Origin of the sequence: Actinomadura sp. DC4 (assembly GCF_030406325.1) — a bacterium.
In the GTDB taxonomy this organism is placed as follows: domain Bacteria; phylum Actinomycetota; class Actinomycetes; order Streptosporangiales; family Streptosporangiaceae; genus Actinoallomurus.
This window is the reverse complement of the sequence record NZ_JAUEQY010000037.1, coordinates 1-57,671: the sequence shown is the minus strand read 5'-3', so window position 1 is coordinate 57,671 and position 57,671 is coordinate 1. Positions and strand designations below refer to the sequence as shown.

The window sequence follows — 57,671 nt, the reverse complement described above, 5'->3', positions numbered from 1 at the left end:
GCGCTGCGCTCGGCGGGACCGCAGGGCGTGGTCGCGTTGACGGTGCCGCGTACGGTCGGCGTGGCGCCGGGGCAGACCGTCACGGCCGCGGTGACCGTACGGCGGTTCGGCGGCGGTTCCGGGCCGGTCACCGTCACGGCGGCGGTGGACGGCGGGCTGAGCGTGTCGCCGGCCACCACGGCGGTGACGGTCGGGCGGAACGGCTCGGTCGGCGTGCCGTTGCGCGTCACCGCCCCGGACGGCGCCCGGATCCCGTCCACGGTCACCCTCACGGCCGGCGCAGGCGACCTCCGCGAAGCGATCCCGGTCACCGTCGCCCCGGCGACCCGGTTCGGTACGGTCACCGCGTCGTCGACCCATCCGGGCTATCCGGCCGAGTCGGTGATCGACGGGGATGCGGGCTCGGACCGGTGGGCGGCCGGGAACGGCTGGAACGACGACACGATCGACGCCTTCCCCGACACGTTGCAGGTGGCGCTCGCGGCGCCCGCCCGGATCGGGCGGGTGGACGTCGACACGCTGGACTCGGCGCAGTACCCGGCCGCCCGGTACGGGCTGCGCGACGCGGACGTCCAGGCGCTCGTCGACGGGCGGTGGCGCACCGCGGGGCGGATCCGCGGCAACGAGGCCGGGCACATGAGCGTGTCGTTCGACGCCGTGACGGCGACGGCGGTACGCCTGTCCGTCACGGCGTCGAACAGCGGCGACTACTCACGAGTGGTCGAACTGACCGCCTACCCGGGCTGACCGGCGGCGCCGGCCCGCCGCGCGGCGAACTTCTCGACGGCGGCCGGGGTGACGGGAGTGAAGAAGTTGACGAGGTTGCCGTCGGGGTCGCGGAACAGCAGCGCGCGGTTTCCCCAGGGCATGGTGGTGGGCTCGTTGACGAAGTCCTCCACGAAACCGGTCAGCCTCTCGTGCACGCCGTCGACGTCGTCGACGAGGAACTCGATGATGACGCTGCGGTTCTGGGCCGGATCGGCGCTGCCGGGCGCGAACAGCGGCACGGTGCGGGTGCTGCCGATCGCGAGGGTGGCCGAGGCGGTGTGGAGTTCGGCGAAGTCATCGCCTGAGCGGTTAGCCCGGGTTCCGGTGGCGCGTTCGTAGAAGTCCACGAGGCGGGCGACGTCGGCCGTGATGATGCGGATCGAGACGAGGTTCATGGTGCTCTCCTGGCCGGGGTCGGTGCTTGTGACCTCACGCTAGGACGAATACCGGGCAGAATCCGCCCGGTATTCGCGAGAGACTTTCCACCATGTCCCGACCTGTCGCTCGCGTCCTCATCCTGCTGGAGCTCCTGCAGTCGGGCGGCATCCGCACGGTGGCCGAACTCGCCGACCGGCTCGGCGTCGACGAGCGCACGGTGCGGCGGTACGTCGACCACCTCATGGACCTCGACGTACCCGTCGAGTCGGTGCGGGGCCGCTATGGCGGTTACCGGCTCGCCGCCGGTTACCGTATGCCGCCGCTCATGCTGAGCGACGACGAGGCGCTCGCCGTGCTGCTCGGCCTGGTCGCGGGAGAGCGAGCCGGCCTGATGACGGCCACCGGAACGGCGAGCGAGACGGCGGCGGCCAAGATCCGGCGGGTACTGCCCGAGCGGCTCCGCCACAGACTCGACGCCGTACTCGACTCCCTCGCCTTCACCGCTCCGGCCGGCCGACCGGCCGTCCCGGACACCGCGGTGCTGCTCTCGATCGCCGACGCGGTGCGCCATCACCGGCCGATCTCGATCCGTTACACCGCCGCCGACGGCCGTCGCAGCGAACGCACGCTGCACCCGTACGGGCTCGTCGCCCACTCGGGCAGGTGGTACGTGACGGGCGCGGATCCCGCGGCCGGTGAGGACCGGACGTTCCGGCTGGATCGCATCACCGGTACGAGGGCTCTGCCCGGATCGTTCGAGCCGCCCGCCGGACTCGATCCGGCGGAGCGCGTCCTGACCGGGCTCGCCACCGCCCCGTACCGGCACGAGGTGACTCTGCGGGTTCAGGGGACGGCCGAGCAGATCCGCACCCGGCTTCCGGCGAGCGTCGCGGTCGTAAAGGAGCCGCCGGACGCCGATGCCGGCACCGGGCAGTGGTCCCGCGTCGAGATCCGCGCCGAACGGCTCGACTGGCTGCCGGGCGTGCTCGCCTCACTCGACCTGCCGTTCGTCATCGAGCGGCCGGACGAACTCCGCGACCTCGTCGTGGAACTCGCCGGCCGGCTCATGTCCTCGGCCCGGCGAAGCCCGCCTCGCGCCTGACGGGCGGAGAACAACGCCACCGCGCCCAGCGCGAGGATCGCCTAGCCCGAGTCGTCGGCATGTCAGCGGCGCAGTGCGCGGCGGGCGAGCCGGTTTCCGAGGAACTGCCCCGCCTGCACGATGACGATGATCGTGGCGACGGTGATGTAGACGATCGGCCAGTTGTAGCGCTGTGATCCGTAGGTGATGGCGAAGTCGCCCAGGCCGCCGCCGCCGAAGAGACCGGCTTGCGCGGACATGTCGACGACCGCGACGAAGATGAACGTGTAGCCGAGGATGATCGGGCCGAGCGCCTCCGGGATGAGCACGGTGACGATGATGCTCACGGGCCGGGCGCCGGCCGCGCGTGCGGCCTCGATCACGCCGGGGCCGACCGTCAGCAGGTTCTGCTCCACGATGCGGCTGACCGCGAACGCCGCCGACAACGACAGCGCGAAGGCGACCGCGTCGGTGCCGATCGTGGTGCCGATCGTGTGCAGCATCAGCGGCTGGATCGCGGTCAGGAAGATGACGAACGGGATGGGCCGTACGACGTTGACGAGGATGTTGGCGGCGACGTACACGGGCCGGTTTGCCATGAGGTTGCCCGGCCGGGTCGCGTACAGGACCAGCCCGATGGCCAGGCCGAGCAGGCCGCCGGCCACCACGGAGATGATCACGATGTAGGCGGTCTGCCCGATCGCATGCCGGAAGACGGGCAGGTTGGTGACGAACTCGTGCATCTCAGTCCTCCTCCGCCGGCTCGACGCCGTCGGCCCGCAGCGCTTCCAGCGAGGCGTCGACGGCGCCGGGCGGCCCGGTCAGCTCGAAGGTGAGGCTCCCGACCGGCCGGTCCTGCAACTCGCTGATGCCGCCGAAGACGATCTCCGCCGCGACCTCGTGGCGCAGGAACGTGGCGGCCAGCGCGGTCTGGAAGCCCGTACGGTCGCGCACGCGGAAGGTGACGAGGCGGCCGGAATGCGCACGCCGGAGCCGCGCCAGCGTCGCCGCCGACGGGCGGTCGCGCAACGTCGTGCCGACGAAACGCGCGGCGGCCTCGGTACGCGGGTGGGCGAAGACCTCGTACAGGCTCCCGGACTCGACGAGCTGGCCGCCGTCGAGTACCGCCACCCGGTCCGCGACGCTGCGGATGACGTCGAGCTCGTGGGTGATGATGACGATCGTGACGCCCAGCTCGCGGTTGATCCGCCGGAGCAGGGCGAGCACCTCGCCCGTCGTCTCCGGATCGAGCGCGCTCGTGGCCTCGTCGGCGAGCAGCAGCGAGGGCTCCGTCGCCAGGGCACGGGCGATCCCCACCCGTTGCTTCTGCCCGCCGGACAGTTGCTCGGGGTGATCGTGGGCGCGGTCGAGCAGCCCCACGAAGTCCAGCAGCCGCGCCACCCTGCGGTCACGGTCGGCCTTCCCGACCCCGGCGACCTTGAGTGGGTACGCGACGTTGCCCGCGACCGTACGGGACTGGAACAGGTTGAACTGCTGGAAGATCATGCCGATGTCGCGTCGTACGCCGCGCCGGCCGCGTTCGGACAGGGCCGTGATCTCGTGCGGCCCGACGTGGACCCGTCCCTCCGAGGGCGTCTCCAGGCCGTTGATCAGCCGTACGAGGGTGCTCTTGCCGGCGCCGGAGTGCCCGATCACGCCGAAGATCTCGCCGCGGGCGATCTCGAGGCTGACGTCGCGGATCGCGGTCAGCGTGCCACGCCGGCCGTTCCCCGGGAAGCGCTTGGTCACGTGCTGGAACCGCACGTACGGCTCGGCGGCCGAGCCGGTGTCGCTGGTGGTGACGGACATGATCGCACCGGTGGCCCGGGACCGTACGGTCCCGGGCCACCGTCCCCTTTCTACTTCTTCGCCGCCTGGGCCTGCGCCTCGACGGTCCTCAGCTCCGACTGCAGCGTCGCCGCCGGTACATCGCGGAACACCGCGGTGCCTCCGTTGGCCGTCTGGACGCCCTTCTCCACCGAGGGGTCGTGGTAGAGCGCGGCCAGCTTCAGGTACGTCGGGTTGTCCTTGTCCGCGGCGCGGGAGACGAAGAGGTTCACGTACGGGGCGGCGATCGGGCTCGCCGGGTCGTCCTGGAAGATCGCGTTCGTCTTGGGCAGCTTCGCGCTCGTCGCGAAGTTGTTGTTGACGATCGCCGCTGCCGCCGAACCGGTCAGCACGGCACGGGCGGTCTGGGACGCGTCGAGGGTCACCACGTCGACCTTGTGCGACGTGATGTCGGAGACGCTGGAGAACGCCGTGCCGCCGTCCTTCAGCGTCACCAGCTTTGCGGCCTGCAGCACCAGCAGCCCGCGCGCCTCGTTGATCGCGTCGTTCGGGATCGCGACCTTGGCCCCGTCCGGCAGCGCGTCCGGCGTGTGGTACTTCAGCGAGTAGAGCGGCAGCGGGTAGACCGCCGTCGCGCCGATGGGCTGCAGGTCGTCGTGCGCGGTGACGTTGTAGTTCGCCAGGTACTGGATGTGCTGGAACTGGTTCAGGTCGAGCTGCTTCTCCTTGAGCGCGGGGTTCGGCTGGCTGTAGTCGTTGAAGTTGACGTAGGTGACGGTGATGTTCAGCCGCTTCTTCACCAGCGCGGAGTAGGTCTTCCAGTACGGTTCGGACGCGTCGGCGACGCCGATGCGTACCGTCTTGGAATCATCGGATCCACCGCTGACGCCGACGACGACCGCCACGACGACGATGACGGCGGCGACCACGGCCGAGACGATCCAGGTGATGCGTCGCCTGCCTCCGGATCTGCGTTCCGGCAGCCGAGGCTCCGGCGACCGGGCCTCCGGGGACTGGGGTCCGGGCGACTGGGGCTCGTCCGCCGGCTCGCTGGGCGTGGACGAATCAGACACAACAACCTCCGGGATTACATCGATGAGAGCACCGGCGGGCCGCCGTCGCGTACGGGGCGGCCGTCGGGAAAAGAGGGGGCGTCGCGTGCGTCGAGCACGCGAGGGACGAACGTCATCAGAAGCGATGCCGTGGTCTCATCGACAACAGAGGCTGCTCGCGACCTGCGCGTAGTCGACCACGCGCCGGCTGGTCAGCAGCACCTCACGCAGGACCGGCCCATCGGCCGCCGAAGCCCTGACGTCGCCGGCCGCGAACGACGGCTCGAAGAGCGTGGTCGCGCGGCTCCAAGGGGGTGGCTGACCAGAAAGCATGGTTTTCATACTATTTAAGTAGGTAATGCTCTCGCAAGTGCGCTCCTGCGTGTCGGGCGGCAACCCGGCTCTCGCGGCCCGTGGCCGGTCGGTCAGGAGTACCTCCGGCCGTTTCCGCTGGAGCCCGCGGGCTGTTCGGATTCTGGTTCGCGGGCGGCACTGGAAGAGATCGGGCGCGGGGTACGTTGATCGGAGGCATGCAGGTGGAGACGCGCTCGTGAAGATTCGTATCGCGGTCGGGCTCGGGCAGGCCGACCTCGATGCCGACCGGTTCGCCGCGCTCGTGGCCGACCTCGCCGCCCTGCGCTTCGACTCCCTCTGGATCTCAGAGGTCCTGACCGGCCCTGGCCCGGACCCGCTGCTGGCGCTGGCGACCGCGGCGCAGTTGCATCCGAAGCTCAAGCTCGGCACCACGATGCTTCTTCCCGGCCGCAACGAGATCAGGCTGGCGAAGTCGCTGGCGACGCTGGACGTGCTCTCGCGCGGGCGGCTGCTGGTCACCTTCGTGCCCGGCCTGGCGCACGGGGCCGAACGCGACGCGATCGGCGTGCCGGTGAAGGAACGGGGAGCCGCCATCGAGGCGACGATCCCGCGGTTGCGCCGATGGTGGGCCGGCGAGGAGGTCGACGGGATCACGCTCGCACCCCGCCCGGTGCAGGACCCGCTGGAGCTCTGGCTCGGGGGACTGGCCGAGTCCTCGCTCGTGCGATGCGGCCGGATCGGGGACGGCTGGCTCGGCGCCTCCTGCACTCCCGAAGAGGCGCGTACGGCCAAGTCGGCGATCGAGGCCGCCGCTCGGCAGGCCGGCCGGCGCGTCGATCCCGAGCACTTCGGCATGAGCATCGCCTACACGCACCGGCCGCTCGATGACAGACGGCTCGCCTCGCTCACGGCGCGCCTGCGCGGCCGCGACGTCGACCCGCGAACCCTCGTACCGGTCGGCTACGCGTCCCTGCGGGAGATGCTGCGATCGTTCATCGACGTCGGGATGTCGAAGTTCGTCGTCCGTCCGATGTCGGTCGACGGCTCCTGGCACGAGGAGCTGGCCGGCCTCGCCGACGCCGTCGCCGACCTGCAGACCTGAGCGAAGACCGCCGACGCTGATTTTTCTCGAATTGACGGCAGGATCCTGTGAACCGGGCTTCCCGGTGCCGCGTCTTCTCTGTGTTGGAGGCCCGACGTGAGCGGGGCGTCGGGCCTCCTATTCATGTCATCACGACGTTCATATGCCGTCCTTCGCGGGGTACTGCCGACGTCGGGCCCCCGCCAGGTCAGCCGGGTGGAGCCGCGGCCACGAGCGTGGCCTCGACGGTGGGCCAGGGGATGCCCGGCGGCAGGAGGATCGTGACGACGTCGGTCACCTTGTCCCACGACTCGATCAGTTCCCTGACCTGGTCGCGCGTTCCGTACGCGGCGAGCTGGTCGAGTACGGGCCGGGCGGAGGGCGGGATGATCCCGCGTCGCGGGCTCGGGCGGGGATTCGCGGCGACGATCGCGTCGACCTGCGTGGCGTAGCCCTGGCCGGACACGGATCGGGCGTAGACGCCGCCCATACCGCTCAGATACCAGGCGGTACACGTAGCGGCGATGTCGCGTGCGGCGTCGGGGTCCTCGTCGACGACGGTGATGGGCCCGGCCGCCACGGTGAAGGGCCCCGCGTCCGGGACGGCGGACTCCCGCAGCCGGTTGAGCCGGCCGGCCCAGGGCGCCAGGTGATCCCGTGCCACCAGGGCGGGGATCCAGCCGTCGCCGAGTTCGGCGGCCACCCGGGTCGTACGCTCGCCCAGCGCCGCGACCCAGATCGGGACCTCGGGCGCGGGCGCCTGGCCGAGGCGCAGCGCGTGCGCGCCGGGGACACGGCGCAGGTGGGCCGGCTCGCCGCCGAGCAGTGCGCGGACCCGGGCGACGACGTCGCGCAGCTTGTCGGCCGGGCGCTCGAAGGGGATGTCGTGGAACCCTTCTACCAGTGCTCTGGTGCTGGCGCCCAGGCCCAGCGCGTACCGCCCTCCGCTGATCTGGTGCAGGGTGGCGGCGGTCATCGCCAGCGTGCCCGGGGTGCGTCCCCACACCGACAGGATGCCCGAGGCGACCCGGATCCTGGCGGTGCGCAGCACGACCTCGGTCAGCAGCGGGGTGGAGTCCAGCCCCCATCCCTCGGGTACCGCGAAGCTCTCGTACCCCAGTTCCTCGGCCAGCACCGCGGCCCTGACGATGACCTCCCGCCGGGTCTCCATCGGCGTGAACGCCACGCCGCGCCGCGCCGTCATGACGCCCCTTCCGCGGTCGGCTGCGCAATGGTGATCCACACCGTCTCGGCCACCGCGAGCACCTCGCCGCCCGAACCCAGCACCGCCGATCCGGCCGTGAGCTTGCGGCCGTCGCGTCCGATCGGCCAGCCGATCACCTGGTACTCCTCGCCGGCCGTGGGCAGCGCCGTCACGTGGGCGGTCATCCGGCCGAGCAGGATGATGGTGTCCTCGCCGATGTCGGCGGCCTCGATGGCGGCGATCCCGCTGGGGCAGTCCAGTGCCGCCCACACGATCTCCGGACGTACGCTCCGTTCGCCGTTGGCCGTCGACGCGTCCGGTGTCCAGGGAGCCGCCAGCGACGTACCGCCGCTCACGGGCCCGGGGAAGATTCGCAGGCCGTCGCCCGGCAGCCGTTCCGTCCCGCAGACGAAGCAGGCCGGAAACGCCGGATCCCGGAAGTACCGCGCGCGCCCCTGTGCCGCGCGGGCTTCGGTCATCGAGACGGCACCGGGCGTCCGCGGCGCCCGACCGGCCGGTACGGAGACGGCCTCGGCCACGAGTGTGCCGTCATGACGGATACTCACCGAGCCTTCGCCGGCGGGCTCGACGGTCATCGGTGTGTCCAGCGGCGGCGGCCGGCGCAGCGTGACCGTGACCGGGCCGTCGAGGCGCCCGGCGATGAGCCCGCAGACGTAACCACCGTTGGCGCTGCTCGCCGGGCCGCGGAAGCGGAACGGGACGGCCAGGGTGGGAATCGGCCCGCCGGCCACCGGCGCGTACGACATATCTTCTGACATACCGTCCACGCTAGGACCACCGACCAGGGGCGGGCCATCGGGTGAATTACGGGCGCACAGCGACGCTGGGGCCGCCTATCGCTCGTACGGCGGGCGCGGCATCCGGCGAACGACGGAGCCGGTCACGGATGCCGGCGAAGCCGTTGCTCGGTCAGCCAGGCCGCGATCTGGGCGCGAGAACGCACCTGCAGCTTGCGCCGGACGTTCTCCACGTGCGTCTCGACCGTCCGCGGCCCGACCGACAGACGCCGGGCGATGGCCTGGTTGGTCAGCCCTTCGGTGACGAGCTCGGCCACCTCGAACTCACGGCCGGTCAGCGGCTTTCCCGTAGGCGCGGGCTCACAGAGGAACCCGAGCATCGCCTCCAGGACCGCCGCCCAGTCACCGTGGTAGAACATGTGGCTGGAGCCCGGCAGCGGGATCAGCACCGCGCCGGGAATCCGCGCGGCGACCTCCCGCCCCAGCCCGAACCCCGTACCGCCGTCGGCCTCGCGATGCAGCACCACGGTCGGTGTCCGGATCTCCGGAAGCAGCGCCCCGACGTCGGTCTCGTAGTACACCTCGAGCAGCCGCGCGGCCACCGACGCCGAAGCGCTCGTACGCTGGAACCGGGCGAACTCCGCCACCTCGTCGGCCGTGGGGTCGGTGATGAACGCCCCTGCCAGCGCCTTCAGCCCCATGCCCCAATGAGCCCGCACCAGATCGACGACCGACTTCCTCACCTCGGCAGACGCCAGATCACGGCCGTCGGCGCACATTCCGTACACCACGAGCGCCTCGACCCGCTCGGGGTGCCTAGCCGCGATCGCGGCGGCGAGCTGGCCTCCCTGCGAGGCACCGAACAGGCGGAACCGGCGGGCGCCCACTGCGTCGACCACGGCCAGTGCCGCGGCCACCTGGCCGTCGAAGGACAGATCGACGCCGTCCCGGTCCGACAGGCCGCACCCGGGCTTGTCGTAGCGGATCACCGTGAACCGCTCCGCCAGTCGCTCGACGAAGGCGCCGAAGGAGAGCAGGTCCAGCTGCCCGCGAAGATGAGTGATCCAGCCTGAATCGCACAACAACGGCGGACCGCTGCCCATCGTCGAATAGGCCACCCGGCCGGCGGGCGTGGCGCAGTATCTGATCGACGCCCTCACCCGCTCAGGCTGGCACGTCCGATCGGCGCGGTAAAGGGCCGAGGCGCCGGCCGAGCGCTGCTAAGCCGCCCGCTTCCGCCGTCTGGACGACATCCACAGCAGAGCGGCGCCTACGAGCACCGCCACCGCTCCGGCCGACGCGATGATCGCCGTATTGCGTCCCGTGAACGGCAGGTGGCCGTGGCGGTGACCACCATGACCGGGCGGGCGGTGCGTGCCATGCTCCCTGCCGCGGTGGGGGCCGGAGAGCCAGGGTGTGTTTCCACGGTTCTGGTGGCCGTAGCCATGGTGGGATGACGTGTCTCCGTTGTGGGACGACGTGCCGTGTTCACCGCCGGAGTGGATGTCGGCGGAGACGGCATTGTCCGACCGGGAGTGCGCGGTGGCCGAGCCGCCGCCCCCGGCTCCGGTGGAGGTCGTGCCTCCGGGGCCGCCCGTCGCCGGGCCGGTGGGTCCTGACCTGGGCAACACGTGAATCCCCACCGAGGTGGAGCGGTCGGCGGTATCGGCCCTCCTGTGCGCTGATCTGTCGTCACGCGTCGCCGGATGGTGCCCACCGGGCGCGGCGCTCGCGTCCGGCGCAGCCAGCGTCGGCGCGCCCGCGCATAGTGCGAGCAGTGCCACTGCCTTTACGGCGAGCAGGGCTGACAGGCGTCGGCGCATCATGTACCCCTTCAACGAGTAAATTTGTGTCTCGAACGCGATTCCGATCATTCTTCGGGCTGACTCCGTTTTACCCACTTCGCGACTGGTGGCACCTTTATCAGGGACGGTCGATACGACGAAAATCGGACACAATTGGCTTGCGGTGTGCATAAGAAAAGTGCGTTGAATTGCATGATCGTCGACTGGGTTTGATCGTTGTATCGATCGGATAAATACCCGCCGTGATCATGCGAGGGTGGGCGGTCCAGATGCTGGGATCTGTCCCGTATCAGCGCGATGCCGCGATGAAGTGTGCCGTGACCGATCGGCTCCGACGTGAGGTCGGCGTCCTTTTCTGCATTACATGCATCTTGTTGTGCCAGGTCCCGGGCACCGTAGCGCGCGGCGCTCCCGCACCGGGCTTCTCGTTCCAGGTGACCCCGACCCGGCTCGTCATCCCGGCCGGTGCCGCCACGGCCACCCAGAAGTTCGTGGTCACCAATGGCGGTCGGCTGCCATTCATGGTCAACGTGCAGAAAGCCGACTTCACGGCAATGGAGGACGGCGCGCTCAACTTCAAGCCCGATGCCCCGTATGCGGCATCGGGCTGGGCTCGGATCACTCCGACGCATTTTCTGATAAAGCCGGGCACAAGCCAGAACGTGACATTCCACATCAGTCGGCCGGACAGGGCGGAGCCTGGCGATCACCAGCTCGCGCTGATATTCAAGGTCCCGGCCGGCCGGAACGCCGCGAACATCAGGATCAACCGCGGGATCGCCACTCCGGTGTTCATGGCCGTCCCCGGGTCGGCCGACAGGACGGTCGAGGTCACCCCGCTGAGGGCGCCTGGGTTCGCCACGCACGGACCCATCTACCTCAGTACACGGGTCCACGACAGCGGCACCGTGCACCGCGACTTCCGCGGCAAGGGAAAGATGCACGTCGAGGTCGGCGGAGGCAGGGTGTCGTTTCCCGACTTCACCGTGATGCGCGACTCGACCCGCGAGGTCACCGCCCGCTGGAACCCGCCGCTGATGTGCGTGTGCCACGCGACGCTGTCGGTGCCGGGCTCGAACGCGAAGGCGAGCCCGGCGGCCGTCCAGATCATCATCTTCCCGGTGCACCTGGCGGCGGCGCTGTTCGGAGTGCTGATGATCCTGCTGCTCCTGGGCTGGTTCGTACGACGCCGCTTCCGTGCCAAGGTGCTCGCCGCCGCCTCCGCGCTCAGCGCGGATCAGGCCGCGAACGACGATGGCCGCAGTGACTAGGCGGCTGTTCGGCGGGTGCCCGCTCGTTACCCTGCGCTGGACATCCGCAGTTCGCCGGCGGGCCGCGCGGGTGGCGCTCGCCGGCATGCTCGGAGCCGCGCTCACCGGCATGCCGCCCCAGCCGGCCTTCGCGGCCGGCAGTCTGCTGTTCGACCAGCCCTTCAAGAACAACGCGCCGGATGCGGCGTACCCGGTGAACCTGCCGGCCCTGCCGGCCGGCACGTCCGGTACGAACACCGTGTGCCTGACCGCCTCCGGCAACCCCTCCGGATCCGGTCTGCACAGCTGCCCAGGCAACAACGATGCCGCGGGTCTGGGGACGCTACGCCTGACCAGCACGTCGACGTTTCAGGAGGGCGGCCTGTTCGGCGCCACGAGCGCGCCGACGTCGCAGGGGCTGGACGTGACGTTCAACGCCTACCAGTACGGAGGTAACAATGCCGACGGGCTGGCCTTCGTGGCGGCGGCGGTGGACCCGGCCAACCCGCTGCCTCCGGCGAACATCGGCCAGCCCGGTGGAGGACTCGGCTACTCATCCTCCAAACAAGGCAACCTTCCCGGCCTGGCGAACGCCTATCTCGGCGTCGGAATGGACGTCTTCGGAAACTTCAGCAACAGCGTCTACGAGGGGACCGGCTGCGTCGATCCGCCCTACATCAGCACGACCGGGGGGAAGGTCGCGGGGCAGGTGGTCATCCGTGGCCCGGGAGCAGGAACCACCGGGTACTGCGCCATCAACAGCACCGCCACCACCACGACCTCCCCGGTCGTTCCGTTGCATGGGACGACGCGGGCGAACTCCCAGGTGCCGATGGAGGTGGTCATCAATCCGACCGCCGCGAGCCTGGTGACGGCATCCGGTATCACGGTGACGGCCGGTACGTACAAGGTCGTGTTCACCCCTGTGGGCCAGGCGCCGAGGACGCTGACAGGGACGTTGCCGACGGTCTCGTCGGCGCTGTATCCCTCGACGACCTGGACGACCGCCGCGGGCATTCCTCGTCAGCTCGCGTTCGGCTGGGCAGGGTCGACCGGGTCGGTGACGGACTTCCACGAGATCGACAACGCCAAGGTCGTCAGCCTGAACCCGGTTCCGGATTTGAACGTCGTGCAGACGAGTTTCAATGGTTCGTCGCCGCAGCCGGGTGATCCGGTGAATTACCAAGTGACGCCGAGCGTCGGCGCGGGGACCAACGAGACGTCTCCGGTTTCGGTGACGGAGACGGTGCCGGCCGGTGTGGTGCCGGTGGGCGCGTTCGGTACCGGCTGGGTGTGTGCGGCGCCTGTCGGGCAGAAGATCACGTGTACGAACAGCAACGCGCCCTTCGGCGCGGGGACGAGTCTGCCCAGAATCAACATGGTCGGCATCGTGACGGGCAGTAGCGTGACGCCCACGTTGATCCAGACGGGGTCGACGGTGACGGTGTCCTCGATCGATGGCAATCCCGGCATCGCGACGACGACGACCGCCGGTACGATCCCGGCCGCGCCGTCGGGGATCACCGTGACCCCGGCGAGCAGCACCATCGCGGGTGGCATCGCGGTCACGGTCGGCGGGAGCAATCTCACCGGGGCGACCGCGATCGAGATCGGTACCACGGCGGAACAGCAGGCGGGTACGCCCGTGGTGCTGCTGCCGTGCGCGTCGGGACCGGCCGCGGGCTGTTTCACCGTGAACGGAAACGGGACGCTGAGCATCTCCTCGATGCCGGGGCGGACGTCAGCGGCTGCGGTGACGGTGACCGTGGTGACGACGGGGGTGGCGGGAGCCGCGGCGTACGTCTATACCGACAAACCTGCGGCGCCGGCGGCGCCGACGGCGACGGCGGGGGTGACGAGTGCGACGGTGTCGTGGGTGGCGCCGGCGAGCAACGGGTCCACGATCACGGGGTACACCGTGACGCCGATCCGTAACGGAGTCGCTCAGACACCGGTGTCCTATGACGCCTCGACGACGACACGGACGCTGACCGGGCTCACGGCCGGCGCGTCTTACACCTTCACCGTCACCGCGACGAACTCGCTGGGCACCAGCGCGGCGAGCCCGCCGTCCAACGCGGTCGTCCCGTACACGGTGCCGGGCCAGCCGGTCATCACGGCGGCGACCCCCGGTGACTCCTCGGCGACGCTGACGTGGGCGGCCCCGTCCAACGGGAGCAGCCCGATCACCGGATATGTGATCACGCCCTACATCGGGGCGGTGGCGCAGACACCACAGACGTTCACCGGGACCGGCACGACGCAGACCGCGACGGGGCTGACACCGGGCACGGCGTACACGTTCACGGTGACCGCGCAGAACCTCGCGGGTCTCGGGCCACCCTCGGCCCATTCGGGGTCGGTGACGCCGAACGCCTCACCGACGTTGACGTTCGGGCCGCCGCCGTCGGGGCAGGCCGGGATCGCTTACAGTGATCAGTTGACGGTTTCGGGTGGTACGGCGCCGTTCGTGTGGTCGGTCAGCGCCGGTTCCCTTCCGCCGGGCCTGATCCTGAACGCCTCCACCGGATTGCTGTCGGGTACGCCGACGACGGCGGGGAGTTACCCGTTCACGGTCAGGATCGTGGACGCGAGTAACCAGAGCGACACGCGGGCAGCCACCGTGGTGATCGTCGCCTCTCCGACGTTGACGTTCCCGCCGCCACCGTCAGGGCAGATCGGGGTCCCCTACAGCGACCAGCTGACCGTCTCCGGTGGTACGGCGCCATACGTGTGGTCGATCAGCGCGGGCAGCCTCCCGCCGGGCCTGACCCTGAACTCCTCGACGGGTTTGTTGTCGGGGACACCGACGACGGCGGGCAGCTATCCGTTCACCGTGCGGATCGTCGATGCGAACGGCCAGAGCGATACGCGGGCCGCGACGCTGGTGGTCGGGGTGGGGCCGGTGGTCATGACCAAGACCGCCGATACAACCGCCGCCGCGCCCGGGTCGGTGATCCACTACACCATCACCGTCCAGAACACCGGGACGAGCGCGTTCAACGGAGTGAGTTTCACCGATCCGTTGACGGGTGTGCTCGATGACGCCACCTATGGCAACAATGTTTCCGCGACCTCGGGTACGGCGGGTTATTCGAGTCCGAACATCACTTGGAGCGGGAGTCTGGCGGCGGGTGCGACGGCGACGATCACTTATTCGGTGACGGTCAAGCCGCTGGGATCCGGTGACGGTGCGATGTCGAACACGGTCACCTCTTCCACGCTCGGCGCGAACTGTGCTTCGGGGTCGGTGGACACGCGGTGTCAGGTGACGGTGAACCTGCTGTCGTTGACGATCGTGAAAAAGGCCGACGTTGCCACCGCCACCCCCGGTGACGTCGTGCGTTACACGGTCACGGTCACCAACAGTGGTCAGGCGACCTATTCGGGTGCGGTGTTCACCGACCCGTTGACGAATGTGCTCGATGACGCCACGTATGGCAACAACGTTTCCGCGACGTCGGGTACGGCGGGTTTTTCGAGCCCGGATATCACCTGGAGTGGGAATTTGTCGGCGGGTGGGTCGGCGGTCATCACGTATTCGGTGACGGTCAAATCCCCCGATACCGGGGACAAGTCTCTGTCGAACGCGGTGTCGTCGGCGAGTGCGGGGAGTAACTGTCCGTCGGGTGGTGTGGATCCGCGGTGTTCGGTGACGGTGACGGCGTTGATTCCGCAGTTGTCGATTGCGAGTTCGACGGATGTGTCGACGACGGTGCCGGCGGGGGTGGTGCGGTACACGGTGGTGGTGACGAATACGGGTCAGACGCCGTATGTGGGGGCGAACTTCACGTTCGCGTTGGCGGGTGCGTTGGACAACGCGACGTACAACAACGATGCGACGACGACGTCGGGGAGTTTGAACTTCAATGTTGATGGGTCGGTGACGTGGACGGGTGATCTGGCGGTGGGGGCGTCGGCGACGTTGACGGCGTCGGTGACGGTGAACAATCCGCCGACGGGTGGGTCGACGATGACCAGCTCGATCACCTCGACCACTCCGGGTAGCAACTGCCCGGTCGGAGGGTCGGATCCGGCGTGTTCCACGACGGTGACCATCCAGATCCCGCAGTTGAGTTTCACCAAGACCGCCGATGTCGCGACGATCACCCCGGGCGGGGTCATCACTTACACGCTGACGGCGGCCAACACCGGGCCGACGGCGTATGTGGGTGCGGCGTTCACCGACTCGTTGTCGGGTGTGTTGCCTGATGCGAACTACAACAGCGACGCTTCGGCGTCTTCGGGCACCGTCTCCTACAGTGCGCCGACCCTGTCGTGGTCCGGTGATCTGGCGGTCGGCGCGACCGCGACGATCACTTATACGGTGACGGTGAAGAACCCCGATCCAGGCGACAAGCAGATCGTCAACACGATCACCTCCTCCACGCTGGGCAACAACTGTCCCGTTGACGGCACCGATTCCGCGTGCTCGGTGCGGGTGACGGTGCTGGTCCCGCAGCTGACCATCACCAAGACCGCGGGTGCTCCGTCGGCGGTGGCGGGTGGGACGGTCACTTACACGGTCGCGGTGGCCAACACCGGGCAGACGGCTTATACGGGTGCGGCGTTCACCGACGCGTTGTCCGGTGTGCTGGACGACGCGGTGTACAACGCCGATGCTTCGGCGTCGTCGGGGACCGTTTCCTACGCCGCGCCGACGTTGTCGTGGACCGGGAACCTCGCGGTCGGCGCCACCGCGACCATCACCTATTCCGTGACGGTGCACAGTCCCGATACCGGTGACGGCACGCTGACCAACACCGCCGTCTCGTCCACGGTGGGGAACAACTGCCCGTCCGGTGGTGCCGATGCGCGGTGTACGGCCACGGTGCGGGTCTCTCAGCTGCTGTTGACCCAAAGCTACTCCGAGACATCCACGACGCCGGGTTCGGTGATTCACCTGACCGCGACGTTCACCAATACGGGGCAGACGCCGTATGTGGGGATCAGTGTGTTCGCCAGTAGTGCGGGTGTGGTCGATGACGCGATCCCCAATGGTGACCAGGTGGCGTCGTCGGGGACGTTGCTGTTGAATTCGTCGGGGATCACCTGGACGGGGAACATTCCGGTCGGTGGGGTGGTGACGATCACCGGGACGTTGACGGTCCGTAATCCTGATCCGGGGAACAAGGTCATCACCGGGACGCTGGTGTCGTCGGCGGCGGGGAACAACTGCCCGTCGGGCGGGTCGGATCCGCAGTGCACCGCCACGGTGAACGTCCTGTTGCCGGCGTTGTCGTTCACCAAATCCGCTGATACGGCCACGCAGGCACCGGGCGGGGTCGTCAACTACACGATCGTGGTCCACAACACCGGGCAGACCCCGTACACGGGAGCGGTCGCGACCGATGATCTGTCGGGAGTTTTGACCGATGCCGCGTACGGCAATGACGCGGCCGCCACGTCCGGTGCGGTTTCTTATACGAGTCCGAATTTGACGTGGACCGGGGACCTGGCGGTCGGCGCGTCCACGACGATCACCTACTCCGTGACGGTCAACGACCCCGATAACGGAAGTAAGTCGCTGGTGAACAGGATCTCCTCGAGTGAGGTGGGCAGCACATGCCCGGTGGGGAGTGGTAGCCCGGCGTGTGTGGTGATCGTGGTGGTGTTGACGCCGGAGTTGACGATCGTGAAGTCGGCGGGGCAGCCGACCGCGGTCGAGGGCAGCACGGTGTCGTATTCGGTGACGGTCACCAACACCGGGCAGACCGCTTATACGGGTGCGGCGTTCACCGATGACCTGTCCGGGGTGCTGGACGACGCGGTCTATGGCAATGACGCGACCGCCTCCACGGGCACGGCCTCGTTCACGAGCCCGAACCTGTCCTGGAGTGGGAATCTGGCCGTCGGCGCGTCCGCGACGATCACCTACACGGTCACGGTGAACAACCCTTCGCTGGGCGATAAGGTCCTGGCCAACACGGTCACCTCGGCCACGACGGGGAGTAACTGTGCGGTCGGGTCGGTCGATACGCGGTGTGCGGTGTCGGTGCCGGTGGTGGTCAGCAGCCAGTTGACGTTCACCAAGACGGCGGGGGCGCCGTCGGCCGTGCGGGGTGGGGTGGTGTCCTACACGGTCACGGTCGCGAACTCGGCGGCGACGCCGTTCCTGGGAGCGACGTTCACCGATCCGCTGACCGGGGTGCTGGACGATGCCACCTACAACAACGACGTGGCGGCGACCTCCGGCACCGCCGGGTATGCGGCGCCGAACATCACCTGGACCGGGAACGTGCCCGCCACCGGATCGGTCACCGTCACCTACACCGTCACCGTGCACGCCACGAAGACCGGCAATGACCGCCTGGTCAACACGTTGACTTCGGCGTCGTCGGGTGGGAACTGCCCGGCGGCCGGTACCGACCCGCGGTGCACCGCGACGGTGACGGTGTCGGAGTTGGCGATCACCAATACCTCTGATGTCTCCACGACCACCCCGGGTGGGATGGTGAATCTGACCGGGACGTTCACCAACACCGGCCAGAGCACCTACAACGGGATCGATGTCGTCTTTTCCGGGCCGGACCTGGTGGACGACGCCACCCCCAACGGTGATGATGCCGCTTCGTCGGGGACGTTCGTGGCCGGCCCGGCCGGGCTGACGTGGACCGGGACCATCGCGCCGGGTCAGACGGTCACGGTGACCTCCTCCGTCACGGTCAACAACCCCGATACCGGGAACCACCACATCGTCTCCACGGCCAGCTCCGACGCCCCGGGCAGTAGCTGCCCGACCGGGAGCAGCAACCCGGCCTGCACCAACACCGTGGAAGTGCTGACCCCGGCGTTGACCATCACCAAGACCGCGAACACTCCCGCCGCCGTCCCCGGCGGCACGGTCGGCTACACCATCACCGTCCACAACACCGGCCAGACCCCCTACACCGGGATCTCCGTCGTCGACCCGCTGGGCGGTGTGATCGATGAGGCCGCTTACAACAACGACGGCGCCGCGAGCTCCGGAACCGTCTCCTACACCGCACCGACGTTGACGTGGACCGGTGATGTGGCGGTGGGAGCGACGGTGACCATCACGTATTCGGTGACCGTCGCCAACCCCGCCACCGGCGGGAAACTCCTGTCCAACACCGTCTCCTCCACCGCGGCCGGCAGTACCTGCGCGCCCTCGGGCAACACCGCGGCCTGCACCGCCCTCGTCGTGATCCTCACCCCCGCCCTCACCATCACCAAGAGCGCCGACACCGCGACCACCACACCCGGCGCGACCGTGCACTACACCGTCACGGTCGCCAACACCGGCCAGACCCCCTACGCCGCCGCGGCCTTCACCGACTCGTTGACCGGTGTGCTCGATGACGCCGTCTATGACAACGACGCCTCGGCCACCACCGGCACCGCCTCCTACACCAGTCCGAACCTGACCTGGACCGGTGCGCTCAACCCCGGCGCGTCCGCGTCGATCACCTACTCGGTCACCCTCACCAATCCCGGCACCGGGAACAAGACCCTCACCAACACCCTCACCTCCGCCAGCGCCGGCAGCAACTGCCCGACCGGCGGCACCGACCCCCGCTGCGCCACCACCGTGCGGGCCTCGGTCCTGAGCATCACCTCGGCCACCGACGTCTCCACCACGGTCCCGACCGGGATCGTCCGCTACACCGTGGTGGTCACCAACACCGGCCAGACCCCGTTCACCGGCGCGAACTTCACCTTCGCCCTGGCCGGGGCGCTGGACAACGCGACCTACAACAACGACGCCACCACCACCAGCGGCAACCTGAACTTCAACCTCGACGGGTCCGTCACCTGGACCGGCGACCTGGCCGTCGGTGCGTCCGCGACACTGACCGCCTCGGTCACGGTCAACAACCCCCCCACCGGCGGACCGGTCATGACCAGCTCGATCACCTCCACCACCCTGGGCAACAACTGCCCGGCCGGCGGCAGTGATCCGGCGTGCACGACGACCGTCACGATCCAGATTCCGGCCCTCGCGCTCACCAAGACCGCCGACACCGCCACCATCACCCCCGGCGGCGTCGTCACCTACACCATCACCATCACCAACACCGGACCCACCACCTACACCGCCGCCACCGTCACCGACTCCCTCACCGGAGTACTGCCCGACTCGGTCTACGGCAACGACGCCACCGCCACCTCCGGCACCCTCACCTACACCAGCCCGACCCTGACCTGGACCGGGAACCTGGACCCCGGCGACACCACCACCATCACCTACACCATCACCGTCAAGAACCCCGACCCCGCCGACAAACTCATGGTCAACACCCTCACCTCAGCCGAACTGGGCAACAACTGCCCCACCGGCGGCACCGACCCCACCTGCACCGCTCAGGTCGTCGTCGTGGTCCCGGCCCTGACCATCACCAAGACGGCCGACACCGCCGAGGTCGTCGCGGGCGGGACGGTGCGCTACACGATCACCATCGCCAACACCGGTCAGACCCCCTACACCGGGGCAACTCTCACCGACTCTCTCGCCGGTGTCATCGACGACGCCACCTACAACAACAACGCCTCCGCCACCTCGGGAACCCTCAGCTACACCGCGCCCACCCTGACCTGGATTGGGAACCTGCCCCTCGCGGCCACCGCGACCATCACCTACACGGTCACCACCACCAACCCCGGAACCGGCGACCACACCCTCACCAACACCGCCGTCTCACCCACGACCGGCAGCACCTGCCCCACCGGCGGCACCGACCCCGCCTGCACCACCACCATCGCCGTCACCGCACAAACCATCACCCTGTCCAACCTCACCAGTGCCTTCACCCTCACCGGCACCCCCAACACCACCCCCACCCAAAACAGCGCCGTCACCATGACCGTCGTCACCAACGACCCCAACGGCTACAACCTCACCGTCCAGGCAGCCACGCCCACCCTGACCTCACCCGAGACCGGCGCCGGCATCCCGGTCACCGATGTGCGGGTGCGCGAGACCGGCACCAGCGTCTTCCATCCTCTTTCGGCGACCACCCCCGTCACGACCCACACCCAGAACACACGTTCGGCGCTGAACGGTGACCCGCTCAGCAACGACTATCAGGCCGACATCCCCTTCGTCCCCACCGGCCGATACTCCGGGACCCTCGACTACATAGCCACCGCTCAATAGCGGTTGATTGAAGAAGAAGGACACTCTTCTAAGGGGATAAGAAATATGGCATCTACCCGCAAGTCGCGCGTGGCGAGCGCCGGTCTGGCGTTCGTCGGCGTCGCCACCGCCATTTCGACGGTCGGTTACCACACCGTGCCGGCTCTTGCCGACACCGACTCGGGGAGCACCACCGTCCATGTCGAAGTCACCGGAGCCATCACGCTGACGGACCTCACTCCCGCGTTCACCCTCACGGGTGTGCCGGGCAGCACGCCTACCACCGGCGCCACTCCGGTGACGATGACCGTCACGACCAACAATTTCGCGGGCTACAACGTCTCCGTCGTCCCGGCCGCGGCCAACCTGATCGGGGCCATTCCGGGGAACCCCGACGTCATCCCGGCCAACGACCTCGAGGTCAACGGTCCTGCCCAGGGTGGCGCGTACGCCCACCTGACCTATCCCACTCCGCTCGTCGTCGCCACCAAGGCTTCGGCGTCCGCGCCCGATGGAGACACCATCACGAATGATTACCGCATCACCATCCCATTCGTGCGTCCGGACACCTATACCGGCACACTCAACTACGTCGCGACGACTCTGTAGCGTCAATTTTATTAAAGAGGACGCCGCATGCCGTGAGTAGAGTCGGCAGAAAATTCCGCCGACTCTACTCTGTGCACAGACTCTGTTCCTCTGCCAAGGGTATGGATTTATGGATTTTCGGCGAATTCACGTGACCGGCCGGCACCGTCGGTTCCACCGTGCGGTGCTGGCCGTCGCGTTCGCGGCGGCGCCGTACGGGCCCGCGACGGCGGCCGGCGCGAAACCCAAGGGGCCACCGGCGCTGCGCATCGGCATCGACAACGGGCACACCAGCGTGCGTACGGGGGACCGGCTGACCTATGTCACGAAGGTCACCAACACCGGGACCACGAAGACGCCCGACCTGCTGCTGACGCAGACCCTCGTGCCCGGCCTCAAACTGATCACTTCGGCTCCGAAAGGCGAGCTCTCCGGCGACCGGATCACCTGGAACAGGGCGCTGGCGACCGGACGCACGGACCGGTTCAGTGTGACCGTGGAGGTGGGACGGCTCGCACAGCGGACGCAGCGGTTGGCGGCCGTCGTCTGCGCCTCGGCCAAGACGGACAAGCGGCCGATCGTCTGTGCCAGCCACCTGGACGTACTGCGGGACGCCGCGACTGATGGCTCCGAGAGCTCCGGCCCCGTATCCGGCTGGGTTCTCTGGAGCACGATCGCAGGCGCCGTCGTCTCGCTCGTGGCCGGCGCGGTTCTGCTCCTCCGCCGACGGCGTAAGACGCGAAGCGTCCTGTGACGGCCGCGTCCGTACCCGCCGGTGGAGGCACGACAAGCCCTGCTCTCATGGAGAGACCAGGTTGGGATGGGGCGTTTCCTCCAGCCGGGCCTCGGCGATGGCGTCGGTGAGGATGTCAGGGAGGGAGTACTTCGGCGCCCAGCCGGTCAGCTCGCGCAGCTTCGTGGTCTCGGGGACGCGGCGTTGCATGTCCTCAAAGCCCGGCCCGTACGCCTCGTCGTAGGGAACCAGCTTGATCTTGGACTTGCTCGCGGTGCGTGCGATGACCATCTCGGCGAGCCGGCCGATGCTGATCTCCTCCGACGAGCCGACGTTGAACGTCCCCCCGATGGCGCCGTCCTCGTCCAGCAGCCGTAGCAACGCGTCGACGACGTCGAGCACATGCGCGAAACAGCGGCTCTGCTGGCCGTCCCCGAAGACCGTCAGCGGCTCGTCGCGCAGTGCCTGCTGGACCAACCGCGGGATGACCATGCCGTACGCCGGGCTCTGCCGCGCGCCGACGGTGTTGAACAGACGTACCACGATCGTGGGCAGGTCGCGTTCGCGGTGGAAGCAGTTCGCCAAGATCTCGTCGACGGCCTTGGCGGTGCTGTAGGCCCAGCGCACGACTGTGGGACTGCCCAGGATCCGGTCGGCCGTCTCGTGCAGCGGGCCCAGGGAGTTCTTGCCGTAGATCTCCGAGGTGCTGGTCATGAGGATCTTCCGGCGGTATCGATGCGCCGCGTCGATCACGACCTGCGAGCCGCGGATGTTCGTGGTCAGCGATTTCAGGGGCTGTTCCATCACCAGCCGGACCCCGACCGCGGCCGCCATGTGGATCACTACGTCGCACTGGTGTACCAGCTCGTCGACCATCAGCTCGTCGAGCACGGAGCCCTGGACGAACCGGAAATCCGGTGACCGGCCGGCCTCGTCCAGGTTGGTCAGCCGTCCGGTCGTGAGGTTGTCCAGTGCCACGACCGCGTCGCCGCGGTCCAGCAGGGCATGGACGAGATAGGAGCCGATGAAGCCGGCCCCGCCCGTCACCAGATACCTCACCTGGGTACTACCGCCCATGACACGCCTTTCAGAAACTAATACGACCGCTTCAGGGTGGTCACTCTCAGTGCTTGTATGATCACATGAGATTTGGGCGTGGTGATCAAAAGGTTGGTCATCCGCAAGCTATGAGCGAAGGAATCTCCGGGCGGATGATCAAAGATGAGGCGTTCTGCGGAGGTAGGCGACGGAAGGTGACGGCGTGACGGCCGCGGTCCGGCGTCAGGTCACCGCGTACGCCGCATACGCCGCGGCGCGGACACCGCTGCTCACGCCGCCGGCCGCACTGCTCGTCACCTTCGTGATGCTGAGCAGGCCCCAGCTGAGCGCACTGGCCGTCGGTGCCATGGTCCTGGGCCTCCTGGCCGTCTCCGGCCCCGGCAACGGGTCGCTGTTCCTGGTCCCGGTCGGCCTGCTCGGCGCGGTGCAGACCGGAGGCCCCGTCCCAGCGCTGGGCGGCGTCGCCGCCGTGGCGGTGGCGGCGGCGGTGGCCCTGTCGGGGCGATCGACGGTGACGCCGGTGGGCGTGACCGCTCCGCGAGCGTACGGCGGTCCGCACCGATGGATCGCCGTCCTGGCCGCCCTGTTGCTCGTCAGCTTCTTCTTCCCGGCCGAGCGGTCGGCCTCGAGCTCGATCTACGACATCACCGGGATGCTCGCCGGTCTCGTTCTGCTCTCCGCGGTCACCGCGTTTCCTCCCTCACCCGGTGGCATCGCGCGCGTCACGGCGGTCGCCGGCAGCCTCACGGGCGCGTACGTCCTGGCGGTCGGTGACCACGCCGACGGCCGGCTCGACGGCCTCGGCCTCAACCCCAACTACCTCGGGGCGATGCTCGTGCTGCCGCTCGTCGCGGCCGTAGGCCTGACCCGCCGGACCCATCGCGCGGGCTGGCTCGTGCCCGCCGCGGTCTGCGGCGCGGGGATCGTCGCCACGCAGTCACGGGGTGCCTTCCTCGCATCCGTCGCGGGGATCGCCGTCGTCCTCCTGCAAGGCCGTTCTCTTGCGAGCAAGGCAGTGGTCCTCGCCGTCATGGCGGCGGCCGGCGCCGTTCTCCCCGGGATCTTCGGCACGGCCGAGCATTTCGTGTCCGGCCCGCGTCCCTCCGCGCAGCTGAGCTCCAACACCTCCGCACGCGAGCATGCCGCACGGTTCGCGGCGGACGTCGCCATCGCGCATCCGCTCCGTGGCATCGGGTACGGCATGTTCCCGGCCCACGCCGCGAAGTCACCTGTCCTCGGCCTCTACATCGCCACGCACGACGACTACCTCCGGCTCGCGGCGGAGTCCGGGGTCTTGACCCTCGTCGTCTTTCTGGCCCTGTTGTGGCTGGGTGTGCGAGGCCGTCCGCCTGGTGACCTCGCCGTACTGCGGGCGGTAGTCGTCGGCTACGCCGTCGGCCTGTTCTTCGCCAACCAACTGGCGAATCTCGTGGTCAGCATGCCGTTCTGGCTGTCGCTGGGCTGCCTGCTGGCCTCTCCCCCCGGCCACCATCCGACCGCATCGGACCGTCGCGAGGAGAGCAGGAAACATGATCGACAGCCAGACCGAGATCAGGGCGGGCGAACGCTTCGCGTTCGGCCGGAACTGGTGTGACTTCACCGAGACCGTCGACGAGCCGAGGATCGCCGTGGCGACCGAGTCGCTCACCCGTGCCTTGGATGTGAGCGACCTTTCGGAACGGACGTTCCTCGACGTGGGGTGCGGCAGCGGGCTGTTCTCACTCGCCGCGTGCCGCCTCGGCGCCCGGGTCCGGGCCTTCGACTTCGACGCGGACTCCGTGGCGGCGGCGAGCGCCATGCGCGACCGTTTCGCCCCGGACGGTGCCTGGAGTGTGGAGCGGGGTTCCATCCTCGACGAGGACTTCGTCGCGACGCTCGGGCGGTTCGACGTCGTCTACTCCTGGGGCGTGCTGCACCACACCGGCGACATGTGGCGGGCGATGGACCTCCTTCCCGATCTCGTGGCTCCGGGAGGCCGTCTCTACATCTCGATCTACAACGACCAGGGGTTCGAGAGCCGGGTGTGGCGGGCCGTCAAACGGCGGTACAACAGGTCCGGTCCGGTGGCGCGGCGTGCCCTCGTCCTCGGCAGCGCCGCCTACCTGTCCCGGCGGCGCCTGGCGAAGAGACTCCTGGGGCCGGCCGTTCGTCCCGCGCCGTCCCCGGCCCGCGCGCCGCGGGCGCGAGGGATGTCGGCCCGGCACGACCTCATCGACTGGGTGGGCGGCTATCCGTTCGAGGTCGCCAAGCCGGAGGCGGTCTTCGCGTTCCTGCGTGAGCGCGGGTTCGAGCTGTGCTACCTGAAGACCTGCGGCGGCGGCCTCGGCTGCAACGAGTACGTCTTCCAGCGCCCGGCGTCCGACCGGCCGGCGTGATCGTGCGCATGGAAGAGGAGGGCCGGCGATGCTCGTCTCTGTGATCACCGCCACCTACAACCGCGCGGCCACCTTGCCGGCGCTCTTCGCGAGCATCGTGGCGCAGGACGCGGACGTGGAGTGGGTGGTCGTCGATGACGGCTCCACCGACGACACCGCGGAGCTGGTGGTCGCCATGGCCGAGTCCGCACCGTTCCCCGTCCGGCTCCTCCGGCAGCCGAACCGCGGAAAGCACGTCGCGCTCAACCGCGGCATCCCCATGGCACGGGGGAGCATGGCCCTCCTCATCGACTCCGACGACGCGCTGTTGCCCGGCGGGCTGGGCCGGCTGCTCGACCGCTGGCGGGAGATCCCGGCCGGGCGGCAGAGCGCCTTCTTCGGGGTGGTGGGCCGGTGCGTCGACGAGACGGGCCGGCGGATCGGCGACAGCTTTCCCCGCCACCGGCCGGTCGACTGCACCTGGCACGACGCCGTCTATGTCCACCGGGCCCGCGGTGACCGGTCCGGCCTGTTGCGCACCGACGTCCTTCGCGCGCACCCGTTCCCCGAGCCGGACGACCGCTCGTTCGTGTTGGAGGGCCTCGTCTGGCGGCAGATCGGGCGCCGGTACCTCACCCGCTACGTCGACGATCCGCTGGTGCTCGTCAACACCTCTGGGCACGACCGCCTGACGCGGCGGCCGTTGGGCGAGATCTGCGCCGCGCTGCGCGATTACCACGCGGCCGTGCTCAAGGAGGACATGCCGTGGTTCCGCCATTCGCCGGCGTTGTTCATTCGTGCGGCGGTGCAGTACGGCCGGCTCAGTATGGTCGAGCGGATCCCGTTGCACCGCCAGGGGGCGGAGCTGCCCGGTCCGGCGCGTCTCCTCTGGGCGTCCACGCTGCCTGTGAGCACCCTGCTGTCGCTGTGGGACCGCCGTGACCGGCACGAGGGCGGGTCCGTACGGCCCGGATCGTGAGACGGCGATGACGGATCGGACGTGGCGCGGATCGGTCGTCGCAGTGGGCCGGGCCGGTCAGTCCGGCGGTCCTCCGGTCCGTCCTGTGCGCACGCCGTCCTGCTGCCGCGCCGGCGTACGCCGCGACGAGGTGGCGACCGCGCCGACCAGCCGCGCCGAGACCACGGCCAGATAGCGCAGCTCGGCCGGTCCGGGCACGAGCCGCCGGTACGGCACTCCGGTGACGCGGACGAACCACACCGTCTGCAGAGCGGCCAGCGCGCAGTAGCCGGCGCTCGAGACGACCGCGCAGCCGACGATGCCCCACACCGGGATCAGGAGCAGGTTCAGCGCCACGTTCGCCACCAGTGCGCCGAAGGCCAGGCCGGACGCCACGAGCGGCCGGTGGAGGCGCAGCAGGAAGCTGCCGAGCGTTCGCGTCGCGCTGAGCGCGACCAGACCCGGCGCGAGGGCGAGCAGCGGGGAGACGCTTCCGGCGAACGCCGGACCGTAGACGATCGGGATCAGGAAGGGCGCCGCCGCGCACATCAGTCCGACCGAGCCGACGGCGAGCAGCGTGGCCAACCGCGTGGTCCGTACCGTCAGCGCGGTCGCGGAGTCGTGGTCACCGCCCATCTGCTGGTGCAGGGTCACCTGCGCGATGGAGTCCGCCGCCGTACGGGTCAGGTCCATCAGCATGACGGCCACGGAGTAGAGGCCGACCGCGGTTCTCGACGCGAGGGCGTTGAGGATGAGGACGTCGACCCGCAGCAGGAGGTAGAGCGAGACACAGCCGGGGTGGTATCGCAGGCCCATGGCGAGTGCCCGGCGCGCCAGAACCGTGTCCCGGTCGCGGAGCCTGGGCCTCACCGCGGTCATCGCGACGGCCGCCGGCACCGCCGCCGACAGCGTCCACATGACGATGACCCAGCCGAGGGTCAGCATCCCGGCCATGGTCAGCAGAACCAGTGTTCCGCAGTAGACGCCGACGGCGAGGAGCCCTCCCCAGTTGACCACGCCGATGCGGCCGCTCAGGACCAGCACGTTGTTGAGGAGGGTGCCGGACAGGTTGCAGGGGATCGACAGCAGCGCGACCAGCAGGAGGCCGTACCCGGGAACGGGCAGGACCGAGGGGTCCAGCGCCGCGGCCAAGGCGGTGCCGGCGGCGCACGCCCCTCCCATGCCAAGGCCGAGCAGGAGGGCGTTCGCCGCGACGGCCCGGCGATCGGCCTCCCGGGACCACAGCGACGTGTGCGCCGACTCGATCGACAGGTGAGCCAGGATCAGGGCGACCGTCGCGATGGTCACCAGCACGATGTAGGCGCCGCGTCGCTCCGGCCCGAGCTCCCGGGTGACGACGACCGTCGAGAGGGCCCCCAGCGCGAACTTCGCCGCGCACGTCAGCATCGTGTGTGACGCCTGCCGCGCGGAGACGCTCACCTCGCCCCGTCAGGCGTCATGGAGACAGCCGGTACTCACCGGCCACATCGTGGTCCGGTGCCGGCGGGCGTGCGCCGTCGAGGAACATCCGGTGCCACAGTTCGAACTGGATGAGCGCCCAGATCCGGCTGCCGTGTTCGCGGCCCTCGCCGTGCTCGACCAGCAGCCGGGATACGGCCTCCGGCCGGAAGAAACCGCGCGAGCGGGCGGTCTTGTCGGTGAGCACGTCCCAGGACAGTTCGCGGAGCTCCGTCCGTAGCCACGTCGCGAGGGGGATCCCGAATCCCATCTTCTGGCGGTTGATGAGTTCGGGCGGCAGCCAGCCGGCCACGGCCTTCTTCAGCAGGTACTTGGTCGTGCCCGACCTGATCTTCAGGTCGGTGGGGAGCCCGGCGGCCCATTCCATGAGGTGGTGGTCCAGGAACGGTGAGCGGGCCTCCAGCGAGTTGGCCATCGTCGCGATGTCCATCTTCACCAGTAGGTCACCGGGCAGATAGGTGTTGACGTCGATGTCGATGAAACGGCCGACGTCGGTGTCCGCCTGCGACGCCGCGAAGGCCTCGTCCATCAGAGCGTAACTGTCCAGCCCGGCGAGTCGTTCGCGCATCGCGTCGGTGTAGAGCGCGTGCTTCTGTTCAGGGGTGAAGTAGGACATGAGCCGTGCGTACCGGCGTGGGCCGGGATGCCCGATCAGCTCCAGCACGCGGCCCGCCTTGTGGAGAGTCGATCCCGGTTCGCCGCGCGCGGCGAGGAACCCTCCGGCCCCGATGAGCAGGGGGCGCATTCGCCTGGGCGCGATGAGGCGCTGCGTCCGCGCCATCGCCAGATAGCGGCGGTACCCGCCGAAGCACTCGTCGCCGCCGTCTCCGTTGAGCGCGACGGTGACGCGCTCGCGGCTCATCCGCGCCACGTAGAAGCTCGGGATCGCCGAGGAGTCGGCGAACGGCTCGTCGAAGTGCCAGGCCAGCGTGGGCAGCACGTCCAGGGCCGACGGGGTGATCACCATCTCGTAGTGGTCGGTGTCGTACATCCCGGCGAGCAGGCGGGCGTAGCGGCGCTCATCGAAGCGGTGCTCGTCGAAGCCGATGCTGAACGTCTTCACCCGCTCGCCGCTCTGGCGCGCCATAGCCGCCACGACCGCGGAGGAGTCGATCCCGCCGGACAGGAACGCGCCCAGCGGCCGTTCGCTGACCATCCGGATCCGCGTGGCCTCCTCGAGAAGCTCGCGGAGCCGTTCGGCCTCGTCCTCCTCGCTGCTCACCCGGCGGGGAGTGAAGTCCAGGCGCCAGTAGCGGCGAGTCTCCTGGACGCCGTCCTGCCAGACGAGCAGGTGGCCTGGTTCGAGCTTGCGCACACCCTGGTAGATCGACCAGGGAGCCGGAACATACTGGTAGGTCAGGTAGTGGTGCAGCGCGACCGGGTCGACCTCGCGGGGCATGGAGGGGTCCTGCACGAGGGACTTCAGCTCCGAGCCGAAGGTCAGGGAGGTGCCGTCGGTCCGCCAGTACAGGGGCTTCTTTCCCACACGGTCACGGCCGAGCAGCAGCCGCCGCCTCTTGACGTCCCAGATGGCGAACGCGAACATGCCGCGAAGCTGGTGGACGAGGTCGTCGCCGTACTCCTCATAGAGGTGCACGAGGCACTCGGTGTCCCCTTCGGTGGTGAGACGGTGCCCGCGTCGCCGCAGCATGTCCCGCAGCCTGGCGAAGTCATACAGTTCGCCGTTGAAGACGGCCGCTATCGTCCGGTCCTCGTTGTAGACGGGCTGGTCGCCGCCGGCCACGTCGATGATCGCGAGCCGGCGCATGCCGAGCGCGGCGTGCTCGTCGTCGTGAAAGCCCGCGCCGTCGGGGCCGCGATGGACCATCGCGTCGCACATCCGGCGGACGAGCTCGGCGTCGGGAGCGCTCGCCGAGACGATTCCCGCTATTCCGCACATCTGCGCTCCAACAGCTCCTGATAGAGGGCCACGTGTCTGTCGACCATCGTGTCGACGTGGAGGTGCTCGCGGCTCCACGTACGCGCCGCGGTTCCGAGGCGTGCCGCCAGTACCGGATCGGCGAGTACCCGCTCGAGCCCGTCGGCAAGCGCTTCGGCGTCGGACGGCGGGACCAGGACTCCGCGACCGCGCAGGAGCTCGCCGGTACCGCCGACCTCGGTGGCGACGACCGGGAGCCCGGTCGCCATCGCCTCCATGACGGCGTTGCTCATGCCTTCGTGGAGAGAGGGGAGGGCCACGACGTCGGCCCCCGCCAGCAGCGCTTCGACGTCGGTGCGGGTTCCCAGGAAACGTACGTCGATCTTGAGCCGTGCCGCCTGCTCCTCCAGTGCGTGGCGTTCCGGACCCTCCCCGACCAGGATGAGCGTGCACCTGAGCTTTCGGTCGTGGAGCCGCGCGACGGCGTCGAGAAGGAAACGGTGGCCCTTGTAGACCTTGAGGTTGGCGACGCAGAGGATGACCGGTGACTCCGCGGGGAGCCTCACTGGAGCCACTGAATCGAACGCGGAGTCCGGAAGGCCGTTGTACACGGTCGTGATCTTGTCGAGCCGTACTCCCTCATTGTGGATCGTGTCCTCGGCCACGGACTCGGCGTTGGCCACCACATGGTCGGTGAGGCTCGTCGCGACGCGTTCGACCGCCAGTAGCACCCGGCGGCCCTTCTTGAAGTCACCGAGGCTGCGGCGTCCGGCGACCAGCACCTTGACCCGGGCCAGGCGCGCGGCGGGCGCCGCCGTCACGTAGCTGTGGTAGAGAAACGCGTGCAGGACGTCGGGTCGTTGCCGCCGCAGGTGACGCACCAGACGGGCGAAGGCCGCGATGTTGCCCGGCAGTTTCCTCAGCAGGGTGGTGCTGGAGGGGAAACCCAGGTGAACGACGGGCACGCCGGCGGCCCTCAGGGCCTGCTCGCGCGGGCCGCCCTCGAACAGCAGGCACACACTGGTCTCGATGCCGCGGGCCTGGAGGCCCTGAGCCAGGAGTACGACCTGCTTCTCGGTGCCGCCGAGGCCGAGCTGCCCGATCAGCAGGCAGACGCGGGACAGCGGGACAGCGGGAGGCGAGGACGAGGGATCGACGTCGCGCAGCGCACCGGATGTCGAAGCGCGCTCGGACACCCGGGCTCGCACGTCGCGGTCGCTTCGAAAATGAAAATCAGCCATGCCGCAGCATCCGGTTCGTCATCGGTTCGATCGTGAATAGGTAGTTGGCGGGGCTGAACGGCCGGTCCGCGGCCGTCACCGGGCCGTCGGAGCCGAGATGGTAGACGTGCCGGTACCCGAGCTCCCGCGTCGAGTCACGCAGCTCGTCCAGCGCCTCCGGGTCGAGACACTCGGCGATGATCTTCGGATGGTGGGTGCGGAGCACCCGGGCCATGCCCTTCACGACGTCGCTTTCGAAGCCCTCAACGTCGATCTTGACGAGACCCACACGGAGACCGTCCAGGACCACGTCACCCGTCGTGACGTCGACGTCCACGGCCCGGTCGCCGGCCCGGCGACCGCGCAGCGAGGCCGTCGAGTCGTCACCCGGAATCGCGAGCCTCGCGGTTCCGGCCCGCGCCGACAGCGCCTTGCCGATGATGGTGACCCGGTCCGTGATCCCGTTGGCGGTCACGTTCGAGCGCAGTTGCGGCAGCTTGGAGGGGTTGGGCTCGACGGCGACGGCGCGAAGCCTCGGGTTGGCGACGCAGGCGAGCACGGTGTAGATGCCGGAGTAGGCGCCGACGTCGACGAACACCTCCGCCTGCCGGGCGAGGTCGAACAGAACCGGCTGAGTCGTGGCCTCCCAGTCCCGCATGTCGGTCCACACGATGTGGCGCGCGAGCCCGTCGTGCGGGTAGGCGGAGTCGTAGGCGAACGGCGTGCCGTCCGGCGCGTGCAGGACCCACAGGCCTGACGGATGCAGGCGTCGCCAGAACGCCCGGGGGACGCAACGGCGGCGGGCTGCCCCGCGCACCAGCGTCTGCAGGCCGGGCGTACGCCAGAGCACGCGGTCGCGCGTCGTCTTGGCGCGCCCGCGCCAGGTCGCGGTGCCTTCCATGCGTTTTCCCTTCCATGAGTCGCTCGGCGACGTGCCGCCGTCGCCAAGTGCCGCCGAGCCGCCGATGGGGGGACGGAAACGGTCGCCGTCACCCCCACCGGCCGTACGTCGTCCGTGCACGGAAACGGGGCGTGGATCGATCTCGCGGCTCAGCCGGTGCAGTCGACGATGGTGTTCACCGGATCGCAGTTGTCGGGGGAGTTCCCCGCGACAAGACTCGCGATGAGCGCCACCCGGTCGGGAATTCCCTGATTGCTGATACCGCCGCCGGCGACGGTGGCCGTGTTGCGCTTGATCAGAGTGCGGATGACCACCAACCTGCCGTCGGTGGCGTTGTAAACTCCACCGCCGTTCCTGCCCGCGGTGTTGTGGTCGACGAGGCTTCGGAACAGCTCGGTCCTGCCGCCCTGCCCGTTGTAAATACCACCGCCGTTCGTATTCGCATTGTTGTCCGTAATATGGCTTTTTGCAATCAGGAGGGAGCCGTCGTTGTAGAAGCCGCCTCCGCCTCCGCCGTTGCTTCGCGTGGTGTTACCGCGAATGTTGCTGTGGGTGACGAGAACACGGCCGCTGTCATTGGAGACACCGGCCCCGCTGTCCGCGGTGTTGCCCGTGACCCAGGCATCAATGAGCGCCACATTTCCCCGAGAATTGAGAATGCCGCCACCGGTGTCGTTGCCCCGTATCGTGCCATCGGCGTTGCCGCCGGAAATGGCGAGGTTCCGGACGCCCAGCACGGCGCCGGCGGCCACCTCGATGATGCGGAATTTCCGGACTGTCGGCGACCGGGTGATCTGAGTGTTCCGCCCCCCTTCGAGGACGATATTGCCGTGGATGACGGGCAGGCCGTCCGGGCCCCGGCCGCTCCCTGCGGCGCTGGTGAGGGCATAGTCGCAGAACGAGGCCAGCCGGAGCACGCCCGACCCGGCCGTGTTGGCCGCGTTGACGGCCGCGATGAGGGCCGGCGTGTTGCATGGCACGAATGTGACCGGTGTGGCCAGCGCGGCGGACGGCGCGGCCGCCATCCCGGTCTGGAGCAGTACGGCGGCGGCGACGCTGCCGGCCACCCTGATGACTGAACCCATCGGGCTCCTTTCACAAAAGCGGATAAGATGTATCAACTAAGCTTGTAGCGCTCGGTCAAGATACAGAGAAACATTTGCGCAGGCTAGCACGCCGCCTCTCTGCGTGGACATCCGCAAACCTTGACCTTTGTTTGCGACTTCTTTTCACTGCTTAGGGCAATTTGTATTCCACCTGGAAACGCTGCCGGAGGGCTGCTCCGGCACAGGTGACATGGGTTATGTGGAAGATCGTGTTTCCGTTTATGCTCGTGCGGTAAGAAAGCCGCGGGAGGCTTGGCTTCGGTTATAGGTTGGGCGGGATAGTAATGGCGTGGGTGGGAATAACCGCTTTCGCGCTCGTTGGCGGATTGACCGAATTCATCCGTCGGATTGCCATTCGGTGCGCGTTGACCGACCGTCCGAGCGCGCGTAAGAGCCACAAGAACCCGACGCCGTACCTCGGCGGGGTCACCATCGTCATCGGCGTGCTGCTTCCGTCGGCCCTGGTGGTGAGCGGTGACGGCCGTCTGCTGACGCTCATCGTCGCGTCGCTCGCCGTCGCGCTCCTCGGCTTCGCCGACGACCTGAGACCGCTCACCCCATCGAGCCGCCTGATCGTCGAGGGACTCGCGGCGGCCGCGGTCGTGAGCATGGGCGGTCGCATCCACCTGTTCGGGAACCCGCTCGACTACCTCCTGCCGTTGCTGTGGATCGTCGTCATCACCAACTCCTTCAACCTGCTCGACAACATGGACGGCGCGGCCGCCGGCGTGGCCTCGGCGACCGGGGCGGTCCTGGCGATCCCCGCGTTCATGGTCGGACAGCGGGGCGTCTGCTTGCTGCTCCTGGCGCTCGCCTGCGGTTGCGCCGGTTTCCTCCCGCACAACTGGACACCGGCACGCATCTTCATGGGCGACGCCGGCTCGCTCTTCATCGGATTCGTGATCGCGGCGTCCGCGCTCCTCGTGTGCGCGGGCTCCCGTGACGAAACGATCGTCGCCGCACCGCTGATGGTGACGTTCGTCGCCACGGTCGACACCTGCGTCGTGCTCGTGGCGCGGCATCGCGCGAACCGGCCGCTGATGCTCGGTGGAACCGACCACGTCTCGCACCGGCTGCGTCGGCTCGGCCTCAGCACGTGGCAGGTCGCGGCCGTGCTGTCGGCGACCGCAGCGCTCACCTGCCTGGCCGCGGTCCCGGTCATCTGCGGCTGGGTGCCCGCCCTCATCCCCTTGGCCTGCACGGCGGGAGCAGGAGCGCTGTTCGTGTGGCTGCTGCAGAAGGTGCCCGTCTACACCCCGCATGACGAGACGCTCCCCGATCCGACACGAGTACCTCTGTGAAAGGCGGCGCATCAACCGTGGACATGTTCTCCTACCTGCGCGTACTCCGGCGCCGATGGATGATCCTGATCGCATCGGTCCTGTTCGCACTCATCTCGGCCGCCCTGGTGACGACGCGCATGACGCCGCAGTACGCCGCCTCGATCACCCTGATCGTCTCCGCGCCCGAGCAGAGCGGTGACGTGAGCACCGCCTACCAGGCGGTCCTTCTGTCCCAGCAACGCGCCAAGTCCTACGCGGCGCTGATGCGAAGCCAAGGGGTCACGGCCGGCTTGGCACGGCGCCTGGGCGACGGCGCCACCGCGGAGGAACTCCAGGAGCGGATCACCGCCCAGGCGGTTCCGGACACCGTTCTGCTGCGGGCGGTGGTCACCGATCCGTCGGCGGCCCACGCGGTCCAGGTCGCCGACACCCTGGGGGCGGAGTTCTCGCGTTACGTCGACGGGCTCGAACGGTCCAGGCCGTCCGCACATCCCGCCGTGAAGATCACGGTCGCCGACGGCGCGATTCTGCCGACGGCGCCGGTGAGCCCGCGGCCGGTCCGCAACCTCGGTGTCGGCCTTCTCATCGGGTTGATCGTCGGTGCGATCGGCGCCGTGCTCCGGGATCGCACCGACACCTCGGTGCGATCGGCCCGAGTTCTCGCCGACCTGACCGCGAGCCCGACGCTGGCCGCGATCGACCTCGACCGCAGAGCCGCGAAACGGCCCCTCACCATGCGCGACGACGGCGGATCGGTCCACGCCGAGGCCTTCCGGTCGTTGCGGACCGCACTGCAGTACGGCGGTGCCGGCGGCCTGCCGCGTTCGGTGACCATCGCCGGCCCGGTCGCGGAGGAGGGCACGACGACCATCACCTGCAACCTCGCGATCGCGCTGGCCGAGTCGGGTGTACGCGTCATCCTCGTCGACGCCGACCTGCGCCGGCCGCGTGTCGGCGACTACCTCGGGATCGGGGAGGCGACGGGGCTGACGAACGTCCTGTCGGAGGAGATGGCCGTCAAGGACGTTCTGCGTTCCTGGGGATCGGGTTCGCTGTCCGTTCTGCCGAGCGGGCCGATCCCGCCCAATCCCAGCGAGCTTCTCGCCTCGCGGACGTTCCGGGCGACCCTGCGCGTGCTCGAGGGTGAGGCCGACATCGTGATCTTCAACGCCCCACCGCTACTGGGTGTCTGCGATGCCACGATCCTCGCCTCCAACTGCGCCGGGGCGATACTCGTGACGCGGTACGGCCGAACGCGCGAAGACCACGTCGTCCAGGCCGCCGAGCGGCTCGCGGCGGTCAACGCGTGTCTCCTGGGAGCCGTTCTCAACTTCGTCCAGCCCGCAGGCCGCGCGTCTCTTACGGCCGGCGTACCGAGCCCGACGGCCGCACGCCGGAGGGTCACGGCCATGGGCGAAGGGTCGTGACGGGCGCGTCGGCGCGTACGCGGCCGGTCCCTGACCGGTACGCGCCAGGCCGCTCGGGCCGGCGACCTCCTCCGCGGGTCCCCGGTCCGGTGCCCGTGCCGAGGGCGACTCAGGCGGACGCGTGGGCGGTGGAGGTCTGCGCCGGTTCCCGGCGGAGCACGCCCATGCCGTACGTGTAGTCCTCCGCGAGCGCGAACTCGGCGCAGAACCGCTGGAAACCGTCGCGGGCCCGGAAGCCGGTGCGAAGGTCGCAGTCGTCGACGAGCACCATCCCGCCCGGTGCCATGAGCGGCCACACCTTCCGTAGCGCGGCGTACACCGGCTGGGACAGGTCGACATCGACCAGCACCGCCGAGATCGGCGACGGCAGGGACTGCGGTGCCATGGTGACGATGTCGGCCTGGACCAGCTCGACGTCGGGGGCGCCGAGCTGTTTGAGGATCTGACGGACCAGGATCTGCGACGACGCGGCGAACCCGTGGCGGACCGCCTCGGGCGTGCCACGCTCGGCGTCGTGATCGAACTGCTCCGGCACGAACCCGTCGAAGGTGTCGATCGCGACGTAGGGCTTGGACACTCCGATGTTGCGCAGCAACCGGTCGCAGTGGGCCGAGGTTCCGCCCGACGCGCAGCCGATCTCGACGACGGCTCCGGGCACGTCCGCGGTTTCGATGAGCGCCTGCGACCACAGATAAAGGCGTTCGGGGCTCAGCTGGGAAAGCGGTCTGCGGTAAAGCCAGCGGGCAAGGGCCCGCCGACGCAGATAGGTGAGCCGGTCGCGTGTCGTCTTGGCCATATTGATGCCCCTTTCTGTGTCATTGCTGCAAAGTGGTCGCGATGGGATGTGAAGCTGCCTGAATTCTGACATGCTGACGACCGGCGAATCAGCCGCCGATCTTAAAGTTACGGAATAGCCACGACAAAAATGACGCTCAGTGGCAGGAAGCGCTGCTACGGGGTCATGGTGCCGGGGAGATGAGCGGGGATGAATGCGGAAAAGACGGAGGACCCCCGCACGCGAAACCGTACGGGGGTCCTCGGAGAGCCGGTGGCCTGGGGCCATCGGCCGTTGTCAGAAAATCGGGTAGCGGTGGTGACCGTGGCCCCCGACCGAGGCGCCGCCCCTGCAGCCTGCACCGGCCAGGCCAAGGACCGCGAGAGAGTTGCCGCAGACGTTGATGGGGATGGAGATCGGAATTACCGCCTGGTTTCCGGAGAGCAGCCCACCCACGCCACTGGTGTCATTGTCGGCGTACGCGGGCGAACCGAGCAGCAGGGCGCCAGAGGCGGCGGCCGCCACTACGCTGGCCGCAGCGAACTTTTTGATCACGTGCATCCTCCCGTACATCACGAACTCGAAACTGCTAGAAAAGCAGTCGTTCGCAAGGTAGTAATTCACGCGCTCGTCGTTTTCGCCAGCCGGACTCGCGTAACATGGCGAAATTATTATCCGAGCTAGTCTTTCTTGACCGCTTACAGGGTGACGGCGTGTGTGGCTTCAATATTCGGGGAAGAGTCGCAAAGTCGTGCGCGCGTGTGGCCTGACAAAATGGAGTTGAGGCTAAGTTGGGGCACACCTCGGGCTTAGGAAAGCTGTCGGCCCGATTCACCGTCGTCCGCTGGAGTTCTCATGCGTCCAGTTCGTCTGCTCGTCACCGCGAGCGCCGTCTTCGTGTCATTTTCGGCGTTGTCCGCGTGCGGGAAGGGCGACTCCTCGTCCGGTCAGGATGACGAGGTCAGGGTCACCGCGACCGACCCGCGTCTGGATCAGGCGGTCGCGGCGTACCGGGTCTACGTGGGTGATCAGGTGGATGACACCCTTTCCAAGGTCAAGAAGTTCGCTGCTTCGGTCTCGGCTGGGGACTTGGCGGGTGCGAAGGCGGAGTTCGCGCCGTCGCGGTTCGGGTGGGAGAGCGTTGAGCCGGTGGCGGAGTCTTTTGGTGACATCGATCCCAAGACCGACACGCGTGAGGCGGATCTGGAGAAGGGTCAGAAGTGGACGGGCTGGCATCAGATCGAGAAGGCGTTGTGGAAGACGAAGTCGCTCAAGGGTGAGGGCCCCTACGCCGACGATCTGGTGAAGAACGTCGAGACCCTCAAGGTCCGGGTGGGGACGGCGTCGATCACCGCGACGTCGATGGCGAACGGTGCCAAGGAGCTTCTGGATGAGGTCGCGACGGGGAAGATCACCGGTGAGGAGGACACCTTCTCCCACACCGATCTGAGTGATTTCAAGGCCAACGTCGATGGTGCGCAGAAGGTGTTCGAGTTGCTCAAGCCGGTGGTGCAGGAGCGTGATGCGGCGCTCACCTCGGATTTGACCGGTGAGTTCGCCAAGGTGCAGAAGCTGTTGACCAGGTATGAGAAGGGTGAGGGCTACGTCTCCTATGACACGGTCGGCAAATCTGAGCGCAAGGAGCTGTCCGATGAGGTGAACGCTCTGGGTGAGCCGCTGTCCAAGCTGGCCGGGGTGGTCGCGAAGTGACAGAGGTCTCCCGGCGCCGGTTGTTCGGCTATTCGGGTGTGACCCTGGCCGCGGGTGCCGCGGCCGGGGCCGGCCTGGTCTCGGTCGCCCAGGCCCACACCGGTGCGACGGGCGATGACGGGCCGGTGCCGTTCTTCGGCGTGCATCAGGCCGGGATCGCGACGCCGGTGCAGGACCGCCTGCATTTCGCCGCGTTCGATGTGGTCACCGACGACCGGAATCGTCTGGTGCGGATGTTGAAGGAGTGGACCGCGGCCGGTGCGGCGCTGACCGCCGGCCACCCGTACGGCGCGGCGGCCGGTGGCCTGCCCGAATCGCCGCCTGATGACACGGGTGAGGCGCTGGGTCTTCCGGCGGCCCGCCTCACCTTGACGGTGGGGTTCGGGCCGGCGCTGTTCGAGTCCGGTGGTGAGGACCGGTTCGGTCTGAAGGCGCGGCGCCCCGCCGCCCTGATCGACCTGCCGCACTTTCCCGGCGACAACCTCGACGCCGACCGCAGCGGCGGTGACATCTGCGTCCAGGCCTGCGCGGACGACCCGCAGGTCGCGGTGCACGCCATCCGTAACCTGGCCCGGATCGGCTTCGGTGTGGTGGCGGTGCGCTGGTCCCAGCTCGGCTTCGGCAAGACCTCCTCCACCACGCCGCAGCAGCAGACGCCGCGCAACATGTTCGGCTTCAAGGACGGCACCCGCAACATTCCCGGCGATGACCAGGCGGCCCTGGACCAGCATGTGTGGGCCGCGGCCAAGGACGGCGCGGCCTGGATGAACGGCGGCTCCTACCTGGTCACCCGCCGCATCCGCATGCACATCGAGACCTGGGACCGCACCTCTCTCAAGGAGCAACAAGACGTCTTCGGCCGCACGAAGGGCGAGGGCAACCCCTACGGGACCAAACGCGAACGCGACCCGGTGCCACTCGCCGAGCTGCCCGCCGACGCCCACGTACGGCTCGCCCACCCCGACAGCAACGGCGGCGTCCGGATCCTGCGCCGCGGCTACTCCTTCACCGACGGCAGCGACGGACTCGGCCGCCTCGACGCCGGCCTGTTCTTCATCGCCTACCAACGCGACCCCCGCACCCAATTCGTCCCCCTGCAGAACCGCCTCGCCGCCAACGACCACATGAACGAATACATCCAGCACGTCAGCTCAGGCATCTACGCCTGCCCACCAGGCGTACACAAAGGCGGGTTCTGGGGAGACACCCTCTTCATCTAGTCACCCACGGACCGCTGGGCGGTCCGCGGGCGGTCGAGAATCTCGGCAACAAGATCACCCAGGTCACGCCCTGAAAACCGGACCTGGCCTGATCAGCAGCCGAATGATCCGGTGGTGGCGTTCTCGCTGAACATGTAGCCGGTGTGGCCCATGCCGTACAGGCAGTTGTTCGCCGGGTTGTAGGCGTAGCCGTAGGGATGGGTGTCGCCGTTGAAGGTGTTCTGGTTCGGCAGTGGTCCGGGGAAGCCATGGCAGGTGCTGGCCGTGGTCCAGCTGTAGCAGGCCGTGTATCCCGGATGCACCCGGTCCTCGGTGTAGCCCGGGAAATAGCTGCGGAGCTCGCCGTTGATGATCTTGGTGGTCAGCGGCTGGAACACGATGCTGTCCCTTCCGGCGGGTGGGAAGGCGGTCGCCAGTTCGGGGGGCGGCGTGATCGGGTTGCCGTTGAAGTCCCAGCAGTTCGTGATCGGCGCGGGGAAGTTCGCGTTGCCGGAGAAGACGCACGCGCCGCGCGCGTTCCCGGCGGTGTCGAAGCTTCCGGACACCGCGAGCGTGCTGTGCACCGAGTGATCGGTGATGATCTTGGTTCCGAAGCCTGCGCACGCCTGGTTGGTGACCGGGTCGAAGCAGGTCACGGCCGGTGGCCCCGGATGCAGGGTCTTCGCCGCGTACTGCGGGTTCGAGGAGAGGAAGACCTTGTCGTTCACCAGCTCGGTGGAGCCGATGAAGTCATCGGGCGCGAAGCCCGCCTTGTCGGTGTTGGGCGGCGAGCCGACGTCGAACGGCTGGCCGGGACACGGTGCCTCCAGGACCGTGTCGTAGCAGATGACCTCGCCGGTGGTGATCGTGCCGTAGAGCCGGTCCTTGACCCGGTCGAAGCCGGTCAGGCCGTTGACGTTGCTCTGACCCGGATTGTTGGTCAGCGCCACCAGTGGCCGGTACTGACAGTTCGCCTGCTGGTCCATGTCCAGACAGCCCACCCCCACCGAGCCGCTCGGGTATCCGGGCAGTGGTGTCGTGGTGACGGCGGGATAGCGAACGAACTGGGAGTTCGCGCCGTCGAGCACGGTCTGGATGACCTGCGTCGTCGCGACGTTGCCGACGTTGCCGCCGGCACGCAGCGGACCGGCGGAGGTGTTCAGCGCCTTGGGCCACTCGGTCGCCTGACTGGCCGTGTCGTTGCAGAGCGTCCCGGTGTCGATGTTGACGCAGGTGACCCTCGGACGGGCCTCTCCGTTGTACGCGTGGTGGCTGATGGTCCACGCCTCGTGGATCCCCGCCGGCGTGGTGTGCAGGATCGGTTTGAACCCGTCCGTACCGGTGTAGACACCCCCGACCGGAATGTTTCTGTGGTGGGCCTTGTCCAGCACGGCGGCCAGGCTCGTCCCTGGTACCGATGGCGGCACCATGCCGAACACTAATGCGAGGGCACCGAGCAACCGGAACAACTTAGGGCGGGCGCCGCCCAAAAAGACAGCAACACGGCGGATTTTTTTGTGGCGAATTGCTGTTCTTCCCATGGCTGTCCGTATTCTCCGCCCTGAAATATCGCATCGAATCCGGCCGTGAACTCACCGACACTTCCGGTTGTGTCGGCCGGGTCTGGGTGAATCGCCCCTCCGCGCCCCGGGTGATGACCGCTGCTCCGAGAAGAGGAGCGGAAGTGCAAGCCGGTCACCACCCGGGACGCCTGCGTCAGCAGCCGAATGAACCGGTGGTGGCGTTCTCGCTGAACATGTAACCGGTATGGCCCACGCCGTACAGGCAGTTGTTCAGCGGGTTGTAGCCATAGCCGTACGGATGGGTGTCCCCGCCGAGCGTGTTCTGGTTCGGCAGTGGTCCGGGGAAGCCATGGCAGGCGCTGGCCGTGGTCCAGCTGTAGCAGGCCGTGTATCCCAGATGCACCCGGTCCTCGGTGTAGCCCGGGAAATAGCTGCGGAGCTCGCCGTTGAGGATCTTAATGGTCAGCGGCTGGAACACGATGCTGTCCTTACCGGCGGGTGGGAAGGCGGTCGCCAGCTCGAACGGCGGCGCGATCGGCTTGCCGTCGAAGTCCCAGCAGTTCGTGATCGGTGCCGGATAGTCCTGGTTCCCGGAGAAGACGCATGCGCCGAGCGCGTTACCCGCGGTGTCGAAGCTCCCGCTCACCGCGAGCGTGTTCAACACCCGGGGATTGCTGATGATCTTGGTTCCGAAGCCCGCGCACGCCTGGTTGGTGACCGGGTCGAAGCAGGTCACGGCCGGTGGCCCCGGATGCAGGGTCTTCGCCGCGTACTGCGGGTTCGAGGAGAGGAAGACCTTGTCGTTCACCAGCTCGGTGGAGCCGATGAAGTCATCGGGCGCGAGGCCCGCCTTGTCGGTGTTGGGCGGTGAGCCGACGTCGAACGGCTGGCCGGGACACGGTGCCTCGATGACCGTGTCGTAGCAGAGCACCTGGCCGGTGGTGATCGTGCCGTAGAGCCGGTCCTTGACCCGGTCGAAGCCGGTCAGGCCGTTGACGTTGCTCTGACCCGGATTGTTGGTCAACCCGGCCAGCGGCCGGTAGGTGCAGTTCGCCTGCCTGTCCATGTCGACACAGCCCACGCCGACCGAGCCGTTCGGATACCCGGGCAGCGGCGTGGTGGTGACGGCGGGAAAGCGGACGAACTGGGAGTTCGGGCCGTCGAGGATGGTCTGGAGCACCTGGGTCGTCGCCATGTTGCCAACGGGGCCGGTGCGCAGCGGGCCTTCCGTCGTGTTCAGCGGCTTCGGCCACTCGGTCGCCTGGTTGTTCACGTCGTTGCACAGGACGCCGGTGTCGATGTTGACGCAGGAGACCTTGGGCCGCGTCTGCCCCGTGTACGCGTGGTGGCTGATGGTCCACGCCTGGTGGGTCCCGTCCGGCGTGGTGTGCAGGATCGGCTTGAAGCCGTCCGTACCGGTGTAGACACCCCCGACCGGAAGGTTCTTGTGGTGCTGGGGAGCCGCGGATACCGCGATGCCGGCACCATGTGCGGAGAGAGGCGCGAGCGTGACCGCCATTGTGGCGATACAGAGCAAGCGGAACGACTTACGACGGGCGCCGCTGTAAATATTCTGCCTGCGGCAGCCTCTCCGATGATTAGTGATCGCTATTCGCATGGCTGGATTCTGACATGCTGACGCGAGACGAATCGGACAGGCGACTTCAAGCTCTGGGATGCCTGAACCAAAAACAATGTCATTACCACACGCTAAATCTGGTGGCCGGGCGGCGCGAACGCCCGCATGGATCTCGAAAAGCCCGGCATGGCGGTGTGTGAACCGGTAGGCGCGACGAGGCGTTGGAATGACCCGAATAACCACTGAGTGCGCAATCGGGGTCCATTGGCCTGGCTTATTACTAAAGAGGATCGACGGCCCTCGCGGGGGAGTAAATCGTCGAGAAAGTATGCGCCAACAGGCCCCAAAATAGATGTGTCGGTGTCTAGCGGCACTGTCGTCCGTGCGCGTTAGTGTCAAGGCTCGTGGAAATCGGTTTGGAAGTGCATCGAATAAGTCGGGCTAAAATGGCGTTAACGTATGTTCGCGCGGTTCTCTTGCTGGCGCTCGCAGTGAACGTGGGCGCGATGGCACCGGTGCGCGCGACGGCCGAACCGGTGCCTCCGCGTCACATGAACCTGCCGAAGCCGACGCCCGCGGGCGGTGACACGCGCCCCTTCATCGTCACCGGCTCGTCGTCCGCGCCGTCGGCGCCGACCGTGGCGGTGATCGGTGACTCGGTCGCCCGCGACTACGCCTACTACCTGGCGCGTCGCCTCGGCCCGCGCGGCGTGCGCGTGATCGACGGAGCGCTGACCGCATGCCCGGTGGGGACTCTGCCACTCGTGGCCATCTACCCGGACGGGGACCGCAGACCGCTCCGGGGCGGCGAGTGCCCACGGCTCGTCGCGGCCAAACAGGCGGCAATGACCGCGACCTATGCGCCGAAACTGGTCCTGTGGGAGTCGGTCACGGAGATACGAGGCATTCTCCTACTGGACCGTTACGTTCCCCCCGGGAGCGATGAATGGCGTCGACGGGTGCTGGCCGAGTGGGACGACGCCCTCCGCCGCGTCACCGCCCGTGGTGCCAAGGTCGTCGTGATCCTGCCGTTGTGGTACGAGCACGCGCCGGCGATCCGTCTCGACGCGCCGGGCCCGAGCGTCGAGAAGATTCGTGACCTGTACCTGCGCTGGGCGGCATCCCACCGGGACAGGGTGAGCCTGGTCGACCCGGCACCGGTCGTCTGCCCGTCCGGGCCGCCCTGCGGGCTGGTCAACGGCGTGGACTTCCGGCCGGACACCATCCACTTCGATGACCCCGGCGGAGTCCAGGTCGCGGACTACCTCATCGCTCACGTCCCAGAGCTGGCACGACTCGCCGCCGGACGCTGAGGCGATCGGCGAAGGGTGTCCGGTACACCCGTGCCGCAGCGGGGGACCCATGCAACGAAATGCACCAGTGCCGCACCGCAGGCAGATACTCGGCGCCGTCCTGGCCGGTGCGGCGATGACCGCCTGTGCGATGGGGGATGCCGTCAGCTCGCTGGCGTTCGACCGGATCTCACCCGTGGTGGCAGGTGCCCTGGCGACCGTCTTCGGCAGTGTCGTCTTCGCACTCTGGGCGGGCCGGAACCCGTTCGGCCGCCTCGTCGTGCGTGCCCCCGACCGCCCCGGTCTCCTGAAGGCGTTTCACGAGATCAGGGCGTCAGAAGGCATGCCCCTTCTGATCCTGCGGCTCGCGGTCGGTAACGCGGTCGTGCTGCCGGCGACGTACCTGTCACTCGGGAGGCTGCACAGCCTCGAGACGGTGATCTCGATCGCCTTCGGCGGCCCGGTGATGGTGACGGTATGGGGGCTGCTGTTCCCTCGTACGGGTCCTCGCCGGATCAGCGGGCTGCTGTGCCCGCTGCTGGCCGCGGTCGCGATGCTCGCGCTCACCCGGCCGTGGACCGGCCGGTTCGACGTGCTGGGTTTCGGGGCGGCGGTGCTGGCCGCGGCCTGCGGCTGGAACCTGTTGAAGGTGTCCGGGCGGTTGGAGGACGCCGGGAGACTGGCCCAGGGAACGGCCATCGCGGGTCTGTTGTCCTCGGTCATGCTGGCTCCGGTTCTCATTTTCACGAATGCGCATTGGGCGACCGGCCACGCGCTCGGCATCTGCGCGGCTTCGGGTCTGCTGTCCGGCTTCGTCGAGACGGTGCTGGCGGTCCTGGCCCTGAGGTTCATCGCCGAAGAGACGTTCGGGGTCCTCACGGGCCTCGAACCGGTCGCCAGCCTGTTCGTGGGGTGGCTGTTCTTGAGGGAGCAGATCACCGTTCTGGCCTCGCTCGGCGTTCTGCTGATGGTCGCCGCCGGCTCCTGGGCGGTCTGGTCCGAAAAGCAGATCAAAGAACAGACCGGATAAGGACCGTGGTAACAGTCCCGACCGCGCCCTGACCAGTCAGTACACTTCGGCCGTTACCCGATCCATTGACTCCCGGACGGTAGCCATGTTCGGGGCTATTCTGTCGCGATGATCTTGCATCGATTTCGCGAACGCGGTCGAGCTCTGGCCATGCTCGGCGGCGCGGCCGTGTTAACGGCCACCATGATCCAGCCGGCGGATGCGGTCACGCACCGGTCTGGTGGCCTTGCCGAGCGGCTTCGGCAGACCATGGCCGGACTGAACTTCGGCGACGTCCTGGACACGGCCCCGCCGGGATCGGCCCAGGCCCGCGCTCTCCGCGCGCAGCGGCAGGCCGAACCCGCGCCCCCGGAGCACACGCCCGCGCTGAGCACTGCCGCCGCCACGACGATCCACCAGCAACCGCAGGTCGACGTGACCGTCATCGAACTCGACAAGAAGGGGCGGCCTCGCTCCTCCGGCACCGTCCTGATGAGCCCGCGCTACAAGGACGGCGTCGTCGTCCCGGTGGACGGGAACCTGCACACCACCGCGGTCCGGTACCGGCTGTGGGACACCGGCCAGTGGGACGCGGGCAACGGTCAGGGAACGACCGACACCGTCCCCGGCCGCGAGAACGCCCCCCTCGACTTCATGGAGCCCTACCCGGCGTCCATCATCAAATTGATGGTCGGCTTCGGGATCATGCAGTTGGTGGACAAGGGCGCCATCAATCTCAGCGACACCTACGCTTACACGCCGACGAAGCCATCCGACCGGTGTGAGGGCGCGACCACCCGCACCATCGGCGAGTATTTCGACCGGATGATCACTATTTCGGACAACGGCGCGACGTGCTCGCTCATCAAGGTGATGCACGAGCACGGCGGGGTCGACTGGCTCAATCAGCGATTCCAGGACATTGGCCTGGAGATGTTGCAGTTGAAGGGCACCGACCCGGCCAATGGCGACTGGTCCGACTACGTCACGATGTCCTCGCTGGACACCGCCAAACTGCTGGCGCTCATCGACGGCGTGCCGGGCCGGGCGTGGACCGCTCCGAACGGCGAGCCGGTCACCAGCAACGTCCTGAGCGCGTCGTCCCGTGAGTTCTTCATGAAGGAACTCGGTGACCAGGGGTGGAACAACGTCCTGTCGACGACGAACTACTGCGGCTACTCCTACCCGGCCCAGGGGATGCCGCAGCGCATCTCGCAGCGGTGGATCGGCGCTGATGGGACGGTGACGGTCAACAACGATCCGACCGACGGGAAGTACGTCCATCCCGTGCAGCCCTGCCAGGACGCCGCCGAGGTCACCTTCGCCCACAAGACGGGGCTGACCGCGTTCGCGGCAGGGGACGCGGGGATCGTGCATTCGCTGCCGGGCAAGCCGAAGCGCGACTACATCATCGTCGCCTTCAGCAATCTCGGCTGGCGCTACATCGACACGAACCGGCCCATGGACCCGCCCGTCCAGCCCGCGGTGAACCGCACCGAGAAGTTCGCGAAGCTCGGCCGCGCGATGGACGCCTACGAGGCCGGGCGGTAGCCGACGCCGTTACCACGAAGGGTCGGGAGGCGGCTTCGCGCGGGCATATCGTCGTCTCCCGATCCGGGTAAGGTGCGGTGGCGCGGGGAAGTCTCTTGATCTGAACTCGACTCCGTCGACGGAAGCAAGGCTGTGATGGCATGACCGATGATGCACCTGGCGGTGTTCCTGGTCCGGGGGGCGGAGGTCCGGTGCCCGAAGCCCTGGACGAGGCGGAGTGCCTGCGCTTGATCTCGTCGGCCGCGGTCGGGAGGCTGGCCTACCTCGGCCGGTACGGGCCCACGATTCTTCCGGTCAACTTCGCGCTGCACGAGGGCACGATCGTCTTCCGGACGGCGCATGACAGTCCGACGGATGAGGATCTTCGAACGGGGATCGCGGACGCCGAGTACAAGGTCGCGTTCGAGGTCGATGAGCTGGACCCCGCGGCGCGCGAGGGATGGAGCGTGCTCGTCCAGGGGTCGGTGCACCATGTGACCTCCGAGGAAGAGCGCGCGTCGGTCCTGGAATCGGGCGTCGAGCCATGGGCGGGCGGCGACAGGGAGCTGTACCTGCGTATCCGGCCCACCCGCATCAGCGGCCGGCGCATCCAGAAGGCCACGCCGAGGGCGTAGTCACCTGCTCCGTACGCCGTGGGCGCGGAACCGGGCGTGGACACGCTCGAGGAGTTCCGGGTCCGGTGGCGGAGTCGCAGCGAGCGGGAAGGGGATTCCCCGTCGCTCGTACTTCGCCGCGCCGAGCCGGTGGAAGGGCAGGACGTCCACGTGTTCGACGTTGGGCAGCGTGGCGACGAAGGCGGCGATGCCGTCGATCTCGTCCTCGGCGTCCGTGACACCGGGGACGAGGACGAACCGCACCCACGTGGGGCGGCGGAGGTCGGCGAGCCGCCGGGCGAATCGCAGGGTCGGAGCCAGCTCGCCGCCCGTCAGCGCCCGGTACGTCCGCGGATTCCACGCCTTGATGTCGAGCAGGACCAGGTCGGTGTCGGCGAGCAGAGCGTCGTCGGCGCGGTCGCCGAGGTGGCCGGACGTGTCGAGCGCCGTGTGCAGCCCGAGCCGGTGGCAGCGGTGTAGCAGCGCGCCGGTGAAGGCGGGCTGGAGCAGGGGTTCGCCGCCGCTGATCGTGACGCCGCCTCCGGCGACCGAGATGAAACGGCGATACCGCTCGATCTCGGTCATCACCTCCTCCACTGAGACCCGGCGGCTGTCGCGCATCCGCCACGTGTCGGGGTTCTGGCAGTACAGGCAGCGCAGCGGGCAGCCGCCGGTGAACACGACGAAGCGGGTTCCGGGACCGTCCACGCCTGTGGACAGGTCCCAGGAGTGCACCGCCCCGGTGGGGCCGCCGGGCTCGTGGAGCTCGGCGGCCGCCTCGGCCAGGAGCCGATCGCGGGTGGTCATGATCACAGCGATCCATGGAACGTTCGGTTGACGACGTCGCGTTGCTGCTCCGGCGTCAGGCGGACGAAGTTCACCGCGTAACCGGACACCCGGATCGTGAGCTGCGGGTACCGCTCGGGGTGGTCCATCGCGTCCAGCAGCGTGGCACGGTCGAGCACGTTGACGTTCATGTGGTAACCGCCCGCGTCGATGTACCCGTCCAGGACGCCGGCCAGGTTGCCGATCCGGTCCTCGCGCGTACGGCCGAGACCGGCCGGGGTGACCGTCTCGGTGAGGGAGATGCCGTCCCGCGCCTGGTCGTAGGGGATCTTGGCCACCGACAGCGCGGCGGCGACCATTCCGTGGCGGTCCCGGCCGTTCATCGGGTTGGCGCCGGGCGCGAACGGCTCACCGGCGCGTCGGCCGTCGGGGGTGTTGCCGGTGTGCTTGCCGTACACGACGTTGGAGGTGATGGTGAGCACCGACAGCGTGTGCTCGGCGTCCCGATAGGTCGGGCGGGAGCGCAGCTTGGTCATGAACGACTCGACCAGGTCCACGGCGATCCGGTCGGCCCGGTCCTCGTTGTTGCCGTAGGTGGGATGGTCGCCCTCGACCGCGTAGTCGACCGCGAGCCCGGTCCCGTCCCGGATCACGCGTACGCGCGCGTACCTGATCGCGGAGAGGCTGTCGGCGGTCACGGAGAGCCCGGCGATGCCGCAGGCCATCGTTCGCATGACGGGGTGGTCGTGCAATGCCATCTCGACGCGTTCGTAGGCGTACTTGTCGTGCATGTAGTGGATGACGTTGAGCGCGTCGACGTAGGTGGCGGCGAGCCAGTCCAGCACGTGGTCGAAGGCGGACCTGACCTGCTCATAGGACAGGACGTCGCCGGTCAGCGCCGGGAAGGGCGGCGTGACCTGCTCGCCGCTGAGCTCGTCGCGCCCGCCGTTGATCGAGTACAGGAGCGCCTTGGCGAGGTTGACCCGCGCTCCGAAGAACTGCATCTTCCTGCCGACCTCCATGGCCGAGACGCAGCAGGCGATCGCCGTGTCGTCCCCGAAACGCGGGCGGATCAGGTCGTCGCTCTCGTACTGCAGCGAGCTGGTGTCGATCGAGACCTGGGCACAGAACCGCTTGAACGGCCAGGGCAGCCGGGTGGACCAGAGCACGGTCAGGTTCGGCTCGGGACCGGGCCCGAGGTTGTACAGCGTCTGCAGGTACCGGTACGAGGTCCGGGTGACGAGTGTGCGGCCGTCCTCGCCCATCCCGCCGATCGACTCGGTCACCCAGGTCGGGTCGCCGGAGAAGAGCTGGTCGTACTCGGGCGTGCGGAGGAAACGTACGATCCGCAGTTTGATGACGAAGTCGTCGATCAGCTCCTGGGCCCCGCTCTCGTCCAGGCTCCCTGCCATGAGGTCGCGCTGCAGGTAGACGTCGAGGAACGTGGACGTCCGGCCGAGCGACATGGCGGCGCCGTTCTGCTCCTTGATGGCGGCCAGGTAGCCGAAGTACAGCCACTGGATCGCCTCGCGGGCGGTACGCGCCGGCCCGGAGATGTCATGGCCATAGGAGGCCGCCATCTCCTTCAGCTCGCCCAGCGCGCGGACCTGCTCGGCGAGTTCCTCCCGGTCGCGGATCACCTCGGCGGTCGACGGCGGAGCGTCGAGACGGCGGCGCTCGGTCTCCTTGGCCTCGACGAGCCGGTCCACGCCGTACAGCGCCACCCGGCGGTAGTCGCCGATGATGCGACCGCGCCCGTACGCGTCGGGCAGACCGGTGATGACGTGCGATCGGCGTGCGCTCAGGATCTGCGGGGTGTAGGCGTCGAACACGCCGTCGTTGTGGGTCTTGCGGTACTCGGTGAACACCTTGCGTACCTGGGGGTCCAGCTCGTAGCCGTAGGCGGCCAGGCCGTTCTCCACCATGCGCAGGCCACCGTTCGGCATGATGGCGCGCTTGAGCGGCGCGTCGGTCTGCAAGCCAACGATCAGCTCGTGGTCGCGGTCGATGTAGCCGTGGCCGTGCGAGGTGATCGAGGAGGGCGTCGCGGCGTCCACGTCGAGGATCCCGCGGCGGCGCTCCTCGGGGAACATCGCCGCGAGCCGCTCCCAGAGCCGGCGCGTGCGCTCGGTGGGACCGGTCAGGAAGGACGCCTCGCCCTCGTAGGGGGTGTAGTTCGCCTGGACGAAGCCGCGTACGTCGATCCGCCTCCGCCATCCCGTGCCCTCGAACTCGCGCCATGCGGACCGTTCCGTCGCCTTCTCGGCGTTCATCGTGGTCACTTCAACCTCCATGTCCGTCATCTCCGACTCTCGTCCCGTGAGGGCCTGAAAGCAGCGGCCATAGGCCACGTGATCGACAGGACCAAAGACCAGTGCGCTGGTCAGCGCAGAGGAAAACCGAGATCGCGGCCTGCTGCGCGCAGGTTCTCTCGCGCGTCCGGGTGGGCGACGTTGTCCACGATCTGCTGTGCCTGTGTCGCCGCGTCCTGGCCCCAGATCGTCGCCGTGCCCTGCTCGCTGACGATGAAGCTGTGCTGGAACGAGGTCACCGGGCCGGCCAGGCGCGGAATCACGGTCGACACGTCGGCCTTCGGGTGCCAGGAGGGCAGCGCGATGACCGCGCGTCCGCCGGGAGAGTGCAGCGCGCCGACCACGAAGTCGGTCTGCCCGCCGAAGCCGGAGTAGATGACACCGTGCACCCGGCTCGCGTTCGCCTGCGCGAACAGGTCGACCTGGAGCGCGGAGTTGACCGACACCAGCCGCGGCCGCCGGGCGATCGACCCCGGGTCGTTGGTCTTCTCGGTCCGGAGCATCCGGACCCGTTCGTTGTGGTCGAGCCAGTCGTACAGCTCTTCGCCACCGAACGCGAACGAGGCGGTGATCGGGTCGTGCGGGCTCAGCGCGCCGGCCTTCTCCAGGTCGAGTACGCCGTCGCTGAACATCTCCGACCAGATGGCGAGCCCGCGCCGGTCCCGCAGCGAGTGCAGCACCGCGTCGGGTACCGCGCCGATGCCCAGTTGCAACGTGGCGTTCTCCGGCACCAGGTCGGCGACCCGGGCGCCGATGACGTGCGCCACGTCGCCGAGCGTGCGGTGGGCCGGCACGGGCAGCGGCTCGTCGGACTCGATCGCATAGTCGATCTCCGTCACGGACAGGATCGCGTCGCCGTAGGTGTAGGGCATGTGCGGATTGTGCTGGGCGATCACCAGCCCGCCGCGGGCGCGTACCGCCTCGACGGCGGCGGGCAGGATGTTGACCTCGATCCCGAGGGAGACGGTGCCGTCCACCGGCATGGACGTCTGGATCAGCACGATGTCCGGCGGCAGTGCGTCCTTCAGCAGATGCGGCACAAGCGACAGCCGGGAGGGAAAGTAGCGCAGGCCCGTACGGTTGCGCATGCCCGGACCGGCGAACGGCGTTTCGAGCAGCACGCCGTCACGGTCGGGCATCCCGGCCTGCGCGTTGAGGACGAACAGGCGGTACTCCGCCACCGCGGCGTCCAGTACGGCCAGGAGGTGCCGCGGTGTGGCGAAGTTGCCGCCCGCCACCACACGCGGGACTCCCGGCAGCCGAGAGAACACGGCGGCGAGCCGGTCCGTTGAGATCAGTCGCATCAGGTCACTCCCAAGTCATCGGACGGATGAGTTCTACGCTGCCGGTGCGGTCATGACGTTCTGCGAACCCCACTCGTCGGGCCCCACGGCCTAACCGACGTCCCGTCGGCGGAAGGCGAAGACGCCGCCGACGGTCAGTGCCGCCGCGATCGCCGTGAGGACGCTGAGTGGGACGGCGGTCAGGCTCGCTCCCGGGAGACGTGGTGTGTGCCGGAACGGTGAGACGTCCTCGGCCCAGGTCGGAAGACTGAGCGCCGCTCCGAGCAGGCCGACGACGAAGCACGCGGCAAGGGCCGCCCATGCCGCGGCGACGCCGCGGGGGATGAGGCCGAAGAGCAGCGCGGCGAGGCCGACGAACAGCCACAGTGCCGGCACGTAGGTCAGTGCGGCGCCGAGCATGCGGGGGACCTGGCTCGGGTCGCCGATGACGATGCCGTACGTGAGGCCGCTGCCGAGACCGGCGGCGGCGAGGACGATCACGCTGCCGCCCAGCGCGATGATCAGGTGGCTGAGGATCCACTGCCGGCGGGACAGGGGGGTCGCGAGCAGGGGCGCCGCCCGCAGGGCCGTCTCTTCACCCCGTAGCCGCAGAACCGACTGGAGAGCGAAACCGGTGGCTATGAGAGCGGCGAAGAGCATCTCGGTGGACAGGTAGGAGTCGGTGAGGCTGACCCCGCCGAGCTGGGCGATGGTCTTGCGCATGGCCTGGTTGTCACCCACGAGGTCCTCGACGTCGTTGGCGATCCATCCCACGGCGGTGCCGGCCACGAAAAGCCCGACGGTCCAGCCGATCAGGCTGCCGCGCTGGAGCCGGAGGGCCAGCCCGAGCGGCCGGCCGAGAGCAGGCGTCGCGATCCGCGGCCCCGGACGGGGCCGGATGAACCCGGCGTCGATGTCCCGTCGAGTCGAGAGCGCGGCTCCCAAGCTCACGAGAGCCACGACGGACACGGTCATGATCAGGAGGGGCCACCACCGGTCGCCGGCGTACGGCCGGGTCTTCTGCGCCCACCCGATGGGGGAGAACCAGCTCAGCGGGTTGTCGCCGACGTCGCCGGCGGCACGGGCCACGAACGTCGCGCCCACCACGGCTCCGGCGCTGCCGAACACCATCCGTGTGTTCTCGGTGAACTGGGCCACCACGATGGTGACACCGGCGAAGACCAGTCCTTCCGCGCACAACGTGGCGCCGAACAGGATCGAGCCGTGCGCCGGCAGGCCCAGTCCGACCAGCCCGAGCGTCACCAGGGTCCCGACCACCGCGCTCATGCCGGCGACGACGGTGAGGGCGGCGGCCGTGGCGGAGTGGCGGCCGACCGGCATCGCCCGGACCAGATCCAGTCGTCCGGTCTCCTCCTCGGCGCGGGTCTCGCGGCCGATCATGAACACGGCCATCAGCGCGACGGCGACCAGACCGGTGGCGCCGATCTGGAACACCACCTGACCACCGATCGTGTCGAGCCCCTGGGCCGGGCCGTTCATCGCGATGATCGCGGCGTTGCCGTGGGCGGCTTCCACGGACCGGATCAGATCGGCCTGAGTGGAATAGATCCTGGTGGTGCTCAAGGCCGTCAGCAGCTCCACGACGGCGATCGCCGTGATCCAGATCAGGGCGCGTATCCAGTCGCGGTGCAGGATGAACCGGGTCAGCGCGACCGTACCGGTCAGCTCGGTCCTCACCGTGCCCGCCTTTCGGCAGACGGTCGGCGACCGTCCGCGAGTTCGTCGCCGTAGTGACGCAGGAACAGCTCCTCCAGCGTGGGCGGCCGGCTGCTCAGGGTCCGGATGCCGAACCGCGTGAGATGGCGTACGACGCCGTCCAGCTCGTTGGTGTCAACGTCGAAACAGGCCCGGTCGCCGTCGACCCGCAGGCCGTGCACCCCGGCCAGCTCGTTGAGCCCGGCCGTCGGCCGGACCGTGTGCACGTCGATGGAGGTACGGGTCAGATGCCGGAGCTCGCTGAGGGTTCCGCTCTCGACGCTTCTGCCCTCCCGGATGATGGTCACCCGGTCGCACAGTGCCTCGACCTCGGCCAGGATGTGGCTGGACAGCAGGACCGTACGGCCCTCTTCCTTGACCTCACGGATGCAGTCCTGGAAGACGGTCTCCATCAGCGGGTCCAGCCCGGAGGTCGGCTCGTCCAGGATCAGCAGTTCCGCACTGGAGGCCAGGGCCGCCACCAGCCCGACCTTCTGCCGGTTGCCCTTGGAGTACGTCCGCGCCTTCTTCGTCGGATCGAGTTCGAACCGTTCGAGGAGTTCGTCCCGCCGGACCGGATCCAGGTCCCCGCGCAGCCGGCCGAAGACGTCGATGATCTCTCCGCCGGACAGCTTGGGCCACAGGCTCACGTCGCCGGGCACGTACGCGAGCCGGCGATGCAGGGTGACGGCGTCACCCCAGGGGTCGCCGTCCAGCAGCCGCACCTGCCCGGCGTCGATGCGAAGCAGTCCGAGCAGGACGCGAATGGTGGTGGTCTTGCCGGCGCCGTTGGGGCCGAGGAAGCCGTGCACCTCTCCGGTGGCGACCGTGAGATCCAGCTCGTCCAGCGCCCGGGTTCGCCCGAACGTCTTCACCACCCCGGCGGCCGAGATGGCGACGGCGTGCTCCCGCCTCGATGTCGAGGACGCTTCTACGGCAGTGGTCGGCATGGCTCCCTCCTTGGGGCTCGGTGCTTCCCACAAGGTCGCGTACGCCCGGTTTCACCGGCAGGGACGAAGGTCCCGCTTCCCCTGGGATCGACGGCCTGGGCGTGCGCAGGACGGGGCTCGGCCACGAAAAGGGTCGAGTACACCGAGGGCGCGAGTGTACGCAGCGGGACCGTCAACGCCGGCGGAGCATGGCTGGTCTCCGGGCGGCTCGTACGTGCGGTGGCGGTACTCGTCGTGGCCACACCCTGCCCTCTGTTGCCGGCGGCGCCGGTCGCCATCGTCGCCGGGCCGTCGGGAACGGCCCGCCACGGTGTGATCGTCAAGGACGGTGCGGCGCTGGAGACGCTCGGTCGCGCACGCCCCCTCATCATGGACAAGACCGGTGAAGTGCCCGGCCACGGCACCGAGGGACGGGTGGACGGTCAGAACGTCGTCGTCGGAAAGGCCGTGTCCCCGGGCGGGGAGTGGGCGGCGGACGCGATGCTGTACCGCTTCGACCAAGAGCACGCTTTGCTACGACGCTCCCTGGAACGGATCCGCGTCGCCGCAGACGCCCGGACCAACGGCATGACCTGCGGGCCTGCCTGTACGAACTGCACGCCGTGCTGATCCTGCACTTCGCTCAGGAGGAGGCTTACTTCTCCCTCTCCACCACGATGGTCACGTAAGGCGGTCGTGGACGCCTCACCGGTCGTTCGGTGGCGTCGCGGAGGGTCGGTCGAGGTCCTGACAGGTCAGTTCGTCGATGACGGTGACGACGCCTTCGACATGTCGTACGGCGTCGGTGAGCACCTTGGCGGCACTCCGATCCCTGATATCGCCGCGGAGCGTCACGGTTCCCTGGTCGACGCTCACGGTGAACCGCCGGGCGTCCATACCGAACACGTCCTCGATGAGGTCGTGCAGGACCTCGCGCTGGATGCCCTCGGCCGGGCGTTCGTACACGGCCAGCAGGTCGGATCTGGTGACGATGCCGGTGAGCCTGCCGCTGGCCGCGCGGGAGAGCTCATCAGCTCGGACGCCTGGGTGGCGTTCGCCTTCGATCGGTCGGTGTGCCGCTGGAGCCGGTGCAGGACGCCGCGAGCTGGCATCCGCCGCAGGACGAGCGCCGATCAGGACCGTGATGCGGCGGTAGGCCGCTCGCCGGCCGAGTGCGTGGAGCATCGCGGGACGCAACGGGGCGAGGCCGGCTCCGCCCGCGGCGAAGATCATGATCGTGCTCCTCACCTCGGCTCAGGCCCGGAGCTCGCACACACGTTCCCAGGTTGGCCTGAGTACCGCCGTTCCGGACGGGCCGAAGGTCCCCTGTTCCGAGGCCGCTCGGCACTCTCCACCCCGCCTGCGCGCGAGCGATGGTTAACAGAGAGAAGGAGGTCGGCAACGCGGTTCCCAAGACCCGTACGTGATCGTGGGCACTTCCCCTCGACGTGTCCGCAACGTGCCGAGGTCATCGCTCAAGCCCCACGTTCGGCAATCACACCCGGCAGGCCGATCATGAATGTCACAACAGAGGAAGAGAAGATGGCGCAGCGTCTCCTCGACGAGGCGGTGTGGGCGCCGTCAGTGCACAACACGCAACCGTGGTGGTTCGGTACACGCGGCTCGACGGTGACCGTGCACGCCGAGCTGGAGCGCCGGCTGAGCGTCGCCGACCCCGATGGCCGGGAGATGCTGATCAGCTGTGGGGCGGCGCTCTACACGCTTCGCCTCGCCGCCAGGCACCTCGGCCGTCACCCTCATGTTCGGTTTCTGTCCGACCCCGGCCGGCCCGGACTGATCGCCGACGTGGCCGTAGGGGAGCCCGGGCAGGCCACCGTCGAGGAGGAACGGATGTACGCGCAGATCCGGCGGCGGCGCACTCACCGAGGCGGGTTCCGCCTCGAAGGACTGCCGGCCGGGCTGCTCCAGACGCTGAGGACCCACGCCTACGACGAGGGTGTCATGCTCCGCATCGTCGCGGACCCCAGGGCGCGAATCGCGCTCGCCGCTCTCACCGAGGTCGCCGAGCAGACTCATCGGCAGAACCCCGCCTACGCCGCGGAGATGGCACACTGGGCGCCGCGTCCGGGAAGTGCCCGGCTCGATGGCGTGCATGACGACGCCTACCCGCAGACCCACGAACACACCGATCCCTATTTCGCGGAGCGCGACTTCGCGCGAGGGCAGGGCTGGGGACTGCTGGGCGACGATCAGCAGGACGCCACTGGAGTCGTCGTCCTGATCACGACCGACACCGACGAGCGGCCCGACTGGCTGCGGGCCGGCCAGGCGCTGCAACGGGTCCTGCTCCGCGCCACCGAGGACGGAGTCTGCGCCGCGTTCCACACGCAGGCGCTGGAGATTCCGCAACTGCGGGACTTCATCCGCGCGGGGTACTGCGACGGCGCGTATCCGCAGATGATCCTGCGGCTGGGCTTCGCCGACAGCGAGATCGCGAGCGTACGCCGGCCTTCGGCCGACGTGAGCAGACCGGAACCGTGACCGCCGCCCCGCCGGAGGCGTCGCCGGTGCCGGGATGTTGTCTCGTACGTGACGGGACCTAGGCCTCCTGACTCCGAAGGGTCCGGCCGGAAGCCTGATGTCAGCGGACCGTAGTCCGGGAGGGGCCATGAACCACGAGCGTTCCGTGAAGTGTGAAACTGACGACGCCCTGCCGTCCACCGGCTCCCGCCCGATCGTCGTCGAGGTCGACGGCACGGACTCAGGGCGGGACGCCATCGCCTGGGCGTACCGCGAGGCCGGACGTCGCGGCGTGCGGGTACGGGTCCTGTCCGGCCGTGATCCCGGGCTCCCCGCGGACCTGGACGCCTCGATGATCGTCGTCGGCTCCGCGACCTTTCTGCGGATGTCCGATCTGGCGGACGGCTCGACGGCCATGGCGCTGGCCGCGCACGCGAGCGTGCCGGTGGTCATCGTCCGTCCCGGATCATCCGACGGGCCAGGACCTTCGGCCGGGCGCGTCGTCGTAGGTGTCGATGGCACCGGACTGTCGGAGCCGGCGATCGACTTCGCCTTCGCCGAGGCGAGAGACCGGGATTGCGGTGTCACGCTCGTGCACGCCGTCGAAGACGAGGCGGGGAGGGCAGACGCCGAGGCGATGCTCACCTCGCTTGGCGCAGGGCACGCGGACCTTCGTGTCGTCGTCTCGGCCGACCTCGCGAGTCACGCACTGATCGAGGAGTCCGCGGGAGCGCGGCTGCTCGTGGTCGGATCGCGCGGGCACGGCGGCCTCAGCGGCATGCTGCTGGGCTCGGTGAGCCAGGCGGTGGTGCATCGCGCTCACTGCCCGGTGGCCGTCGTCCGGCAGGCTACTCGCCGGGAGCGGAATGTGAGTCGTCGGCTCTGAGGCGGGTGATGAGAGTGGCGGCCTGCGTACGTCGGTGCAGGTTGAGCTTGGAGAAGATGCTGGACACGTAGTTCTTGACGGTCTTTTCGGCGAGAAAGAGGCGTTCGCCGATCTGGCGGTTGGTGAGGCCGTCGCCGATGAGGTCGAGGATCTTGCGTTCTTGTTCGGTGAGGGCGGCGAGCGGGTCCTTCCGGGGACGCTCGCGGAGTCGTTGCAGGATTTGGGCGGTGCTGCGCGGGTCGAGGAGCGATCCACCGGCGGCGACGGTTCGGACCGCGCCGACGAGGTCCGAGCCGTGGATCTGCTTGAGCACGTAACCGGACGCGCCCGCCATCACGGCGTCGATCAGTGCCTCTTCGTCGGCGAAGGAGGTGAGCATCAGGCAGGCGAGCTCGGGCATGCGGGAGCGGAGTTCGCGGCAGACGGTCACCCCGTCGCCGTCCGGGAGGCGTACGTCCAGCACGGCGACGTCGGGGCGCAGCG

The 57,671-nt window shown here is 68.6% G+C and carries 47 protein-coding genes (1 of these 47 running past the window's edge); 22 read left to right on the top strand and 25 right to left on the bottom strand.

The window, feature by feature from the left end; all coding sequences use genetic code 11:
* Positions 1-747, top strand: partial view of a glycosyl hydrolase gene (locus tag QWU11_RS40790; RefSeq protein ID WP_290119928.1) — the 3' portion only. It extends 3,285 nt beyond the left edge of the window; the window shows 747 of its 4,032 coding nt (coding positions 3,286-4,032); the start codon falls outside the window, past its left edge; the stop codon is at positions 745-747.
* Here the strand turns inward: QWU11_RS40790 and QWU11_RS40785 are convergent.
* Positions 735-1,163 carry a VOC family protein gene (locus tag QWU11_RS40785; RefSeq protein WP_290119927.1) on the bottom strand — a complete coding sequence of 143 codons (429 nt, stop codon included), beginning with the start codon at positions 1,161-1,163 and terminating at the stop codon, positions 735-737. The genes QWU11_RS40790 and QWU11_RS40785 overlap by 13 nt on opposite strands.
* A gap of 92 nt (positions 1,164-1,255) precedes the next feature.
* Between QWU11_RS40785 and QWU11_RS40780 the strand changes: the two genes are divergently transcribed.
* Positions 1,256-2,248 carry a YafY family protein gene (locus QWU11_RS40780; RefSeq protein WP_290119926.1) on the top strand — a complete coding sequence of 331 codons (993 nt, stop codon included), beginning with the start codon at positions 1,256-1,258 and terminating at the stop codon, positions 2,246-2,248.
* Between the two features lie 62 nt (positions 2,249-2,310).
* Here QWU11_RS40780 and QWU11_RS40775 read toward each other — a convergent pair whose 3' ends face one another.
* The 4 genes from QWU11_RS40775 to QWU11_RS40760 form a co-directional block, all read right to left on the bottom strand.
* On the bottom strand, positions 2,311-2,970 hold the full coding sequence (locus QWU11_RS40775) for an ABC transporter permease subunit (RefSeq protein ID WP_290119925.1): 660 nt from the start codon (positions 2,968-2,970) through the stop codon (positions 2,311-2,313).
* Between the two features lies 1 nt (position 2,971).
* Complete coding sequence (locus QWU11_RS40770; protein WP_290119924.1) at positions 2,972-4,036, bottom strand: methionine ABC transporter ATP-binding protein; 1,065 nt, start codon at positions 4,034-4,036, stop codon at positions 2,972-2,974.
* A 50-nt stretch (positions 4,037-4,086) separates the two neighbouring features.
* Positions 4,087-5,088 carry a MetQ/NlpA family ABC transporter substrate-binding protein gene (locus tag QWU11_RS40765; RefSeq protein ID WP_290119923.1) on the bottom strand — a complete coding sequence of 334 codons (1,002 nt, stop codon included), beginning with the start codon at positions 5,086-5,088 and terminating at the stop codon, positions 4,087-4,089.
* 135 nt (positions 5,089-5,223) lie between these two features.
* Positions 5,224-5,400 carry a hypothetical protein gene (locus tag QWU11_RS40760; protein WP_290119922.1) on the bottom strand — a complete coding sequence of 59 codons (177 nt, stop codon included), beginning with the start codon at positions 5,398-5,400 and terminating at the stop codon, positions 5,224-5,226.
* 217 nt (positions 5,401-5,617) lie between these two features.
* Here QWU11_RS40760 and QWU11_RS40755 point away from each other — a divergent pair, with 217 nt between their 5' ends.
* Positions 5,618-6,484: an LLM class flavin-dependent oxidoreductase gene (locus tag QWU11_RS40755; RefSeq protein WP_290119921.1), complete on the top strand. Its 867-nt coding sequence runs from the start codon at positions 5,618-5,620 to the stop codon at positions 6,482-6,484.
* A 187-nt stretch (positions 6,485-6,671) separates the two neighbouring features.
* On the opposite strand, the gene QWU11_RS40750 is transcribed toward QWU11_RS40755, so the two are convergent.
* The 3 genes from QWU11_RS40750 to QWU11_RS40740 all read right to left on the bottom strand — a co-directional run bounded on the left by QWU11_RS40750 (position 6,672) and on the right by QWU11_RS40740 (position 9,585).
* The gene (locus tag QWU11_RS40750; protein ID WP_290119920.1) at positions 6,672-7,667 is read right to left on the bottom strand and encodes an LLM class flavin-dependent oxidoreductase; all 996 of its coding nucleotides are present in this window, start codon (positions 7,665-7,667) and stop codon (positions 6,672-6,674) included.
* Positions 7,664-8,446 carry a hypothetical protein gene (locus tag QWU11_RS40745; RefSeq protein ID WP_290119919.1) on the bottom strand — a complete coding sequence of 261 codons (783 nt, stop codon included), beginning with the start codon at positions 8,444-8,446 and terminating at the stop codon, positions 7,664-7,666. Before QWU11_RS40745 ends, QWU11_RS40750 begins: the two co-directional genes overlap by 4 nt.
* Positions 8,447-8,568: 122 nt before the next feature.
* Positions 8,569-9,585 (bottom strand): alpha/beta fold hydrolase, encoded by a 1,017-nt coding sequence (locus QWU11_RS40740; RefSeq protein ID WP_290119918.1) that lies wholly within the window; start codon positions 9,583-9,585, stop codon positions 8,569-8,571.
* Positions 9,586-9,883: 298 nt separating this feature from the next.
* Between QWU11_RS40740 and QWU11_RS40735 the strand changes: the two genes are divergently transcribed.
* The 5 genes from QWU11_RS40735 (at position 9,884) to QWU11_RS40715 (ending at position 21,919) form a co-directional block, all read left to right on the top strand.
* Complete coding sequence (locus QWU11_RS40735; RefSeq protein ID WP_290119917.1) at positions 9,884-10,060, top strand: hypothetical protein; 177 nt, start codon at positions 9,884-9,886, stop codon at positions 10,058-10,060.
* A 487-nt stretch (positions 10,061-10,547) separates the two neighbouring features.
* A complete protein-coding gene (locus tag QWU11_RS40730; protein WP_290119916.1) occupies positions 10,548-11,501 on the top strand; it encodes a hypothetical protein in 954 nt (317 codons plus the stop codon).
* Positions 11,428-20,598 carry a fibronectin type III domain-containing protein gene (locus QWU11_RS40725; protein WP_290119915.1) on the top strand — a complete coding sequence of 3,057 codons (9,171 nt, stop codon included), beginning with the start codon at positions 11,428-11,430 and terminating at the stop codon, positions 20,596-20,598. Before QWU11_RS40730 ends, QWU11_RS40725 begins: the two co-directional genes overlap by 74 nt.
* Positions 20,599-20,643: 45 nt before the next feature.
* Positions 20,644-21,186 carry a hypothetical protein gene (locus tag QWU11_RS40720; RefSeq protein ID WP_290119914.1) on the top strand — a complete coding sequence of 181 codons (543 nt, stop codon included), beginning with the start codon at positions 20,644-20,646 and terminating at the stop codon, positions 21,184-21,186.
* Positions 21,187-21,295: 109 nt separating this feature from the next.
* Positions 21,296-21,919 carry a hypothetical protein gene (locus tag QWU11_RS40715; RefSeq protein ID WP_290119913.1) on the top strand — a complete coding sequence of 208 codons (624 nt, stop codon included), beginning with the start codon at positions 21,296-21,298 and terminating at the stop codon, positions 21,917-21,919.
* Between the two features lie 45 nt (positions 21,920-21,964).
* Here QWU11_RS40715 and QWU11_RS40710 read toward each other — a convergent pair whose 3' ends face one another.
* Positions 21,965-22,975, bottom strand: coding sequence for a GDP-mannose 4,6-dehydratase (locus tag QWU11_RS40710; RefSeq protein WP_290119912.1), 1,011 nt, complete (start codon positions 22,973-22,975; stop codon positions 21,965-21,967).
* A 184-nt stretch (positions 22,976-23,159) separates the two neighbouring features.
* On the opposite strand from QWU11_RS40710, the gene QWU11_RS40705 reads away from it, so the two are divergent.
* From QWU11_RS40705 to QWU11_RS40695, 3 genes are read left to right on the top strand one after another with little or no spacing between them, the layout of a single operon-like run.
* A complete protein-coding gene (locus tag QWU11_RS40705) occupies positions 23,160-24,551 on the top strand; it encodes an O-antigen ligase family protein (protein WP_290119911.1) in 1,392 nt (463 codons plus the stop codon).
* Positions 24,487-25,332 (top strand): class I SAM-dependent methyltransferase, encoded by an 846-nt coding sequence (locus QWU11_RS40700; protein ID WP_290119910.1) that lies wholly within the window; start codon positions 24,487-24,489, stop codon positions 25,330-25,332. The genes QWU11_RS40705 and QWU11_RS40700 overlap by 65 nt, the downstream gene beginning before the upstream one ends.
* A 28-nt stretch (positions 25,333-25,360) precedes the next feature.
* Entirely contained in the window at positions 25,361-26,290 is a 930-nt protein-coding gene (locus QWU11_RS40695) for a glycosyltransferase (RefSeq protein ID WP_290119909.1), read from the top strand.
* Positions 26,291-26,347: 57 nt separating this feature from the next.
* Here QWU11_RS40695 and QWU11_RS40690 read toward each other — a convergent pair whose 3' ends face one another.
* The 5 genes from QWU11_RS40690 to QWU11_RS40670 all read right to left on the bottom strand — a co-directional run bounded on the left by QWU11_RS40690 (position 26,348) and on the right by QWU11_RS40670 (position 32,833).
* Positions 26,348-27,709 carry an oligosaccharide flippase family protein gene (locus QWU11_RS40690; protein WP_290119908.1) on the bottom strand — a complete coding sequence of 454 codons (1,362 nt, stop codon included), beginning with the start codon at positions 27,707-27,709 and terminating at the stop codon, positions 26,348-26,350.
* Positions 27,710-27,725: 16 nt separating this feature from the next.
* On the bottom strand, positions 27,726-29,648 hold the full coding sequence (gene asnB / locus QWU11_RS40685) for an asparagine synthase (glutamine-hydrolyzing) (protein ID WP_290119907.1): 1,923 nt from the start codon (positions 29,646-29,648) through the stop codon (positions 27,726-27,728).
* Positions 29,636-30,823 (bottom strand): glycosyltransferase, encoded by a 1,188-nt coding sequence (locus QWU11_RS40680; protein ID WP_290119906.1) that lies wholly within the window; start codon positions 30,821-30,823, stop codon positions 29,636-29,638. Before QWU11_RS40680 ends, asnB begins: the two co-directional genes overlap by 13 nt.
* A gap of 37 nt (positions 30,824-30,860) precedes the next feature.
* On the bottom strand, positions 30,861-31,748 hold the full coding sequence (locus QWU11_RS40675; protein WP_290119905.1) for an FkbM family methyltransferase: 888 nt from the start codon (positions 31,746-31,748) through the stop codon (positions 30,861-30,863).
* Positions 31,749-31,897: 149 nt separating this feature from the next.
* Positions 31,898-32,833, bottom strand: a complete 936-nt coding sequence (locus tag QWU11_RS40670) for a hypothetical protein (RefSeq protein WP_290119904.1) — start codon at positions 32,831-32,833, stop codon at positions 31,898-31,900.
* 386 nt (positions 32,834-33,219) lie between these two features.
* Here QWU11_RS40670 and QWU11_RS40665 point away from each other — a divergent pair, with 386 nt between their 5' ends.
* Positions 33,220-34,155 carry an MraY family glycosyltransferase gene (locus QWU11_RS40665; RefSeq protein ID WP_290119903.1) on the top strand — a complete coding sequence of 312 codons (936 nt, stop codon included), beginning with the start codon at positions 33,220-33,222 and terminating at the stop codon, positions 34,153-34,155.
* Between the two features lie 23 nt (positions 34,156-34,178).
* Positions 34,179-35,564: a polysaccharide biosynthesis tyrosine autokinase gene (locus QWU11_RS40660; RefSeq protein WP_290119950.1), complete on the top strand. Its 1,386-nt coding sequence runs from the start codon at positions 34,179-34,181 to the stop codon at positions 35,562-35,564.
* Positions 35,565-35,673: 109 nt separating this feature from the next.
* Here QWU11_RS40660 and QWU11_RS40655 read toward each other — a convergent pair whose 3' ends face one another.
* Together QWU11_RS40655 and QWU11_RS40650 are read right to left on the bottom strand one after the other, a co-directional pair.
* Positions 35,674-36,360: a class I SAM-dependent methyltransferase gene (locus QWU11_RS40655; RefSeq protein ID WP_290119902.1), complete on the bottom strand. Its 687-nt coding sequence runs from the start codon at positions 36,358-36,360 to the stop codon at positions 35,674-35,676.
* A gap of 276 nt (positions 36,361-36,636) precedes the next feature.
* Complete coding sequence (locus tag QWU11_RS40650; RefSeq protein WP_354670943.1) at positions 36,637-36,963, bottom strand: chaplin; 327 nt, start codon at positions 36,961-36,963, stop codon at positions 36,637-36,639.
* A gap of 231 nt (positions 36,964-37,194) precedes the next feature.
* Here QWU11_RS40650 and efeO point away from each other — a divergent pair, with 231 nt between their 5' ends.
* Both efeO and efeB read left to right on the top strand, forming a co-directional pair.
* Entirely contained in the window at positions 37,195-38,049 is an 855-nt protein-coding gene (efeO, locus tag QWU11_RS40645; RefSeq protein WP_290119901.1) for an iron uptake system protein EfeO, read from the top strand.
* A complete protein-coding gene (gene efeB / locus QWU11_RS40640; RefSeq protein WP_290119900.1) occupies positions 38,046-39,269 on the top strand; it encodes an iron uptake transporter deferrochelatase/peroxidase subunit in 1,224 nt (407 codons plus the stop codon). Before efeO ends, efeB begins: the two co-directional genes overlap by 4 nt.
* Positions 39,270-39,361: 92 nt before the next feature.
* Here efeB and QWU11_RS40635 read toward each other — a convergent pair whose 3' ends face one another.
* The gene (locus tag QWU11_RS40635; RefSeq protein WP_290119899.1) at positions 39,362-40,678 is read right to left on the bottom strand and encodes a hypothetical protein; all 1,317 of its coding nucleotides are present in this window, start codon (positions 40,676-40,678) and stop codon (positions 39,362-39,364) included.
* 286 nt (positions 40,679-40,964) lie between these two features.
* Positions 40,965-42,290 carry a hypothetical protein gene (locus QWU11_RS40630; protein WP_290119898.1) on the bottom strand — a complete coding sequence of 442 codons (1,326 nt, stop codon included), beginning with the start codon at positions 42,288-42,290 and terminating at the stop codon, positions 40,965-40,967.
* 566 nt (positions 42,291-42,856) lie between these two features.
* Here QWU11_RS40630 and QWU11_RS40625 point away from each other — a divergent pair.
* The 4 genes from QWU11_RS40625 to QWU11_RS40610 all read left to right on the top strand — a co-directional run bounded on the left by QWU11_RS40625 (position 42,857) and on the right by QWU11_RS40610 (position 46,816).
* On the top strand, positions 42,857-43,663 hold the full coding sequence (locus QWU11_RS40625; protein ID WP_290119897.1) for an SGNH hydrolase domain-containing protein: 807 nt from the start codon (positions 42,857-42,859) through the stop codon (positions 43,661-43,663).
* A gap of 67 nt (positions 43,664-43,730) precedes the next feature.
* Positions 43,731-44,672 carry an EamA family transporter gene (locus QWU11_RS40620; RefSeq protein ID WP_290119896.1) on the top strand — a complete coding sequence of 314 codons (942 nt, stop codon included), beginning with the start codon at positions 43,731-43,733 and terminating at the stop codon, positions 44,670-44,672.
* Positions 44,673-44,921: 249 nt separating this feature from the next.
* A complete protein-coding gene (locus tag QWU11_RS40615) occupies positions 44,922-46,202 on the top strand; it encodes a serine hydrolase (protein ID WP_290119895.1) in 1,281 nt (426 codons plus the stop codon).
* Positions 46,203-46,393: 191 nt separating this feature from the next.
* Complete coding sequence (locus QWU11_RS40610; RefSeq protein ID WP_290119894.1) at positions 46,394-46,816, top strand: pyridoxamine 5'-phosphate oxidase family protein; 423 nt, start codon at positions 46,394-46,396, stop codon at positions 46,814-46,816.
* Here the strand turns inward: QWU11_RS40610 and pflA are convergent, their stop codons facing one another.
* From pflA to QWU11_RS40585, 5 genes are all read right to left on the bottom strand, one after another.
* Positions 46,817-47,602 (bottom strand): pyruvate formate-lyase-activating protein, encoded by a 786-nt coding sequence (gene pflA / locus QWU11_RS40605; RefSeq protein WP_290119893.1) that lies wholly within the window; start codon positions 47,600-47,602, stop codon positions 46,817-46,819.
* A gap of 2 nt (positions 47,603-47,604) precedes the next feature.
* Entirely contained in the window at positions 47,605-49,875 is a 2,271-nt protein-coding gene (gene pflB / locus QWU11_RS40600) for a formate C-acetyltransferase (protein ID WP_354670942.1), read from the bottom strand.
* An 89-nt stretch (positions 49,876-49,964) separates the two neighbouring features.
* Positions 49,965-51,197 (bottom strand): acetyl-CoA hydrolase/transferase C-terminal domain-containing protein, encoded by a 1,233-nt coding sequence (locus QWU11_RS40595; RefSeq protein ID WP_290119892.1) that lies wholly within the window; start codon positions 51,195-51,197, stop codon positions 49,965-49,967.
* Positions 51,198-51,287: 90 nt separating this feature from the next.
* The gene (locus tag QWU11_RS40590) at positions 51,288-52,874 is read right to left on the bottom strand and encodes an ABC transporter permease (RefSeq protein ID WP_290119891.1); all 1,587 of its coding nucleotides are present in this window, start codon (positions 52,872-52,874) and stop codon (positions 51,288-51,290) included.
* Positions 52,871-53,842, bottom strand: coding sequence for an ABC transporter ATP-binding protein (locus QWU11_RS40585; protein ID WP_290119890.1), 972 nt, complete (start codon positions 53,840-53,842; stop codon positions 52,871-52,873). Before QWU11_RS40585 ends, QWU11_RS40590 begins: the two co-directional genes overlap by 4 nt.
* 255 nt (positions 53,843-54,097) lie before the next feature.
* Between QWU11_RS40585 and QWU11_RS40580 the strand changes: the two genes are divergently transcribed.
* Positions 54,098-54,451: a hypothetical protein gene (locus tag QWU11_RS40580; RefSeq protein WP_290119889.1), complete on the top strand. Its 354-nt coding sequence runs from the start codon at positions 54,098-54,100 to the stop codon at positions 54,449-54,451.
* A gap of 75 nt (positions 54,452-54,526) precedes the next feature.
* Here QWU11_RS40580 and QWU11_RS40575 read toward each other — a convergent pair whose 3' ends face one another.
* Entirely contained in the window at positions 54,527-55,054 is a 528-nt protein-coding gene (locus tag QWU11_RS40575) for a BON domain-containing protein (RefSeq protein WP_290119888.1), read from the bottom strand.
* Between the two features lie 309 nt (positions 55,055-55,363).
* Between QWU11_RS40575 and QWU11_RS40570 the strand changes: the two genes are divergently transcribed.
* Both QWU11_RS40570 and QWU11_RS40565 read left to right on the top strand, forming a co-directional pair.
* Positions 55,364-56,323 carry a hypothetical protein gene (locus QWU11_RS40570; RefSeq protein WP_290119887.1) on the top strand — a complete coding sequence of 320 codons (960 nt, stop codon included), beginning with the start codon at positions 55,364-55,366 and terminating at the stop codon, positions 56,321-56,323.
* 145 nt (positions 56,324-56,468) lie between these two features.
* The gene (locus QWU11_RS40565; RefSeq protein WP_290119886.1) at positions 56,469-57,188 is read left to right on the top strand and encodes a universal stress protein; all 720 of its coding nucleotides are present in this window, start codon (positions 56,469-56,471) and stop codon (positions 57,186-57,188) included.
* On the opposite strand, the gene QWU11_RS40560 is transcribed toward QWU11_RS40565, so the two are convergent.
* Positions 57,151-57,671 (bottom strand): response regulator transcription factor (locus QWU11_RS40560; protein ID WP_290119885.1); only part of this gene is annotated, 521 nt, incomplete at its 5' end. The two genes, QWU11_RS40565 and QWU11_RS40560, sit on opposite strands and share 38 nt — an antisense overlap.

Excerpts from the sequence above, each read along its gene's own strand:
- pflA (WP_290119893.1), bottom strand. The coding sequence starts at position 47,602 with ATGACCACCCGCGATCGGCTCCTGGCCGAGGCGGCCGCCGAGCTCCAC.
- QWU11_RS40770 (WP_290119924.1), bottom strand. The coding sequence starts at position 4,036 with ATGTCCGTCACCACCAGCGACACCGGCTCGGCCGCCGAGCCGTACGTG.
- QWU11_RS40745 (WP_290119919.1), bottom strand. The coding sequence starts at position 8,446 with ATGTCAGAAGATATGTCGTACGCGCCGGTGGCCGGCGGGCCGATTCCC.
- QWU11_RS40595 (WP_290119892.1), bottom strand. The coding sequence starts at position 51,197 with ATGCGACTGATCTCAACGGACCGGCTCGCCGCCGTGTTCTCTCGGCTG.
- QWU11_RS40575 (WP_290119888.1), bottom strand. The coding sequence starts at position 55,054 with ATGATCTTCGCCGCGGGCGGAGCCGGCCTCGCCCCGTTGCGTCCCGCG.
- QWU11_RS40785 (WP_290119927.1), bottom strand. The coding sequence starts at position 1,163 with ATGAACCTCGTCTCGATCCGCATCATCACGGCCGACGTCGCCCGCCTC.
- QWU11_RS40570 (WP_290119887.1), top strand. The coding sequence starts at position 55,364 with ATGGCGCAGCGTCTCCTCGACGAGGCGGTGTGGGCGCCGTCAGTGCAC.
- QWU11_RS40695 (WP_290119909.1), top strand. The coding sequence starts at position 25,361 with ATGCTCGTCTCTGTGATCACCGCCACCTACAACCGCGCGGCCACCTTG.
- QWU11_RS40700 (WP_290119910.1), top strand. The coding sequence starts at position 24,487 with ATGATCGACAGCCAGACCGAGATCAGGGCGGGCGAACGCTTCGCGTTC.
- QWU11_RS40710 (WP_290119912.1), bottom strand. The coding sequence starts at position 22,975 with ATGGGCGGTAGTACCCAGGTGAGGTATCTGGTGACGGGCGGGGCCGGC.
- QWU11_RS40715 (WP_290119913.1), top strand. The coding sequence starts at position 21,296 with ATGGATTTTCGGCGAATTCACGTGACCGGCCGGCACCGTCGGTTCCAC.
- asnB (WP_290119907.1), bottom strand. The coding sequence starts at position 29,648 with ATGTGCGGAATAGCGGGAATCGTCTCGGCGAGCGCTCCCGACGCCGAG.
- QWU11_RS40760 (WP_290119922.1), bottom strand. The coding sequence starts at position 5,400 with ATGCTTTCTGGTCAGCCACCCCCTTGGAGCCGCGCGACCACGCTCTTC.
- pflB (WP_354670942.1), bottom strand. The coding sequence starts at position 49,875 with ATGGAGGTTGAAGTGACCACGATGAACGCCGAGAAGGCGACGGAACGG.
- QWU11_RS40720 (WP_290119914.1), top strand. The coding sequence starts at position 20,644 with ATGGCATCTACCCGCAAGTCGCGCGTGGCGAGCGCCGGTCTGGCGTTC.
- QWU11_RS40585 (WP_290119890.1), bottom strand. The coding sequence starts at position 53,842 with ATGCCGACCACTGCCGTAGAAGCGTCCTCGACATCGAGGCGGGAGCAC.
- QWU11_RS40655 (WP_290119902.1), bottom strand. The coding sequence starts at position 36,360 with ATGGCCAAGACGACACGCGACCGGCTCACCTATCTGCGTCGGCGGGCC.
- QWU11_RS40615 (WP_290119895.1), top strand. The coding sequence starts at position 44,922 with ATGGCCGGACTGAACTTCGGCGACGTCCTGGACACGGCCCCGCCGGGA.
- QWU11_RS40775 (WP_290119925.1), bottom strand. The coding sequence starts at position 2,970 with ATGCACGAGTTCGTCACCAACCTGCCCGTCTTCCGGCATGCGATCGGG.
- QWU11_RS40635 (WP_290119899.1), bottom strand. The coding sequence starts at position 40,678 with ATGGTGCCGCCATCGGTACCAGGGACGAGCCTGGCCGCCGTGCTGGAC.
- QWU11_RS40675 (WP_290119905.1), bottom strand. The coding sequence starts at position 31,748 with ATGGAAGGCACCGCGACCTGGCGCGGGCGCGCCAAGACGACGCGCGAC.
- efeO (WP_290119901.1), top strand. The coding sequence starts at position 37,195 with ATGCGTCCAGTTCGTCTGCTCGTCACCGCGAGCGCCGTCTTCGTGTCA.
- QWU11_RS40630 (WP_290119898.1), bottom strand. The coding sequence starts at position 42,290 with ATGGCGGTCACGCTCGCGCCTCTCTCCGCACATGGTGCCGGCATCGCG.
- QWU11_RS40660 (WP_290119950.1), top strand. The coding sequence starts at position 34,179 with ATGTTCTCCTACCTGCGCGTACTCCGGCGCCGATGGATGATCCTGATC.
- QWU11_RS40625 (WP_290119897.1), top strand. The coding sequence starts at position 42,857 with ATGGCACCGGTGCGCGCGACGGCCGAACCGGTGCCTCCGCGTCACATG.
- QWU11_RS40750 (WP_290119920.1), bottom strand. The coding sequence starts at position 7,667 with ATGACGGCGCGGCGCGGCGTGGCGTTCACGCCGATGGAGACCCGGCGG.
- QWU11_RS40780 (WP_290119926.1), top strand. The coding sequence starts at position 1,256 with ATGTCCCGACCTGTCGCTCGCGTCCTCATCCTGCTGGAGCTCCTGCAG.
- QWU11_RS40670 (WP_290119904.1), bottom strand. The coding sequence starts at position 32,833 with ATGGGTTCAGTCATCAGGGTGGCCGGCAGCGTCGCCGCCGCCGTACTG.